We start from the raw sequence: 55,635 nt of genomic DNA on the forward strand, positions 1-55,635 counted from the left end.
CCCCCGCGGTCCCGACGGTCGCCGCTGCGCCCACCGCGCCGGCCGCGCCGGCGATCCCGGGCATCCCCGCGCCGCCCGCCGCCTCCGCAGTGGCGCCCGTGGTGCAGGCCGTGACCGGCAAGGCCGCGGTCGAGGCCGCGTACGCCGCCGCGGGCGGCGAGAAGGGCACGCTCGGCCGCGTCGTCGCGAACCCGATCGCCTTCCCCGACGGCTCGATGCTGCAGTCGTACCAGAACGGCACCATCTACTACTCGAAGGCGAACGGCGCCCAGGTGGTCCCGTCGGGCGTCTCCGCGCCCGCGACCCTCCTCAACTGGGCCACGGCCTTCGCCGCGGGCGGCGCGCCGAGCCTGCCGCCGCTCCCGCTGCTCAACCTGATCCCGGGCTGGGGCGACGTGGTCGGCATCAACCCGACCCCGGGCGACACCCCGACGGGCGTCCCCGCGGTCCCCGTCACCCCGGGCGACACGGCCGCCGCCGCGACCCCGGGCGCGACCACGCCGTCGGCGCCCGCCGCCCCGGCGGCACCGGCCGTCCCGTCCGCTCCCGCGGCCGCCGCGACCACCGCACCCGCCGCTCCGGCGGCACCCGCGGCGCCGGCGGGATCGACCCCGCTGGCCGTCCCGACGGTGCCGGGCGCGGTGGCTTAGTCACAGGCCCGGGCCGGGTGGCGTCATCCACGCCGCCCGGCCGGTACCCTGAACGTCCGTGGCAACCTCTTCCCCCCAGTCCTATGACCTGATCGTGGTCGGCTCCGGCTTCTTCGGCCTGACCGTCGCCGAGCGCACGGCCGCTGAGCTGGGAAAGCGGGTGCTGATCATCGAGCGCCGCCCGCACCTGGGCGGCAACGCCTACTCGGAGGCCGAGCCGGAGACCGGCATCGAGATCCACAAGTACGGTGCGCACCTCTTCCACACCTCCAACGAGCGGGTGTGGGAGTACGTCAACAAGTTCACCGACTTCACCGGCTACCAGCACCGCGTCTTCGCGATGCACAAGGGCCAGGCCTACCAGTTCCCGATGGGCCTCGGCCTCGTCAGCCAGTTCTTCGGCCGCTACTTCACGCCCGACGAGGCGAAGGCGCTGATCCAGGAGCAGGCCGCCGAGTTCGACTCCAAGGACGCCGCGAACTTCGAGGAGAAGGCGATCTCCCTGGTCGGCCGCCCCCTCTACGAGGCGTTCATCAAGCACTACACGGCCAAGCAGTGGGAGACCGACCCGAAGAACCTGCCCGCCGGCAACATCACCCGCCTGCCGGTGCGCTACAACTTCGACAACCGGTACTTCAGCGACACCCACGAGGGCCTGCCCGTCGACGGGTACACCGCCTGGCTCGAGAACATGGCCGCCTCGGACCTCATCGACGTGCGGCTCGACACCGACTGGTTCGACGTGCGCGACGCCGTCGTCGCCGCCTCCCCGGACGCGCCGATCGTCTACACCGGCCCGCTGGACCGCTACTTCGACTACTCCGCCGGCCGCCTCGGCTGGCGCACCCTGGACTTCGAGACCGAGGTCCTCCCGGTCGGCGACTTCCAGGGCACCCCGGTGATGAACTACAACGACGCCGACGTGCAGTACACGCGCATCCACGAGTTCCGCCACTTCCACCCCGAGCGCACGACGTACCCGTCCGACAAGACGGTCATCATGCGCGAGTTCGGCCGCTTCGCCAACGACGACGACGAGCCCTACTACCCGATCAACACCCCGTCGGACCGCGAGATGCTCGCGGCCTACCGGGCGCTCGCCAAGACCGAGGCCGCGGAGCGGAAGGTCCTGTTCGGCGGCCGGCTCGGCACCTACCAGTACCTCGACATGCACATGGCGATCGCCAGCGCGTTGTCGATGTTCGACAACACCCTGCGCCCGCATCTCGAAACCGGTGCCGCGCTCACCGAGGAGGCCTGAGTGACCAGCGCCAAGACCCTTCTGCAGCGCGTCATCCTGCCGCGCCCGGGTGAGCCGCTCGACGTGCGCTCGCTGTACCTCGAGGAGGCCGAGACCAACTCGCGCCGCTCGCACGCCCCCACCCGCACGTCGCTCAACGTCGCGGGCGAGTCCGAGGTCAGCTTCGCCACCTACTTCAACGCCTTCCCGGCGTCGTACTGGCGCCGCTGGACCGTCCTGAAGGACGTGGTGCTGCGGATCGAGCTCAAGGGCACGGCCCGCGTCGACCTCTACCGCTCCAAGGTCGACGGTGCGCGCATCGCCCTGGGCGGCGACCTGGTCCAGACCGACGCCACCGGCTACGGCGTCGCCGAGTTCGCCACCGACCTCGGCCCGTTCGAGGACGGCGGCTGGATCTGGTTCGACGTGACCGCGGACAGCGACACCGAGATCATCTCCGCCGGCTGGTACGCGACGATCGGCGAGGAGGGCCTGCCGGACAAGCGCGTCACCGTCGGCATCCCCACCTTCAACCGGCCCGACGACGCCGTCGCCGCGATCGCCGCGCTGACCAGCGATCCGCTGGTCGACGGCGTGATCGACGCCGTGCTCATGCCCGACCAGGGCAACAAGAAGGTCATCGACCACCCGGACTACGCGGCCGCGATCGCCCCGCTGGGCGAGCGCTACCGCCGCTTCGAGCAGGGCAACCTCGGCGGCTCCGGCGGCTACGGCCGGATCATGTACGAGGCGCTGCGCCTCACCGACAGCCCGTACGTGCTGTACATGGACGACGACATCGCGATCGAGCCCGACTCGATCCTGCGCGCGCTGCAGTTCGCCCGGTTCGCGAAGACCCCGATGCTGGTCGGCGGGCAGATGCTCAACCTGCAGGACCGCAGCCACCTGCACTGCATGGGCGAGGTCATCGACCGCAACGCCTTCATGTGGACCGCGGCGCCGTTCGTCGAGTACGACCACGACTTCGCCGAGTACCCGCTCTCCGACAAGGAGAACAGCAAGAACCTGCACCGGCGCATCGACGTCGACGGCAACGGCTGGTGGATGTGCCTCATCCCTCGCGTCGCCGCCGAGGAGATCGGGCTGCCGCTGCCGCTGTTCATCAAGTGGGACGACTGGGACTACGGCCTGCGCGCCGCCCGCGCCGGCTACCCGACGGCGACGGTGCCCGGCATCGCGATCTGGCACATGGCCTGGTCCGACAAGGACGACGCCATCGACTGGCAGGCCTACTTCCACCTGCGCAACCGGCTCGTCGTCGCGTCGATCCACCACGAGGGCGATCACCGCGGCATCATCAAGAGCTCGATCAAGGCGCTCATGAAGCACCTGCTGTGCCTCGAGTACTCGACGGTCGCGATCCAGATCGAGGCCATGCGCGACTTCCTCCGCGGCCCCGAGGCGCTCTACGAGCTGCTGCCCACCGCGCTGCCGAAGATCGCCGCGATGCGCAAGGAGTACCCGGACGCCGTCGTGCTGCCCAGCGCCACCGAGCTGCCGCGCACCAGCGGGCAGGCCACGGCGTTCGGCACGCGGATCCCGCTGAACCCCGTCACCAAGGTGTCGACGCTGGTCAAGGCCGTGCGCAACAACCTGCGCCCCGCCGATCCGCACAACCACGAGGTGCCGCAGGCCAACTACCCGCCGCTCGAGGCGCGCTGGTTCAGCCTGGGCCGGGTCGACGGGGTCACCGTCACCACGGCCGACGGCCGCGGCGTGGTCTACCGCCAGCGCGACCGGGACAAGATGTTCGCGCTCATGCGCGAGAGCCTGGCCGTGCACCGCGAGGTGGACCGCCGGTTCGCCGAGATGCAGCAGCGCTACCGCGCCGCGTACGCCGACCTGACCAGCCGCGAGGCGTGGTCCGAGATCTTCGAGCCCGCGGCGCGGGAAGCGGAGCGGAACGAGATCGAGGAGAGCAAGTGAGCAACGCCCCGGAGCAGGCCCTGAGCCCCGAGGAGATGATCCTCGTCGGCGTGCAGGCGCAGCTGGCCGGCCGCCCCGGCGTGCTGCCCGCGGCCCGCGGCCTCAGCCACTTCGGCGAGCACTCCCTCGGCTGGCTCGGCCTCGCCGCGCTCGGCGCGGTGCTGCAGCCGAAGCGCCGCAAGGAGTACGTCACCGCGGGCGTCGGCGCGTTCGTCGCGCACGCCGCGTCCGTCGTGATCAAGCGGATCGTGCGCCGCAAGCGCCCCGACCACCCGTACATCACGGTCGGCGTCGGCACCCCGAGCAAGCTCAGCTTCCCGTCGTCGCACGCCACCAGCTCGACGGCCGGCGCGATCCTGCTGGGCCGCGCGTCCGGCATCCCGGGCGGCGCCGTGCTGGCGCCCGCCGCGGTGGTGCCGCCGATGCTCACCTCCCGCATGGTGCTGGGCGTGCACTACCCGACGGACGTCGCCGCCGGCGCCGCGATCGGAGCGGCGACCGCGTTGGCCGCGATCGAGGGTGAGAGACTGTGGACGCGCCGCGCGGCGTGCCGGAACAACGGGAAGCAGGGTTGATGAGCGAGGAGCCGATCGAGCACGGCGAGCCGAAGGCACCGTCGAACCTCGCCGCCGGACTGATCAAGGCGATCCGGCCCCGGCAGTGGGTCAAGAACGTCCTCGTCGTGGTGGCCCCGCTGGCCGCCGGGCGCGACCAGCTGGAGTTCGTCAACTTCGGGAACGTCGGCATCGCGTTCGTCGCGTTCTGCCTGGCCGCGTCGTCGATCTACCTGATCAACGACGCCCTCGACGTCGAGGCCGACCGCCAGCACCCCACCAAGCGCTACCGCCCGATCGCCGCCGGCGTGGTGCCGGTGAACCTGGCCTACGTGCTGTCGTTCCTGTTCGGGGCCGCGGCTATCGCGGTCTCGCTGCTCGCGAACAAGGAACTGGCGATCGTGATCGCCGCCTACATCGTGATCCAGCTGGGCTACTGCTTCGGCCTCAAGCACCAGGCCGTGATCGACATCTGCATCGTGAGCTCGGGTTTCCTGCTGCGCGCCGTCGCCGGTGGCGTGGCCGCGGAGCTGCCCAAGGGCCTGTCGCAGTGGTTCCTGCTGGTGATGGCCTTCGGCTCGCTGTTCATGGCCGCGGGCAAGCGGTACGCGGAGCTGCAGCTCGCCGAGCGCACCGGCGCGAAGATCCGCAAGTCGCTGGAGTACTACACCACCTCGTACCTGCGGTTCGTCTGGACGCTGGCGGCCACGGCCGTCGTGCTCTGCTACGGCATGTGGGCCTTCGACACGACGAAGCACCCGGACAACATCTGGTACGCCCTGTCGATGGTGCCCTTCACCGTCGCGATCCTGCGCTACGCCGTCGACGTCGACGGCGGCGAGGCGGGCGAGCCGGAGGAGATCGCCCTGGGTGATCGCGTGCTGCAGGTGCTCGCGATCGCGTGGATCGGAACAGTCGTTGCCGCGGTCTACTTCGCCTGACGCCGAGGCCGGCGAGTCCGCCGGCACGGCCCCGTCGACCTTCTCCGCACCCCGAGTCAGCTTCTGGCTCGGGGTGGCGGCGTGCGCGGTCCTGTTCGGCTACGGCGCCTGGCAGCGCCGGTGGATCGCCGACGACGGCCTCATCGTGCTGCGCACCGTCCGGAACCTGCTGGCCGGCAACGGCCCCGTCTTCAATGCGGGCGAGCGCGTCGAGGTCAACACCTCCGCCGCCTGGACGTACCTCATCTGGTTCTTCTCCTGGATCAGCGGCGTGCAGACCGAGTACGTGGTGCTCACCGTCGCGCTGGTGCTGTCCGTCGCCGCGATCCCCCTGGCCATGCTCGGCACGGCCCGCCTGTACCGCGGCGGCCCGGGCTGGGCGCGGCTGCGCGGCTCCGGCCTGCTGCTCCTGCCCGCCGGCGGCCTCGTCTACATGGCGCTGCCCCCGGCCCGCGACTTCGCGACGTCGGGCCTCGAGGTCTCGCTGACCATCTTCTGGGTGGCGCTGCTGTGGTACCTCGCGATCTGCTGGTCGCAGGCCGACCGCGCGCCGGTCGAGCGGCGCGAGCAGGTCCGCTACTGGATCCTCACGTGCGCGACGGCCTTCGTCGCCGGCCTGTCCTGGCTGGTGCGGCCCGAGATGGCGGTCGTCGGCGGCCTCGTCCTCATCGTCATGTTCCTCGCCCCCGTCGGGCTGAAGCTGCGGCTCGCGCTGACCGCCGCCGCCGGCCTACTGCCCGTCGGGTACCAGATCTTCCGGATGGGCTACTACGGCCTGCCCGTGCCCAACACGGCCGTCGCGAAGGACGCCAGCGGCTCGAAGTGGGGCCAGGGCTTCGCCTACCTGATGAACCTGGTCGAGCCGTACTCGCTGTGGCTGCCGGTGCTGGCGCTGGCGATCGCGATGCCGATCATCCTGCTGCCCGCGCGCGGCGCCCGCACCCCGCTGACCGGCCGCTTCCGGCTGCCGCGCGGCGGCGTCCGCGGCCTGCGCGATCACCTGCAGCGACCCGCGGTGATCGTCGCCGTGATGTTCCTCGGCGGCCTCATCGAGACGCTGTACTGGCTGCGCCAGGGCGGCGACTTCATGTCGGGCCGCGTGCTGCTCGCGCCGCTGTTCCTGCTGCTCCTGCCGGTCATGGTGATCCCGCTGCGGATACCGTCCCGCCGCCCCGAGGATTCGACGGTCCGCGGCATCGCCCGCCTCGCCACCGGCACCGCCGGCGCCGCGGTCGCGGCAGTGCTGTGGGTGCTGGTCCTCGGCTGGGCCCTGCACGCCACCACCTTCCGCGGCCAGCCCGACGGCACCGCGATCGGCACCAGCGGCATCGTCGACGAGCGGGCCTTCTACTCGCTGCAGACGGGCCACGCGCACCCGCTCACCGCGGACGACTACCTCGACTACCCGCGCATGACGTCGCTGCAGGAGATCCTGCGCGCGACCCCGCGCGGCGGCGTCTACCTGCCGTCGTTCGACTACGACTGGTGGTTCATCGATCCGCTGCCCTACCCGCGACCCGACGACGTGCCGCTGCGGCAGACCGTCTTCTTCACCAACCTGGGCATGACCGGCATGAACCTGCCGCTCGACGTGCGCGTCTGGGACCAGATCGGCCTCGCCTGGCCGATGGCCTCGCACACCGCGCGGCTCGAGGACGGCCGCATCGGGCACGACAAGGAGATGTTCCCGGACTGGGCCGTCGCCGAGGCGAAGGCCTACCCGAAGAAGCCGGCGCTGCCGCCGTTCATCGACCCGGACTGGGTGAACCAGTCGCGCGTCGCGCTGACCTGCCCGCAGATCCAGCAGCTGCAGGACTCGTACTCCGCGCCGCTCACCTTCGATCTGTTCAAGCGCAATTTCAAGCTCTCGCTCGCGAACATGAAGCTGCGCATCGACCGGGTGCCCGAGTACACGCTGCGGATGTGCCGCATGGACGTCCCGCCGCCGCTCACCGACGATCAGAAGTCGATGCCGAAGCCCTGATGGCGATCAGCGGGGCGTTGCGGGCGATCGCGGACTGCTCCGTGCTCACCGGCGCGGACGCCGTCGCCGGGTACGTCGCCGACTGGACCGGCCGGTGGCGCGGCGGGCCCGCGATCGTCGCGCGCCCGCGCACCGTCGAGGCCGTCTCCGCCGTCGTGCGGGAGTGCGCCGCCGCGGGCGTGCCGGTGGTCCCGCAGGGTGGCAACACCGGCCTCGTCGCCGGGGCGGTGCCGCCCGCCGGCGCCGTCGTGCTGTCGCTGCGCGGGCTCGACGCGATCGGCGAGGTGTCCGACGGTGCCGTCGTCGCCGGCGCGGGCGTCACCCTCGCGGCGTTGGAGTCCTTCGCCGCCGCGCGCGGCCTGACCTGCGGCCTTTCGCTCGCGTCGGGAGAGTCGGCGACCGTCGGCGGCGCGGCCGCCACCAACGCCGGGGGAGCGGAGGTGCTCGGCTACGGCACGGCGCGGGCCCGCATCGCCGGGCTGCGGGCCGTCCTGTCCGACGGTGCCGTCCTCGACCGCCGCCGCCCGCTGCCGAAGGACAACACCGGCTACGACCTCGTCGGCCAACTCGTCGGCTCCGAGGGCACCCTCGCCGTCATCACCGACGTCACCTGGCGCCTCGACCCCGCGCCGCGCGCGCGGACCGTGCTCGCGCTCGCCTTCCCGTCGCCGGGCGAGGCCGTCGCGGCGGTGCCCGTGCTGCGGGGCCTGCCCGGGCTCCTCGCGCTGGAGTGGTCCGATGGTGCCGCCGTCGCCCGCGTCGCCGCCCACCTCGACGCGCCCGCGCCGCTCCCGACGGACGGCTGCTGGGTGTTCGCGGAGTTCGACGGTGCGCCCGAGGCGGCGGGAGTCGTCGCCGGGCTCCTCCCGGACGACCGGATCGCCGTCGCCGGGCCGGAGGATCGAACCAGGCTGTGGCGCTACCGTTCCCGCACCACCGAGGCGGTGGGCGCCGCCGGGGTGCCGGTGAAGCTCGACGTGGGCGTGCCGCTCGCCGCCTTCGCCGCCGCGCGGGAGGCCGTGGTCCGCGCCGTCCGCGAGGTCGCCGACAGCGCCGGCGTCGCGGTGGAGCCGGTGCTGTTCGGGCACCTCGCCGAGGGCAACCTGCACGTCAACCTGCTGCCCGGCACGTCGGCGCCGGAGCGCGGATTCTCGGAGGAGTTCGCCGAGCGGCTGGAGGCGGCGGTGCTGGAGCAGGTGCTGGCCTTCGGCGGCACCGTGAGCGCGGAACACGGTGTCGGCCGGGCGAAACGGGCCTGGCTCGAGCGGCAGCGCGGCCCGGAACAGGTGGCCCTGATGCGGCGCGTCAAAGACGCGTGGGACCCCGCCGGGCTGCTGAACCCGGGCGCCGTCCTCGAGCCGGAGGTCCGCCGACGGACGTCGGGCGACCCCGGCGCGGACGCCCGGTGACTGAATCTTCGCCTGGCTCAATGCGGCTCTTCCGCGTGCCGGACCGCGTATCCTGTTTCGAATAGCAAGACGAACCGAGTTTCAGTAGGAGATGCAACCGTGACCGTCCTGTTGCACCCCCGGGAACACGACCGCGTCGCGGCGGTGAAGTCGCTGCGCATCATGGACTCGCCGCCGATCCCCGACCTGGAGCGGATCGCCGAACTGTCCGCGGTGCTGTGCGGTGTGCCGTTCGGGTCCGTGAACATCCTCGACTTCGACCGGCACTACACGGTCGCGTCGTACGGCACCCCGCCGGTGCACGCCTCGCGCGAGGACAGCCTCTGCGCGCTCGCCATCGAGGACGACAAGGTCCTGTACGCGCCGGATGCGCAGGTCGACGAGCGCTTCCAGGCGAAGCGCTTCCTGCATCTGGCCAAGCCCACGATCCACCTGTTCGCGGCGGCCCCTATCTGCACCGCGGACCGGCTGCCGGTGGGGACGGTCCGCATCTACGGCCCCGAGCCGGGGGAACTCGACGATCGCCAGATCCAGGGACTCGCCGACCTGGCGGATCTCGCGATGAGCGTCCTCGAGCTGCGGTCGGCGGCCCGGACCCTGCACAGCACCGCGACCACCGACGCGATCACCCGGCTGCCGAACCGGCACGCCCTCGAGCTGATGCTCGCGGACGAGGACCAGGCCGCGACCGTCACCGTGGTGGCGTACGCCGACCTGGATCGGTTCAAACGGTTCAACGACGGGCTCGGGCACGGCGCGGGCGATGAACTGCTGCGCGGCGTCGCCCGCCGCATCGATTCGGCGATGGGGCCGGACGACGCGGTCTACCGGGTCGGCGGCGACGAGTTCGTGATCGTCTCCCGCGCGGCGGACGCCGATCCGGACGAGTTCGTCGAGCGCTTGCGGGAGTCCGTCGGGCGGGCGCCGATCACGGTCGCCGGCACCGAGGTCGAGGTGAGCACGACGGTCGGCGCCGTCCGCGTGTCCGAGCACTCGGACACCGGCGCCGCCATCGCCGCGGCAGATGCCGCGATGCTCCGGTCGAAGCCCGCCTCGCGCGCCTGACGGGCCGAAGGCCCCCGGAGACGGTACGGCGCGGTCTCAGAGGTCGTGGCGGTCGAGGAAGTCCTCGATCGCGGCGGCGAAGACCTGATTGTCGTCGCCCGCCACCATGTGCCCGGCGCCGCTGACGTCGGCGACCTCGGCGTGCGGGACCCGCTCCAGCATCTTCGCCACGCCCTCGTCGCTCACCACGTCGGACTTGCCGCCGCGCACGATGAGCGTGGGGACGGTGACGTGCACGGCCGCGGCGCCGAGCCGCCCCTTGTCCTGGATGCGGGCCTCGTTGCGGTCCTCGCCGCGGATGAAGGCGGGGTCCCAGTGCCAGTACCACCGGCCGTCCGGGCGCTGCCGCACGTTCTTCTTCAGGCCCTCGAGGTTGCGGCCGCGCTTGCGGGCCGGGTTGTACGCGGCCACGGCGTCGGCGACCTCGTCGAGCGTGGCGAATCCGTCGGTGTGCGCCCCGAGGAAGTCGGTGACCCGGTCGATCCCCTTCTTCTCCGCGTCCACCACGACGTCCACCAGGACCAGCGCGGAGGCGATCCCCGGGTTCTCGCCCACCGCGCACAGGCTGGTGATGCCGCCGAGCGAGGCCCCGATCAGCACGGGCGGCGGACCGTCGAGCGTGCGCAGCACGCCCAGGAGGTCCCCGACGAAGTCGCCCAGCGCGTACGCGCCGTCCGCGGCCCACGCGGTGTCGCCGTGGCCGCGGGCGTCGAGCGTGATGACGGTGTGCCCGCGCTGCGCGAGCGCCGCGGCCGTGCGATCCCACGAGTGCCGGGTCTGGCCGCCGCCGTGCAGCAGCACGAGGGTCGTCCCCGCGTCCCCGGACGCGGCCCAGCGGTCGCCCGCGATCGTCAGCCCGTTCACGTCCAGCGTGAACGGCGTTCCCACGGCGTCCGCCATGCCATCACCTCATCCGTTTCGTCCGTCTTCCGATCATGAAGTCGTATCACGTCGGCTCGTCAAGGTTGCGCGCAGTGATGACTCGAACCGCCGCCACCGGTTGCCGGAGGGTACGGGCTCCTATGTAGTTAGCGCAGGAATGGGAATTCGCCGGATCGGCGACGACGTGGGGAGTGATAGCCCGTGGTACGAGCTTTGTGGCCGTTCATCATCGGCAGCGTTGCGCTGGGACTCGACGCCTACGTGATCGCGGGCCTGCTGCCCACGATCGCGGACGACCTGCACACCACGCAGTCTCTGGTCGGCCTCGGCGTCACCGCCTTCACCGGGGCGTACGCCGTCTCGGGCCCGCTGCTCGCGGGGCACGCCGGGCGCGACTCGGGCCGCAACCTCACCATCGCGCTGGCGGTGTTCGCCGCCGGCAACCTGCTGACCGTCCTCGCGCCCACGATCGCGGTGTTCATCGTCGCGCGGGTCATCGCCGGCGCCGCCGCCGGCGTGTACTCGCCGCTGTCCTCCGCGGTCGCGGCGCACCTCGTCGCGCCCGAGCGGCGGGGCCGGGCCCTGAGCCTGGTGCTGGCCGGGATGGCGACGGGCAGCGTCTTCGGCGTACCGCTGGGCCTGCTCGTGGGGCAGCGCATCGACTGGCGCGCGACGATCGGGATCATCACCGCGCTCGGCGTTCTCGCGCTCCTGGGCGTGCGGTTCCGCGGCGGTGAGCCCCTGCCGCGCATCGAGGCGCCGGGCCTGACCGCGCGCCTGCGCTCCCTGACCGCGACGCCCACGCTGCTCACGGTGCTGGTCACCCTGTTCACGGGGATCGGCTCGCTCGGCCTGTACACCTACATCAGCCCGCTGCTCTCCACCTCGTCGCTGTCGGAGCACCTCACGCTCTCCATCTGGATCTGGGGGATCGGCGGCGCGGTGGGCGTCTTCGCCATCGGGCGGATCGTCGACGCGCTGAAGAACACCCTCGCGATCACGGCCGCGATCACCGCCACGCTCGCGCTCGTCCTCCTCGTGATCGGCCTCGAGCCCGCCGCGGTCGTCCTCGCCGCCGGGCTCTTCCTCTGGGGCGCGCTGGGATGGTCCTCGCTGGCGCCGCAGCAGCACACGCTGCTCGCGGCCGCCCGCGAGAACGGGCCGACGGCCGTCGCCGCGAACGCGTCCGCGAACTACCTCGGATCGGCCATCGGGTCCGCCGCGGGCGCCGCCCTCGTGGCCGGCGGCACCGTCGGCGGCTCCCTCGCGCTCCTCGCGGCCTGTCCGCTCCTCCTCGCCTTCCTCCTCCAACTCGTCCGGCTCCGCATCGCCCGCGGCGCCGGCGTCGATCAGACCGCCACCGTCGCCTGACGGTCGCGATCCGCAGCACCCTCTCGGCCACCCTCCTCGCTCCACCACTTCGACGAAAGTGAGTACCGGCGTGTCTTCTTCCCTCCTCGCGACCCAGAACCACTACGAATCCGTCGCGCGCGGCAGGCTCGACCGGCTGCGCGCCGTCGGCGAGTACCGCACGTTCGCCAACATCAACCGCCGGGCAGGTGCCTTCCCCGCCGCCGCGGTCGGCGCCGACGGGTCGGGCGATCCCGACGTGGTGGTCTGGTGCAGCAACGACTACCTCGCGATGGCGCAGCATCCGGAGGTCATCGCGGCGGCGCAGGCCGCGCTCGCCGAGTACGGCGTGGGCGCCGGCGGATCCCGCAACATCGGCGGCACGAACCGCGAGACCATCGCGCTGGAGGCCGTGTTGGCGGAGTGGTTCGGCACGGAGCGAGCGCTGGTGTTCCCCACCGGCTACGGCTCGAACGACGCCACCATCGAGGCGCTCAGCCTGGTCTACCCGGAGCTGCAGATCTTCAGCGACGAGCTCAACCACGCGTCGATCATCGCGGGCGTCCGGCGGAACCGGAACGCGCGGCACGTCTTCCGCCACAACGACGTCGACCACCTGCGCGAGCAGCTGCGCGCCGCCGACCCGGGGGTGCCGAAGCTGGTCGTCTTCGAGTCCGTGTACTCGATGGACGGCGACGTCGCGCCGATCGCCGAGCTCGTCGCCGCCGCCAAGGAGCACGGCGCCCTGGTGTTCCTGGACGAGGTGCACGCGATCGGGATGTACGGACCGCAGGGCAGGGGCATCGCGGCCTCGCTGGGGCTGCTGGACGAGATCGACATCGTGCAGGGCACTCTCGCCAAGTCGATCGGCGTCATCGGCGGATTCATCGCGGGCCGGGACTGGCTGATCGACGCGATCCGCTCCTTCGCACCGGGCTTCATCTTCACCACGGCGCTCCCGCCGGCGACCTGCGTGGCCGCGCGGCGCAGCGTCGAGATCGTCCGCGGGGCGGAGGACCTGAGGGCAGATCTGCAGGCGAAGACCGAGCTGCTGCGGCAGCGGTTCCGGGCGCACGGCATCACGGTGATGTCCGCCTCCTCCACGCACATCCTCCCCGTGCGGATCGGCGATGCGCTCCTGTGCACCCGCGCCGCGCGGAAGCTGTTCGACGAGTATCGGATCTACGTCCAGCCGATCAACCCGCCCACCGTGCCCGCGGGCACCAGCCGCTTCCGGATCAACGTCACCCCGGCGCACACGTACGACCACATCGAGCACCTCGCGACCGCGCTGGGAACGGTCTTCCGCGACCTGGGGATCGAGTGACCGCCGCGACCCTCCTCGCCGTCCGCGCCCTCGCCGCGGGCGACGTGGACGCCGCGGTCCGGTTGCGGGAGCAGCTGTTCGCCTCGGACCCGGGCGCGCCCTGGGCGACGGGCGCCGACGACTGGCGCCCGCACTACCGGGCGCAGCTCGACGAGGAGCTCCGGGGTGCGAACCCGGACGCCCGCACCCTGGTGGCCGTCGTCGACGGCGCCGTGGTGGGGACGCTGACGGCGATCGTCGACCGGCACCTCGCGGGCCCCGCGGCCCCGACCGGTCGAACGGGCTGGATCCAGGGCGTGTTCGTCGCGCCGCCGGCGCGGGGCCGGGGTCTCGCCGCGCGGCTGACCGCGGCGGGGGAGGAATGGCTGCGGGGACGGGGCGCGCGCACCGTCGTGCTGGCGTCGACCCCGGCCGCGGAGGCGCTGTACCGGGGAAGGGGTTACGCCGAGGACGGCGAGACCCACTTCCGGAAGGACCTGCGATGACCCGGGCGGACCTGTTCGGCACCGGCTACGAGGGCACCCGGTTGCGTGAGGCGCTGCACGCGGCCACGCGGCTCGCCGGCGCGCCCGAGATCGAGATCCGCGAGCACGGCCGCGGCGACACCGCCCGGCTCGCCGCGCTCGCCCCCACCGACCTGGCCGACGCGCTGCGCGACGCGGACTTCCTCATCAACGCCGTCAACGACGACCAGCACGACGCGATCCTCGATCTGCTCAGCGCCGCGCCGGGATTCGTCGTCAGCGAGAAGCCGCTCGTCGCCCCGCACCAGGACGTCGGGGCCGGCTGGGCGGCCGCGTGGGCGGAGCGGGACCGGTTCGCACTCAACACGATCGAGCGCTACTCCGCGGCGGTCGATCATGTGCGGAACCGCGTCGCCGCGGCGGGTTTGCGGATCGCCCGGATCGACTTCGCCTGGGCCAAGAACAGATTCGACGACCCGCGTCCCACCGTCGGCGTCGTCTCCGAGGTGATCCACCCGCTCGACCTCGCGATCCACCTCCTCGGCGGCAGCGCCCGCGACGTCCGCCTCCGGTCCGTGGCCGTCGTGGAGTCCGACTACGCCGCGGCGGCCACCGTGCTGCCCGAGACGGTGCAGCTGGCCTTCGAGCTGGGCGGCGCCGTGGTCACCGGGTACGCCGGGTTCGGCCACCCGAGCCGCTCCCGGGTCTTCGACATCACGGCGGTCGGGCGCGGCGGGGAGCGGGAGTACTTCGAGATCCGGTTCGACGACCCGGCGTGGGACTTCGACCGCGTCCGGCACTGGTCCACCGCCGGCACCGTCCCCCCGGTCGCCCTGGACTTCACGCCGCCGGCCGACGGGAGCCCCGCGGGCACGGCGAAGCTCGTCCGGTTCTGGCTCGACCTGCTCGATGGCAGGTTCGGCCGCCGGTACACCCGCTACCCCGAGGCCGTCGCGCTGCAGGGGCTCCTCGTCGAGATCTCGGCCGCGCCGCGGTCCGCGGCCGAGTACGGCGGCGGCCCGGCGCGATCCGTGCTCGACCGGCTCGATCCCGAGAGGCTGGGGTAGGTGGACTTCGCCGGCCGCTGCATCGGCGTCCGCGACTTCGGCGGCGCCGAGGTCCTCACCGCGTTCGACGACGTCAAGACCCTCGACGGCCCCGACCGCGTCGTCCTGCGCAACCGGTACTGCGGCGTCAACCCCGTCGACGTCAGCTTCCGGACCGGGCGCATGCGCGCGTACGCGGGCGATCTGGGGCCGGGGCTGGTCCTCGGCATGGAGTGCGCGGGCGAGGTGGTCGCCTCGCGGAGCCCGCGGCTGCCCGTCGGGGCCGTGGTCAACGCCCTCACCCTCCCCGGCGCCGGCGCGCACGCGGGCAGCTACGCCGAGTACGTCGCGGTCGACGCGGACCACGCGGCGCCGCTGCCCTTCGGCCTCGCCGCCGACGCCGCCGCGGTGATCCCCCTCAACGGGGTCACCGCCTCGTCCATCGTGGACGAGCTCAGCCCCGGAACCGCCGTTGCCATCACCGGCGCCGCGGGCGCGCTCGGCCGGTTCCTCGTCTCCGCCGCGAGCGCGGCCGGGCTCACCACGATCGCGATCGCCCGCCCCGCCGACGAGCCCCTGCTGCGGCGGATCGGGGCCGACCTGGTGCTCGACGGCGCGGCCCTCGAGTCCGACGGTGCGCCTCCGGTGGACGCGATCGTCGACGCCGCGGGCCTCGGCCCGGCGCTGACCGCGTGGTTCTCCCCGGTCGACACGATCGTCGCGGTGCGCGCCGACACCGTCCACACGCTCGCGCACCGTCGGCGCGTCGACGCCAACGTCCGGCGGGCGACCCGCGTCGCGGACCGCCTCGCGTGGTGGAACCGGCGGGTGCTGCGGCGGCCCGAGATCGTGGGCCCCATCGAACGGTTCGTCCCGAACGAGGTGGCGGCGGCGCAGGAGCGGCTCGCGACCCGGCACCGGCGCGGCAGGGTCGTGCTGCGCTGGTGGGAGTGCGGACCGGTCGGAGCGCCGGTTCCCGCGCCGTCGCGCTCGTCACAGCTCGCCCTGGCGCGGCACCGGGACGGCGAATGACACGCGTGTAACACTGGTCCCATGTCATCGCTGGGCCGAATCGGAACGCTGCTCGTCGCCGGGGCCGTGGCGGCGGGCACCGTCGTGGCGGCACCGTCGGCCCTGAACCCCGCGCCCGCGCACGCGGACCCGGCCCCCGCGAAGTCCCGGATCACGGACGCGCAGTGGCAGGGCGATCACCAGGTGGACCTCACCGTCTACTCCGCGGCGATGAACGATTCGATCAAGATCCAGCTGCTGCTCGCCCGCGACTGGCACGCCGACCCCAAGGCGAAGTTCCCCACGCTGTACCTGCTCGACGGGATGCGGGCGCGCGAGGACCGCAACGGGTGGCTGCTGGAGACGAACGTCGCGGACTTCTACCGCGACAAGAACGTCACCGTCGTGCTGCCGGTCGGCGGCCAGTCCAGCTGGTACACCGACTGGAAGCGCCCCGACAACGGCAAGAACTACCAGTGGGAGACCTTCCTCGCCAAGGAGCTGCCGCCGCTGCTGCAGCAGGGCTGGCGCGCCACCGACGCGCGCGCCGCCGCCGGCGTCTCCATGGGCGGCACCGCCGCCTTCACCCTGGCCGCCCGCAACAAGGGCCTGTACCGGTTCGCCGGCTCCTACTCCGGCATCCTCTCCACGAGCACCCCCGGCACCCCCGAGTCGATCGCGATCGCCATGCGCGACGCGGGCGGCTTCAACGCCGACGCCATGTACGGCCCGCCCACGGATCCCGCCTGGGCGCAGCACGATCCGCTCAAGCTGGCGGAGAAGCTGCGCGGCATCAGCCTGTACTTCAGCTCCGGCAACGGCTCCGGCGGGACCGGCGCGCCCACCGACCTGCAGGCGATGGCGCTCGAGGTGCTCGCCCGCTCGTCCAACCAGGCCTTCGCGATCGAGCTCAACCGGCTCGGGATCCCCGCGAACGCGCTATACCGCCCGTCGGGCAACCACAGCTGGCCGTACTGGCAGTTCGAGAACGGCCAGGCCTGGCCGCAGGTGCAGGCGGCGCTCGGCGTCGCCAACCCGAAGCCCTGCGGCATCGCCGGAGCCATCGGCGAGGCCGCGCCCAAGACCCCGACCCTGGGGTCGTGCGTCACCGTCGAGTACGCCGTGCCCGGGGGCCGCGCACAGGACTTCCGCGGCGGCCAGGTCTTCTGGTCGGCCGACACCGGCGCGCAGGTCGTGGGCGGCGCGATCGGCGGCGCCTACCTGGGGACGGGCGGCCCCGGCGGCCCGCTCGGGTACCCGACCGGCGGCGAGCGTGCCCTGGCTGACAAGAAGGGCCGCTACCAGCAGTTCCAGCACGGCACCGTCTACTGGAGCCCGCAGACCGGCGCCCGCGCAGTGCGCGGCGCGATCCGCGACAAGTACGCCGCCCTGAACTACGAGCGCTCGGCGCTCGGTCTGCCGCTGGGCGACGAGACGAAGCTCCCCGCCGGCGCCTTCCAGCGCTTCCAGGGCGGGCAGGTCTACTGGTCGCCGAAGACGCCCGCGACCGTGGTGAACAACGGGCCGATCTTCGCCGAATGGGGCCGCCAGGGGTACGAGGGCGGACGCCTCGGCTACCCCGTCGCCGACTCCACGCCCATCCCGGGCGGCTTCGAGCAGCGCTTCGAGCGCGGCGTGATCGCCCTGGTCAACGGGGTTGCGACCGCACGCTGACGCCCGGCCGAGGGTTGCGCTTCGGCGCTGCCGGTAGCCTGGCAGCGTTGCGTTCCGGACGTACTTCAAGGAGAGAAGACATGGCTGGACTTCGGGGAGCCCTCGCGGCCGCAGTGATGACGGGCGGCCTGCTGCTCGGTGCCGTCGCGTGCGGCGGCAGTTCGACGGTCGAGGCGCCGACCACGCCGGTGGAGGGCGAGCCCACGTCGCTGCCCGCGACCGCCCCCGGATCGGCCACGGCACCGTCGGGCTACCCGGGCGCGAGCTCGGCCTCGAACCCGGCGCTGACGCAGAAGGACAAGGACTTCATCAAGAAGGTCCGCGAGGACGGCGTGAAGGCCCCCGACGACGTCGTGATCAACGCCGCGCAGTTCGCGTGCGAGTACGACAAGTCGGGCCGCGACGCCAAGAACCTCGAGCCCTTCGTGGTCGGCATCCTCGGCCCGTACGACGGCGACGCCGCCTCCGGGAACGCGAAGAAGTTCATCACCGAGGCGCGGGCCTCGTACTGCAAGAAGTGATCCCGTGACGCACCAGGAGCCCGGAAAGCCGAGCGGCGGACGCAGGTTCTCGCCGGTGACGATCATCGTCGGCGTGGTCGTCATCATCGCGCTCGTCCTGCTGGCGATCCTCGTGGGCACCTGGCTGCGGCCCGGCCCGGAGCTGCCGCCGGTCTCGCCGGACGGCTCCTCGTCGAGCCCGTCCGCGACCGCGGCGCGGCCCACCTCGCAGCCCGCGGACTGCCCGGACGTGCAGGTGATCTCGGTGCCCGGCACGCTGGAGTCGTCGTCGAAGGACGATCCCTACCGGCCGACGTTCAACCCGAACTCGCTGATGCTCAAGGTGACGGCGCCGCTCGCGGCGGCGCTGCCGGACAGCCGCGCCGACGTGTGGACCACCCCGTACGTCGCGCAGCTGTCGAACCCCGTCGCCATCCCGCCGGACGGGCAGGCCTCGTACGAGAAGTCCCGCACCGAGGGCTACGACAAGTCGGTCGCGCAGATGAAGAAGGTCTACGACAAGTGCAAGCTCACAGGCTTCGTGCTGATGGGCTTCTCGCAGGGCGCCGTGATCGCGGGGGACATCGCCGCCGAGGTCGGTGCGGGCAAGGGTGTCGTCCCGGCGGAGAACATCCTCGGCGTGGGCCTCATCTCGGACGGTCGGCGCGAGCCCGGCGACGCCCGCACCGCGGGCCCGAACCCGCCCGGCGTGGGCGTCGAGGTCGCCTACGGCGGCTTCAGCTTCGGCAGCCTGTCGCTGCGCGGTAAGCGCGAGGGCGGCTTCGGCGCGGTCAAGGACCGCACCGTCTCGCTGTGCGGCAACAAGGACCCGATCTGCAACCAGCCCAAGGACATCTTCCAGGCCGGCAACATCGCGACCACGCTGCCCGAGCTGCAGAAGGTGCTCGCCGGCAACTCGCACGCGCTGTACGCCACGACCACGGACTGGTCGTCGAACGGGCAGACCGCCACACAGTGGCTGCAGGCCTGGGCGCGCGGCGTGATCGACAAGGCGCCTAAGCCTCCCCACAGCTAGCCCTGGTATCCACATAGGAATGGCAGGCACGAAGAGTCAGGGAGCGCGGAAGGCCGGGCGCGTGTTCGGCATCGCCGTCATCATCGCGGCGATCATCGCGATCATCGTCGTGATCACGCTCATCATCACGATGATCCGCAAGCCGGAGCCCACCCCACCCGGCGAGCCCACGGGGCCGCAGGCCGCGGGCTGCCCGGACGTGCAGGTGATCTCCTTCCCCGGCACCTGGGAGTCCTCGGCGACGGACTCGCCGGAGGCACCGACGTTCAACCCGCGCTCGCTCATGCTGCAGGTGACGAACCCGCTGGACAAGCAGTACGCCGACGCCCGCGCCGACATCTGGACCGTCAACTACGCCGCCCAGTTCCACAACCCGATCGCGGTGCCGCCGGACGGCCAGATGACCTACCAGGCGTCGCGGCAGCAGGGCACCGACCGGGCGATCGCCAAGATCACCGCGGTCAAGGACACGTGCCCCCGCACGGGCTTCGTGCTGATCGGCTTCTCGCAGGGCGCGACGATCGCGGGCAACATCGCCGCGCGGATCGGAGCCGGGAACGGCCCGATCACCGCGGACCGGCTGCTGGGCGTGGGGCTGATCTCCGACAGCCGCCGGGTCCAGGGGCAGGGCAGGGCCATCGGCCTCGACCCCGCGGGCGAGGGCGTCGAGGTCACCTTCGCCGGCTTCAGCTTCTCGGGCGTCGACCTGCAGGGCAAGCGCGACGGCGGCTTCGGCTCGGTGAACGACAAGGTCGTCACGATCTGCGGCTCCAACGACCCCATCTGCAACCAGCCGAAGGGCGGGCTGCTGGGCCTGGCCACCGGCCTGCCGCAGGTGATCTCCACCATCACGCAGAACTCGCACGCGGCCTACGGCACCACCGCGAACTGGTCGCTCGACGGCAAGACCGCCACGCAGTGGCTCACCGGCTGGGCCGTCGGCGTCATCGACAAGGCGCCGAAGACGAAGTAGCCGTGCACCGCTGACCACCTGTGCGGTGGTCAGCGGTACACGTCAGGGGCGAGCCGGCTGCTGCTGGGTGGCGCAGTGGATACCGCCGCCGCCCGCGGCGACCGGATCGATGTCGAGTTGCACCACCTCGCGGCCGGGGAACAGCCGCTGCAGCGTCGCGCGCGCCTCGCCGTCGGTCTCGGCGTCGCCGAACTGCGGGCAGATCACCGCGCCGTTGCACAGGTAGAAGTTGATGTACCCGGCGGCGAAGTCATCGTCCTGTGCGTACCGCTCGCGGACCGTCGAGGGCGCGCGCAGCGCCTCCACCTGCAGCTTCCGTCCCTTCGCGTCGGTCGCTCCGCGGAGGATCTCCAGGTGGCGCTTCGTCACCTCGTGGTCGAAGGAGTCGGGATCGTCGTCCTGCGCGGCCACCACCACCCCGGGCGAGGCGAACCGCGCGTAGAAGTCCGTGTGCCCGTCGGTGATGTCCTTGCCCTTGATGCCGGGCAGCCAGATCACCTTCTCGATCCCCAGCAGCTCGCTCAGTTCCGTCTCGACCTGCTGCTTCGTCCAACCGGGGTTCCGATTGTCGTTGAGCACGCAGCTCTCGGTGATGATCGCGGTGCCCTCGCCGTCGACCTCCAGCGCCCCGCCCTCGATCACCAGGTCGGTCCGCACCGCCTCGGCCTTCGCCTGCGTCGTGACGAAGCCGGCGACCTTCGCGTCGGCGTCGTGGGTCTGCTTGTTGCCCCACCCGTTGAAGTTGAAGTCGACGCCCGCGAGGCCCGTGTCGCCGGTGACGAACGTCGGGCCGGTGTCGCGGATCCACAGGTCGTCGAGCTCGGCCGGCACCAGCGTCACGCCCGGCGCCGTGCCGAGCAGACCGCGGGCGGCGTCCAGCTGATCGGGGCGGACGAGCATCGAGACGGGCTCGAACCGGCCGATCGTCGTCGCGATGAGCATGAGCGTCCGCTGCACGTCGGGCAGCAGTTTCTCGCCCCACACGTCGTCGCGCACGGCCAGCGCCATCCATGTGCGCTCGTGCCGATCGCCCTCGTCGGGCATGCGCCACCGTCGCCCGCCCCGGTCCACGGGCGATCTCTCCGCCGGCGTGTTCGACGGTGCGCCGCACGCCGCCAGCACGGCCGCTGCCGCCGCGAGCAGGAAGTTCCGTCGTCGCATCGCGTCACCTCTTCCGACGGTGCCGGCCTCTCCAGCCCCGCCCGCCCATTGTCGCCGGTCGCGGCGTTCCGCGGGGGATTCGGCGCCGCGCGGGGGACGGCCGGTCCCCCACCGGAGGAACGCCGTCTCATGGGGGACCGGACGCCGCGCGGGGGACGTCGACGCCGCGTTGGGGACATCTGGTCCCCCCACGAGGCGACCGGCGCCCGATGGGGGAGGCGTCGTCCCCCACGCCCCGTCGACGCCGCGTGGGGGACGACGGTGCCAAGGCCCGAACGGGGGAACCGAGCGACGGACGGGCAGAGCGACGCCGTCGAGCGGAGCGACCGAGCGCCGAGTGAGCGACGTCTGAGCGAGCGGCGAAGGGCCCACCCGGCCCGGTCATGTGCTGGTCACGGGCACCGGGAATCACAGGGCGGCCGAGGCACCGTCGGGCAACCGTTAGGCTGTCCGCAACGTTTCACGACCGCACCCCAGTCGACCAGGAGTACCCACACGTGACCACTGAGCCCCGCAAGTTCCGGTTCGCGGCCGGCGGCGCCGGCAACGCCGACGAGGGCGGCGCGCGCAAGTTCGTCAAGCTCGCGCAGGAGGCCGAGGAGCTCGGGTTCGACACCTTCGCGATCCCGGATCGGCTGGACGCGCAGGTGGGACCGCTGGCCGCGCTGGGCGCGCTGGCCGTGAGCACCGACAAGATCCGCCTGGCGACGTCGATGCTGGCGATGCCCTTCCGGCACCCGGCGGTGCTGGCCAAGGAGCTCACCACCATCGACGTGCTGTCCAGGGGGCGCCTCGAGGTGGGCTTGGGCCTCGGCGCCTTCAAGGAGGACTTCGACCAGTCGGGCATCGAGTTCGAGTCGCCCGACCGCCGGTTCCAGCGCCTGGACGAGGGCCTGACGGTGCTCGACGCGCTGCTCCGCGGCCAGGAGGCGGAGTTCGAGGGCGAGGTCTTCCGGGTCAAGGAGCTCAAGGGCTACCCGCGGCCGCGGCAGGGCCCGCGCCCGCCGATCGCCATCGGCGCCGGCGCCCGCCGCACGCTGGAGCTGGCGGCCCGGCGCGCCGACGTCGTCTCGATCAACCCGCGCAGCTCGGCCGAGGGCAAGCTCCGGATCTCGGACATGTCGATGGACGCCGTGAAGAACAAGGTCGAGATCGTGAAGGTCGCCGCGGGCGAGCGCTTCGCGGACATCGAGCTCTCCTGGTCCATCGCCACCATCGTGATCACCGACGACCGCGAGCAGGTCGCCGACTTCGCGCTCAAGGCCATCGAGCGCGGCCTCTCGGCCAGCATCGAGATCGACAAGGAGGTGACGATCGACGACGTTCTGGGCTCGCCCTACCTCGCGATCGGCACCTTCGACGAGATCGCCGACCAGGTGCGCGCCACCCGCGCCGCGACGGGCATGTCCTACGTCGGCGTGATCCCCACCCAGATGGAGGCCTTCGCGCCCGTCCTGGAGCAGCTCAAGGGCGAGTGATCGAGTCCACTCCCCAACCTCTCGGTTTTCGTCCCCGCCGTTACCGCGCGGTACGATAGTCGGGTTTGCGGATTTTCACAGCGTGGTTACGCCCCGAACGGGTGAAACATGTTGCGGATATCAAGCACTATGAGGTGGCGCACAGGCCCGCAACGGGCCGTCGCCGCCACGCGATGTACCACTGTATGACCGTCAGCCGCCCGGCGTCGGTGACGAGGAGCAATGCATGAACAACGAGTTTGACCAGTTTCTGGACGAAGACGGCAACATCTTCTTCCGCCCCGGAACCACGCTGGTCGACTTCGTCGAGCGCAACGCACGGGAACGTGCCGACACCCTCGCCTACCGTTTCATCGACTACAGCCGCGAGCGCGACGGCGTCGTCCACGAGCTGACCTGGTCGCAGTTCGGCGCCCGGCTGCGCGCCATCGGCGCCCGCCTGCAGCACATCACCAAGCGCGAAGACCGCGTCGCGATCCTGGCCCCGCAGGGCCTCGACTACGTGACCGCGTTCTTCGGCGCCCTGTACGCCGGCAACATCGCGGTGCCGCTGTTCAGCCCGGACGAGCCCGGCCACACGGACCGCCTGCGCATCGTCCTCGAGGACTGCAAGCCGACGGCGATCCTGACCTCCTCGGGCTCCGCCGAGGCGTGCCGCAACTTCTTCCGCCACCTGCCCGCCAAGGAGCGGCCGCGGATCATCGCCGTCGACGCCATCCCGGACTCGGTGGGCTCGACGCTCAAGCCCTTCCCGATCTACCGCGACACCATCGCGTACCTGCAGTACACCTCGGGCTCCACGCGGAACCCGGCCGGCGTGCAGATCACGTACGAGGCCGTCGGCACGAACGTGATCCAGATGATCCATGCGCTGGACCTCAACGAGAACTCCCGCGGCGTCACCTGGCTGCCGATGTTCCACGACATGGGCCTGCTCACGGTGATCCTGCCCGCGCTCGGCGGCAAGTTCATCACCATCATGAGCCCGTCGGCGTTCGTCCGCCGCCCCGGCCGCTGGATCAACGAGCTGGCCGCCGTCGAGGACGGCGCGGAGACCTTCGCCGCCGCCCCGAACTTCGCCTACGAGCACGCCGCCGCCCGCGGCCTGCCCAAGGAGGGCGAGACCCTCGACCTGTCGAACGTCAAGGGCCTGATCAACGGCTCCGAGCCCGTCACCGTCTCGTCGATGAAGAAGTTCAACGAGGCCTTCGCCCCCTACGGCCTCTCGCCGAAGGCGATCAAGCCCTGCTTCGGCATGGCCGAGGCGACGCTGTTCGTCAGCTCGACCCCCGTCGAGAACGAGGCGCGCGTGGTCTACGTCGACCGCGACCAGCTGGCCGCCGGCACCTTCGTCGTCTCCGAGGAGGGTGCCGAGGGCGCCGTCCCGCAGGTCTCCTGCGGCGACATCGCGCTGAGCCAGTGGGCCTGCATCGTCGACCCCGAGACCGGCAAGGAGGTGCCCGACGATTCCGTGGGCGAGATCTGGCTCCACGGCATGAACATCGGCTCGGGCTACTGGGAGCGCGACGAGGAGTCCCGCGAGACCTTCCAGAACTACCTGACCCCGCTCTCCGACGGCAGCCACTCCGAGGGCGTGAAGAACCTCGAGAAGGCCAAGTGGATGCGCACGGGCGACTTCGGCGTCTACCACGGCGGCGAGCTGTACATCACCGGTCGCGTCAAGGACCTCGTGATCGTCGACGGCCGCAACCACTACCCGCAGGACCTGGAGTTCACGGCCCAGGAGTCCGACACCAAGTACATCCGCACCGGCTACGTCGCGGCGTTCTCGGTGCCGGCCAACGAGCTGCCGGCGGCGGTCTTCGAGAGCAACACCTCGGGCCTCACCTTCGACCCGAACGATCAGAGCGAGCAGCTGGTCATCGTGGCCGAGCTCGGTGCCGGTGGCGCCAAGCAGGACCAGCAGGCCCTGGCGGACGGCATCCGTTCGGCCGTGGGCGCCGCGCACGGCGTGCTGGCGCGCGACATCCTGCTCGTCCCCGGTGGCTCGCTGCCCCGCACCAGCTCGGGCAAGATCGCCCGGCGCGCGGGCCGCGCCGCCTACATCGACGGCACGCTCCGCGGCGGCTACACCCAGACGGCGTTCCCCGACGCCGAGGCGAACGACGTCCAGTAGCGCCCACCGGCGCTCGCACAACCACAACTTCATCACACGCGACTGCGTAACCCACGGTCTCGACGCGAAGGGTAGATACACATGGCTGAGAACGAGTACACCCCCCATGAAGGCCCGACCGGCAAGGCCCGCGAGGATCTGAGCCTCGAGGAACTGCGCGCGTGGATGCGGCAGTGGATCGCCGACGCGACCAAGCAGCCGCTGGAGAACATCACCGACGACAAGTCGCTCGACGAGTTCGGCCTGGGCTCGCGCGACGCGGTCTCGATGGCGTCCGACATCGAGGACTTCACCGGCGTGCAGCTGACGGCCACCGTCGCCTTCCAGCACCCGACGATCGCGCTGCTCAGCCAGCGCATCATCGACGGTGACCCGGTGGTCTCCGACGACGACCTCGCGGCCGAGGCGGCGCGGTACGACCGCGGCGAGGAGTTCGAGGCGAACCGCGGCACGCACGACGTGGCCGTCGTCGGCCTCGCGACCCGCTTTCCCAAGGCCGGCGAGACGCCGGAGTCGACGTGGGAGTTCCTCATCGGGAACGGCGACGCCACCACGGACCTGCCCGAGGACCGCTGGCTCGAGTTCAAGCAGGACCCGCGCCTGAAGGCCGTGCTCGACGAGGCCAACACCTTCGGCGGCTACCTCGACGACGTGGCCTCCTTCGACGCCGAGTTCTTCCAGATGACCCCGCGCGAGGTCGAGATGGTCGACCCGCAGCAGCGGCTCGCGCTCGAGCTGACCTGGGAGGCGCTGGAGCAGGCCAACATCCCGCCCAGCTCCGTCAAGGGCACCCGCACGGGCGTGTGGATGGGCAGCTCGGCGAACGACTACCAGATGCTGGCCGTCGCGGATCCGACGAAGGCCAACCCGTACGCGCTGACCGGCACGTCGACGTCGATCGTCGCGAACCGCGTCTCCTACTTCTACGACTTCCACGGCCCGTCGGTGACCGTCGACACGGCGTGCTCCTCGTCGCTGGTCGCGATCCACCAGGCCGTCCGGAGCCTGCGCGACGGCGAGACCGACATGGCGGTCGCCGGCGGCGTGAACATGCTCATCGTGCCCGCCGCGACGCTGGGCTTCGACAGCCTCGGCGCGCAGGCGCCCGACGGCAAGATCAAGGCCTTCAGCTCCGACGCCAACGGCATGATCCGCGCCGAGGGCGGCGGCGTCGTTCTCCTCAAGCGCCTCGCCGACGCCGAGCGCGACGGCGACGACATCCTCGGCGTCATCGCGGGTTCCGCGGTCACCTCCGACGGCAAGTCGAACGGCATCTTCGCGCCGAACCCCGAGGCGCAGGTCATCAACCTGCGCGACGCCTACATCGACGCCGGCATCGACCCGCGCACCGTCGACTACCTCGAGGCGCACGGCACCGGCACCATCCTGGGCGACCCGCTCGAGGCGGACGCCATCGGCCGCGTCCTGGGCCGCGGCCGCGAGGCCGAGAAGCCGCTGCTCCTGGGCTCGGCGAAGACCAACTTCGGCCACCTGGAGGCGGCCGCGGGCATCGCGGGCGTCGCCAAGGTGCTGCTCGGCATGCGCAACGGGCAGATCCCCGCCTCGCTCAACTTCGCCGGCCCCAACCCGTACATCCAGTTCGAGGCCAACCGCCTCCTCATGGCGGCGCGGAACACGGAGTGGCCCAAGTACTCCGGCAACCGGCTCGCCGGCGTCACCGGCAACGGCTTCGGCGGCACCAACGCCCACGTCGTGATCAAGGAGTACGTCGCGCCCGAGGTCGTCGACGGCGCCGTCGAGTCCGACGAGGCCCCGGCGAACGCCGTGCCCGCGTTCTACGCCGCCACCTCCGACGGTGCCGCGGTCCCGCTCGTGCTCACGGCCTACGTCCCCTCGCGCCGACGGGCCGCCGCCGCCGAGCTACTCGAGTGGCTCGAGTCCGACGAGGCGAAGGAGTACACGCTCGCCGAGATCGGCCGCACGCTCGCGAGCCGCAACCACGGCCGCGTCCGCGCCGTCGTCATGGCGAAGGACCTCGACGAGGCGATCAAGGGCTTCCGCGCGATCGCCGAGGGCAAGAACGCGCCGAACGTCATCTCCGCCAACCAGCCCGACGCGGCCGGCCCGGCGTTCATCTTCTCCGGCTTCGGCAGCCACCACCGCAAGATGGCCAAGCAGCTCTACCTCGAGAACCCGATCTTCAAGCACTACTTCGACGAGGTCAACGAGCTCATCATCGACGAGTCGGGCAACGACTACGCCGACATGATCACGGACGACGAGCAGACCTTCCACATCGAGACCGGCCAGGTGGGCATCTTCGCCATCCAGGTCGCGCTCGTGGGGCTGTTCCGCCATCACGGCATCGAACCCGGTGTGGTGCTGCCGCATTCGATGGGTGAGGCCACCGCCGCCTGGGTCACCGGCGGTCTCTCGCTGGAGGACGCCGTGCGCGTCATCTGCAACCGCTCGCGCCTCATGGGCGAGGGCGAGGAGATGCTGCCGGAGGAGATGGAGCGCTTCATGGCGCTCGTCGAGTACAGCGCCGCCGACATCGAGACCGTGCTCGGCGAGTACGAGGGCCTGGAGATCTGCGTCTACGCGGCCCCCACCCACACCGTGCTCGGCGGCCCCGGCAAGGTCATCGACAAGATCGTCGCCGAGACCGAGGCCAAGGGCCTCATGGCGCGCAAGCTCGTGACCCGCGGCGCTTCCCACACCTCGCAGATGGATCCGCTGCTCGGCGAGCTGCAGGCCGAGCTCATGGGCATCGAGCCGCACGCGCTGCAGTACCCGATGTACTCGACCGTGAACAAGGACGAATTCTACAAAGCCGGCCACGCGCCGGTGCACGACGTGGACTACTGGATCAAGGGCCTGCGCCACAGCGTCTGGTTCACCCAGGCCGTGGAGAAGGCCGTCGAGGCCGGCTACCGCACCTTCATCGAGTTCTCGCCGAACCCGATCACGCTGATCTCGGTCGCCGCGGTGACCTTCGGCTCCGGCATCCAGGACGCCGCGCTGGTGCAGACCCTCAAGCGCAAGGAGGACGAGCAGGGCACCATCATGACCGCCCTCGCCACGGTCTTCGCGCGCGGCCACCACGTGGACGTCGCCTCGCTGTTCGGCCCCGGCCGCTACGCACCGGTGCCGCGAACGAAGTTCCAGCGCAAGCACATCTGGATCCAGACCAAGCTGCCCGACGGTGGCTCGGGCATGGTCCCCGGCGGCCACGTCGCCCTGCCCGACGGCCGGCACGTCTGGCAGCTCGACGCCGGCGCGCTCACCCTGGGCGACGGGACGAAGATCCCGCTGGTCGACCTGGCGAAGAACGCCGCCGTCCAGGTGCTCGACGGTGCCGCGGTCACCGCGGCCGTGGAGCACGGCGAGGTGCGCGACGGGCTGACCCTCACCACGACGCTGACCCCACACCCCGGCGGCGCGTCGATCCAGGTGCACGAGAACACCGGTAAGGGCTTCCGCCTGCTGCTCGACGCCGTCGTCGTGGGCGGCGAGGCCTCCGGCACCGCCGCGGCTCCGCTCATCACCCGGGCGGCGCCCGCGGTGGAGGAGATGGACGAGCTCGACGAGTCCGAGCCCGAGATCACCGTCTCCGACGAGACCGAGGCACCTGCGCCCGAGGGCAGCGGCGAGCGCTGGTCGCCCGACACGGGCGAGTCGGTGGAACACCGCCTGGGCCTGATCATCTCGGAGATCATGGGCTTCGAGATCGAGGACCTGCCCAAGGAGATCCCGCTCATCGACCTCGGCATGGACTCGCTCATCGCGATGCGCATCAAGAACCGCACCGAGTACGAGTTCGACATCCCGCCGATCCAGATCCAGGCGGTGCGCGACGCCTCCTTCAACGACGTGGTGCAGTTCGTCGAGTACGCGGTCGAGCACCGCGACCAGGTGGACGCGCTCGCCGAGCATCAGTCCGGCACCGGCGAGCTCGCCGACGCCGGCCAGCTGGCCGAGATGATGAAGGCCGCCAAGGCGGAGGCCGCCGCGAAGGCCGAGGCCCCCGCGCCCGCTTCCGAGGCGCCGGCCGCTGCCGCACCCGCCGAGCCCGCCCCGGCCGAGGCCGCGCCCGCGGCACCGTCGGACGAGAAGACCACTACCCCCGACCTGCTCGACGGCGCGGCCGTCGCGGCGGCCGTGGGCGACGGCGTGCCCCCGCGCGACGCGGCGGAGCGCCTCACCTTCGCGACCTACGCGATCGTGGTGGGCAAGTCGCCCGGTGGCGTCTTCACCGAGCTCGACGTGCTCTCCGAGGACGTGGCGGAGAAGCTGACCGCCCGCCTGTCGGAGCGCGCCGGCGGCGAGATCGACATCGAGGACGTCATCGACTCGAAGAACATCGAGGAGATGGCGACCTACGTGGGCGCCGTCATGAACGAGGCGACCCCGGTGGACGGCTTCGTCCGCACGCTGCGCAAGCCGGAGGGCTCGGACCGCAAGCCGCTGTTCCTCTTCCACCCCGCGGGCGGCAACACTACCGCCTACGAGGCCCTGCTGCGCAAGCTGCCGGAGGACCTGCCGATCTACGGCTTCGAGCGCGTCGAGGGCGAGATCGAGGAGCGGGTCGCCGAGTACCTGCCGAAGTTGAAGGAGATCCAGCCGGAGGGACCGTACCGGCTCGCGGGCTGGAGCCTCGGCGGCGCCTTCGCCTACGGGCTGGCGCGCGCGCTCGAGGACGAGGGCCAGGAGGTCGAGTACATCGGCCTGCTCGACGTGGTCGCGCCGAAGGTGCCGCTCACCGACGAGCCCGCCGAGAAGAAGGCCCGCCTGGAGCGTTGGGAGACGTTCGCGCGGAAGAACTACGACATCGGCAACGAGATCGAGCTGCCCATGGACCGCCTCAACGCGGCCGACGACGAGGGCCAGTTCCGGATCATCATGGAGCTGGTGCAGCTCTCCGACAAGAAGATCCCGACGTCGATGATCGAGCACCAGCGCACGTCCTTCGTGGACAACCGCATGCTGATCAAGGTGAACCCGGCCGACTACGGGAAGTTCGGCGGCACGGTCACGCTGTACCGCGCGGACCGCATGCACGACGGCGCCGTCGAGCTGGAGCCGAACTTCGCGGACATCGCGCCGGACGGCGGCTGGGCGCCGGTGGTCGAGGACCTGCGGATCGTCAAGATCGGCGGCGACCACCTGCAGCTCATCGACGAGCCGTACATCGGCAAGATCGCGGCGCACATGACGGACGAGCTCAACCGGGCCGACGGCGCCAGCTGAGCTCCGGGCAGGGGATAGGGTGACAGACGTGACGGACGTATCGGACCAGGTCGACCTCAACACGACCGCGGGCAAGCTCGAGGATCTGTACCGCCGCCTCGAAGAGGCGAAGGACCCGGGCAGCCCGCGGGCGCGGGAGCGGCGCGACGCGAAGGGCCTGCCCAGCGCGCGTGCGCGCATGCAGATGCTGTTCGACGAGGGCACGTTCGTCGAGCTGGACCAGCTCGCGAAGTCGCCCGGCGACGACCGCATCAAGGACGGCGTCGTCATCGGCTACGGCCTGGTCAACGGCCGCAAGGTCGCGGCCTTCAGCCACGACCAGACCGTGGGCGCGGGCACTGTCGGCGAGATGTTCGGCCGGAAGATGGTCAAGCTGTACGACTTCGCGGCCTCCGCGGGCCTGCCGGTGGTCGGCATCAACGACTCGGGCGGCGCCCGGATCCAGGACGCGGCCACGTCGATCGCCTGGTACGCCGAGCTCGGCCGGCATCAGGACGGCCTGTGCGGCCAGGTCCCGCAGATCTCGATGATCCTCGGCACCTGCGTCGGCGGCGCGGTCTACGCGCCCGCCAACACCGACGTGCTCGTCGGCGTGCAGGACAACACCTACATGTTCGTCACCGGCCCCGAGGTGATCCGCCCGACCACGGGCGAGACCACCTCAGCGGAGGACCTCGGCGGCGCGATAAAGCAGGCCCAGTGGGGCAACCTGCACCACATCGCGGTCGACGAGCAGGCGGCCTTCGACTGGGTCAAGCGCTACCTGTCCTTCATGCCGGACTCGGTGCACCAGCGCCCGCCGTTGATCAACCCGGGCCTGGAGCCCGAGCTCACCGACTCGGACCTCGAGCTCGAGTCGATCATGCCGGACGCCGACACCGCCGGCTACGACATCCACGACGTGATCCTGCGCGTCTTCGACGACGGCGACTTCCTCGAGTACGCCGAGCTGTGGGCACCGAACATCGTGACCGGCTTCGCCCGCGTCGACGGGCAGTCCGTCGGCGTCGTCGCGAACCAGCCGATGCACATGGCCGGCACCCTCGACACGCAGGCCTCGGAGAAGGCGGCGCGGTTCGTGCGCCTGTGCAACTCCTTCAACATCCCGCTCGTCTTCCTCGTGGACGTCCCCGGCATCCTGCCCGGCGTCGAGGAGGAGAAGATCGGCACCATCCGCCGGTCGGGCAAGTTCATCTTCAGCTACGTCGAGGCGGCCGTCCCGAAGGTCACCATCATCCTGCGCAAGTCCTACGGCGGCGCGTGGGCCGTGATGGGCTCCAAGCAGCTGGGTGCCGACTTCGTCTTCGCGTGGCCGACGGCGCGCCTGGCCGTGATGGGTGCCGAGGGCGCCGCCGCGATCATCAAGCGGCGCGAGATCGAGGAGGCCGGCGAGAACGGCCCCGCGATCCGGCAGGCCTTCATCGACTTCTACAACCAGTTCATGGCGACGCCGTGGCTGGCGGCCGAGCGCGGCTACATCGACGGCGTGATCGAGCCGAAGGAGACCCGCCTGCTGATCCGCAAGTCGATCGCGCAGCTGCGCGACAAGGAGCTGCAGCGCGTGCCGCGCCGCACCTACCTCATGCCGATGTAAATGGCGTCGCTGGAGGGCTTTCCGCAGCTCACCGGGTCGGTGCTCACCGACCCGGACGTGACGGCCGCCTACGCCGTCGATCACTGCTCGCCGGTGCACGGCGCCGTCCCGCTCGCGGTGGTGCTGGCCGAGACCACCGAGGACGTCGCCGCGGCCGCGGCCTGGTGCTACGCCAACGACGTCGTGATCGTGCCGCGCGGCGCGGGCAGCGGCCTCGCCGGCGGCGCCAGCGCCATCGAGGGCTGCGTGATCATCTCGCTCGCGAAGATGAACGCGGTCAAGGAGATCAGCGTCGCGGATCAGTACGCGATCGCCGAGGCGGGCGTGATCAACGCCGACCTCGACCGCGCGGTCCGCGCGCACGGGTTGATGTACCCGCCGGACCCCTCGTCGTTCGAGATCTGCTCCATCGGTGGCAACGTCGCGACGAACGCCGGTGGCCTGCGCTGCGTCATGTACGGCGTGACGCGCGAGTACGTGCTCGGGCTGACCGTCGTGCTGCCCGACGGGCGGATCATCACGACCGGCAGGCGCACCGTCAAGGGCGTCACCGGCTACGACCTGACCCAGCTGCTGGTCGGCAGCGAGGGCACGCTCGGCATCGTCACCGAGGTCACCGTCAAACTCCGTCCCGCGCCGGTGATCCCGCCGACGACCGTCGCCGCGTCCTTCCCGGACGTGGTGAGCGCGGCTGCCGCGGTCGCCGCGGTGGTCGGCACCGGCGTGGTGCCCGCGCTCATGGAGCTCATGGACCGCCGCACCCTCGAGTGCGTGGAGGCGTTGCGGCCCTTCGGGCTCGAGGAGGAGACCCGGGCGATGCTCATCGGCCAGGGCTCGACGCCCGCCGACGCCGAGGTCCTGGCCCGCGAGTTCGAGGCCGCCGGGGCGCACTACACCGTCGTCTCCGACGATCCCGTCGAGGCGGCGGAACTGCTGGCCGTGCGCCGCGCCGCCTTCCACGCCTACGAGCACGCCGGCAACATCTTCTCCGAGGACGTGGGCGTGCCCCGCTCGCAGCTGCCGGAGATGTTCGCCCGCATCGAGGCCATCTCCGCGAAGTACGACGTCGACATCCCCACGTGCGCGCACGCCGGCGACGGCAACCTGCACCCCACGCTGATCTACCCGAAGGACCAACGGGAGGTGCCCCAGGCCATCTGGGACGCCGCCGACGAGGTCTTCCAGGCCGCCCTCGCGCTCGGCGGCACTCTCACGGGTGAGCACGGCGTGGGTGTGTTGAAGGCACGCTGGGTGGGGGAGGAGCTGTCCGAGGACGTCCTCGAGCTGCACCGCGGCATCAAGGCGGTCTGGGACCCCAAGAACCTCCTCAACCCCGGCCGCGGCTTCTAGTCCCGCTCGCTGCGCTCGTGGCCGTCCCTAGCGGGGCGGCCTCCTCCCCAGGTCCATGGACGTGGGGAGTGCACGGCGCGCGGAGGCAGTGCACGCCCCGCTAGGGAGAGCCCGACGGGGCGCCGCGGTCGGGCGAGCGGGCTACGTCAACGAGTCGACGAAGACCGCGGCGACGGCTTCGAGGCCGCGCTGGTCGTCGTCGGTGAACCGCGCCGTCCGCTCGCTGTCGAGGTCGAAGACGCCGATCAGCTCGCCGTCGCGGATCAGCGGCACCACGAGCTCGGAGTTCGTCGCGCCGTCGCAGGCGATGTGGTCCGCGATGGCGTGCACGTCGTCGACCCGCTGCGTCGCGCGCGTGCGGGCGGCGGCGCCGCAGACGCCCCGGTCCAGCGGGATGCGGATGCACGCCGGCAGGCCCTGGAAGGGCCCGACGACGAGCTCGGCACCGTCGTAGAAGTAGAAGCCCACCCAGTTGAGGTCGGGCACCGTCGCCTTGACGAGGGCCGAGAGGTTCGCGGCGTTGGCGATCCGGTCGGGCTCGCCGGCGACGAGCGCGCGGGCGTAGTCCGCGAGCTCGGCGTAGCGCTCGGCGGGGGACTCGGAGAGGTCGGGAAGGGAGAACGACACGCCCTGACGGTACGGGGTCCGACGGTGCGCCGGCACCCTCGTATCCGGCCTGAGTCTGGGCGGAAGCTGAGAGTGCGAGGGGTTGGAACCCGGCGTGATCGAGATCGAAAAACACCGTATGTACTGCGCTGACCTGCCCGAGCGCATCGATCTTCACCGGTAGTTGTAACAGGGTGACGCGACGCTCCGACTAAGAGTTTGTCAGGAACTGAGATCTCGCATACAGTGCCTGACGAGCACTGAACCGCTCGCGTTGCTCTGTCACGGGGCCTCCCTGTGGTACTGACGGGGCCGGCTCGCCGGCACCGCGCAGGCGGTTCGCACGCGCCCACCGGGCGGAAACACTGAGGAAGAGAGTCTCGTATGCGTATGCGTAACGGCTGGGCCAAGAAGGCCGCCGCCGCCGCGGTCACCGTGGCTGCCATTCCGGCCCTGACGATCGCCGGCACGGGCGCCGCGAACGCTTGGGGCCCCGGCAGCGCCAAGAACCCGCCGAAGGGCTTCAAACAGGCCTTCGTCAACGGCGCCGGCATGCCGAACGTCAAGGTCCGCAGCTGGGCCTCGACCACCACCGACCCCAAGAAGGCTCCGACCGTCGTTCTGCTCGACGGCCTGCGCGCCACCTGGGACGTCTCCGGCTGGGAGCGCGACTCCAACGTCGCCTTCCTGTCGCAGAAGGGCATCAATGTCGTGACGCCCGTCGGCGGCACCTCGAGCTGGTACACCGACTGGCAGGGTCCGTCGTCGACGAACCGCCAGGCGTACCGCTACACCTGGGCGTCGTTCCTCAAGAACAGCCTGCCCCAGTACATCCGCAGCCTCGGCTTCAGCGACAACGTCTCGCTGGTCGGCCTGTCGATGTCCGGTAGCGCCGCGATCATCAACACCGTCGAGTCGAACGGCTACTACAAGCGCGCCGCGTCGCTCTCGGGCCTGAACAACATCTCGGCGCCGGGCGTCCCGATCGCCGTCGGCATCGCGTCGCTCGATTCGGGCGGCTACAACGCCGGCCTCGACATGTGGGGCGGCCCGTTCGACTCGCGCTGGGCCAAGAACGACCCGACCGTGCAGGTGAACCGCCTGAAGAACATCCCGCTGTGGATCTCGGCCGGCAACGGCGTCTTCGGCAAGTACACCCCGAACCCGGGCCCGGCCGACGTCATCCAGGGCGTGCCGCTCGAGTGGCTCGCGCTCTCGCAGTCGCGCTCCTTCCAGGGTGCGGCGCAGCGCGCCGGCCTGAACAAGGTGCACTACGACTTCCCGCCGGCCGGCACCCACACGTGGGGCTACTGGCAGGACCAGGTGTGGCAGATGCAGCGCACCGGCTGGTTCTCGAAGTAATCCTTCGCGATTCCACGAACAGATCACACGACAGGCGGCCTCGTTCGGACGAACGGGGTCGTTTGTCGTATTGTGAGCTGGACGACTTTCCTGAGGAAACCGGGAGTGTCTGTAACGACTTACCCTGTGATTTCGATGAGATCCAGGGAGAGTGTCGCCCATGTGACGCGTGTGAAACATGTGACATGTGTGACGAACGATGTTAGAGTGACGACTGTGACAAGGCTGGTCTCTTCGACCATCCGTCCGGTCCACCAGCTACTGCGCGGAGACTCCGCGTGAAAAAGGAGAGGTCAGCAATGCGAGCAGCCTGGGGTAAGCGAGCGGGTGCAGCGGTTCTCACCGCGGCCATGGTGCCCGCCCTCGCCGGTCTGGGTGCCGGCGTCGCCGGCGCCTGGGGTCCGGGGTCGGCGAAGAACCCGCCCAAGGGCTTCAAGTCCGAGAAGGTCGACGGAGCCGGCATGCCGGCCGTCACGGTGCGTTCGTGGGCCTCCACCACGACCGATCCGGCGAAGGCCCCGACCGTCGTTCTGCTCGACGGTCTGCGCGCCACGCAGGACGTCTCCGGCTGGGAGCGTGACTCCAACGTCGCCTTCCTGTCGCAGAAGGGCGTCAACGTCGTCATGCCCGTCGGCGGTACGGCCAGCTTCTACACGAACTGGGCGAACACCTCGAAGCACGGCAACGGCACCTACAAGGCCACCTGGGGCAACTTCCTGGCCTCGAGCCTGCCGGCCTACATCAAGTCGCGCGGCTTCTCGAGCAACCTGTCGCTCGTCGGCATCTCGATGGGTGGCGGCGCCGCCCTCATCAACGCCGCGAACAACCCGGGCGTCTACAAGCGCGCCGCTGCGCTGTCGGGCTTCCTGAACACCTCGGCCCCCGGCATGCCGGTCGCCGTGGGCGTCGCGATGCTGGACGCGGGCGGCTACAACGTCCTCGACATGTGGGGCGGCCCGTTCGACGCCAACTGGGCGAAGAACGATCCGACCGTCCAGGTCGGTCGCCTGAAGGGCACCAAGCTGTGGATCACCGCCTCGACCGGTGAGCCCGGCAAGTACACCCCGAACCCGTCGCCCGCCGACATCGTTCAGGGCGTGCCGCTCGAGATCCTCGCCAAGTCGCAGTCGGAGGCCTTCAAGGCCGCCGCTGACAAGGCCGGCGTGAGCGCTCACTACGACTTCTCGTCGGTGGGCACCCACACGTGGGGCTACTGGAGCGACCAGGTGTGGCAGATGCAGCGCACCGGTTGGTTCAACTGATCACGCGCTGATCGAACGATCGTGAGGAAGGCCCCGGGCACCTGCCCGGGGCCTTCCCGCGTATCGGTACCCTCGTCAGCGAACCCACAGCAGAAACCCGAGGTTGCAGACGATGGCCCCGCTCACCCCCACGACCGAGACCGACGAGCCCGTCGGCTTCCGCATCGATCCCGTGCTCGCTCGCAGCTGGCTGCTCGTCAACGCCGCACAGCCGGAGCGCTTCGACGCGGCGGCCCGCTCCCGCGCGGACATCGTGGTGCTGGACATCGAGGACGCCGTCGCGCCCAAGGACAAGACGGTCGCGCGGAACAACGTGGTCGACTGGCTCAGTCGCGAGGTCGACGGGACGCCGAACAACGGGTGGGTCCGCGTCAACGGCTTCGGCACGCAGTGGTGGGCCGACGACCTGGAGGCTCTGCGGGAGGCGAAGCACCTCGGCGGCGTCATGCTCGCGATGGTCGAGTCGATGGACCACGTCACCGAGACCGCTAAGCGGCTGCCGGACACGCTCATCGTCGCGCTGGTGGAGACCGCGCGCGGCCTGGAGCGGATCAGCGAGATCGCGTCCGCGAAGGGCACCTTCCGCCTGGCCTTCGGTATCGGCGACTTCCGCCGCGACACCGGCTTCGGCGGCGATCCGACGACGCTGGCCTACGCCCGCTCGCGGTTCACCATCGCCGCCAAGGCCGCGCACCTGCCGGGCGCGATCGACGGGCCGACCGTCGGCTCCAAGGGCCTGCTGCTGACGGAGGCGACCGCGGTCTCCGCCGAGTTCGGCATGACCGGCAAGATCTGCCTCACGCCAGACCAGTGCCACCCGGTGAACGAGGGCCTGAGCCCCTCGCCGGAGGACATCCGCTGGTCGCGAGAGTTCTTCGCGGAGTTCGACCGCGACGGCGGCGAGATCCGCAACGGCTCGGACCTGCCCCGCATCGCGCGGGCCACGAAGATCCTCGACCTGGCCCGGGCCTACGGCATCGTCGTGGCCGACGGCCTGGACGGCGAGCACGCCCCGGCACCGTCGGACACCTTCCACTACTGAGCCCGACGACGAAGCCCCCGCACCGCGCTCCGGCGGTCGGGGGCTTCGTCGCGCTGTGGATCAGGCCTGGCGCAGGGCCTCGATGTCGAGGGTCAGGGTGATCTTGTCGCCGATGACCTTGCCGCCGGTCTCGAGCGGCATGTCGATGGTGATGCCGAAGTCCTGGCGGGTGATGACGGTCTTGGCCTCGAACGCCGCGACCTCGCCCTGGCCCATGCCGGGGTTGGTGCCGAGGAACTCGAGCTCGAACTCGACGGGCTTGGTGACGCCGCGCAGGGTCAGCTCGCCGGTGAGCACGTAGTCCGAGCCCTTCGCCGCGACGCCGGTCGACAGGAACGTGGCCTTCGGGTGGTTCTCGGCGTCGAAGAAGTCGGCGGTGCGGATGTGCGCATCGCGCTGCGCGTTGCGGGTGTTCACGGAGGTCACGTCGACCTCGGCGGACAGCGACGCGGTGCCGTCCTCGGCGACCGTGATCGTGCCGCTGAACTCGTCGAACCGGCCCTTGACCTTGCTCACCATCAGGTGGCGCACGGAGAACTCGACGGACGAGTGGACGGGATCGACGACGTAGGTGCCGGCGGGGAGGACGTTGCTCATGGGGATGCTCCTTCGATGGTTGAACTCTCAAGACTCATCGAGCATAACCGGACTGCGGTCCGATGTATTCCGGGTCTGGTGAATCCGTCCTGAACATCCCCGGAATTCCGGTTCTACGCGGCCCCGTGGAAAACGGCCTCCACGTTGTTGCCGTCCGCGTCGCGGACGAAGGCGCCGTAGTAGCCGGGGTGGTACTCGGGCCACAGGCGCGGCGCGTGCAGCGACTCCGCGCCCAACTCGAGGGCGACCCGGTGGAACTCGTCCACGGTGGCGGTGTCGGGCGCGGCGAAGGCGATGTGCGCCTCCCGGTTCGAGGCGCCCTCGGCGGCGCCGGAGATCCAGAAGACGGGCTGCTCGACGCCGTAGCCGACGGCCACCTCGAAGTCCATGAGGCGGCGCGAACCGAGCACCGCCAGCACCCCGTCGTAGAACCGCTTCGCGGCGTCCAGGTCGGCACAGTTGATCCCGAAGTGGTCGATCATGACGGCTCCTCGCCCGATGCCGGGCGCCCGCTGCACCCGTGACGCCCTCAGGTCTAGCACCGGGGGCCGACAGGTTTCAGGCCAATGCGGCGCGCGCCGCCTCCCTGGCCGCCTGGGGGTCCGTCGCGGCGACCGCCGCCTCGGCCGCCCAGCGGCACTGCTGCAGCGTCACCGAGCCGACCCGGGCGCCCACGGCCGCGGCGGCGCCGGCCGCGCACGACAGGGAGGTCACGCCGAGGCCCACGAGCACGCAGGCCAGCAGCGGGTCGGCCGCGGCCTCGCCGCAGACGCCCACCGGCTTGTCCGCGTCGGCGCCGGCGCGGGCGGTGAGCTGGATCAGCCTCAGCACCGCCGGTTGCCAGGGGTCGGTGAGCGCCGCGAGCTCGGTGCTCATCCGGTCGGCCGCCATGGCGTACTGGGTGAGGTCGTTGGTGCCGAGCGAGACGAAATCCACCTCCGCCAGCACGGCGTCGGCGCACAGCGCGACGGCCGGGACCTCCACCATGACGCCCGCCGTCAGCCCGCGCTCCCGGCACTTGGCGGCGAACTCGCGGGCCTCCGCGGCGGTGGCGATCATCGGCGCCATCACCCACGGCTGCGCGGCGGCGCCCTCGGCGGCGGCGGCGATCGCGTCCAGCTGCCGGTCCAGCAGGCCGGGATCGTTCTCCGCGATGCGGATGCCGCGCACGCCCAGCGCGGGGTTTTCCTCCTCGCCGTGGTCGACGAACTTCAGTGGCTTGTCGGATCCGGCGTCCAGCGTGCGGATCACGACCTTCTGCCCGGGGAAGGCGTCGATCACCTCGCGGTACAGCGCGGCCTGCTCGTCGACCGAAGGCTCGTCGGCCCGGTCGAGGAAGGCCAGCTCGGTCCGGAACAGGCCGACGCCCTCCACCTGTCGCTCGGCGGCGCCCCGCGCCGTGACCCCGTCCTGCACGTTGGCGAGAATCGCGACCGCGGCACCGTCGGACGTGTGCCCGGGGCCGCGCCACCGGGCGATCTCGGCCGCCTCCCGGGCCGCCTCCGCGACCCGCGTCCGGGCCTCGCCCTCGTCCGGGTCGACGGTGACGGTGCCCGCCCCGCCGTCGAGCAGTACCGGCGTGCCCGCGTCGACGGTGCCGGCCCCCGTCAGCCCGACGATGCAGGGGATGCCGAGTTGCCGGGCGATGATCGCGGTGTGGCTGGTCGCGCCGCCGAGCCGGGTGCCGATGCCCACGATGAGCGCGGGATCGAGGCCCGCGGTGTCGGCCGGCGCGAGGTCGTCGGCCAGCAGGATCGACGGTGCGTTCGGCACCGGCACGCCGGGCTCGGGGCCGCCGAGCAGCTCGGCGACGACGCGGTCGCGCACGTCGCGCAGGTCGGTCACGCGCTCGGCCATGAGGCCGCCGAGCTTGGTGAACACGTCCGCGAACTGGTCGGTGGCGGCGGCTACGGCGTTCGCGGCGGGCGTGCCGGCCCGGATCAGCTTCTCCGTGGTGCCGATCCACGCCTTGTCGGAGGCGAGGCCCGCGTTCGCCCCGAGGACCTCCGCCGCCGCGCCCTGGGCCTGTGCGGCGCGGGCCCGCAGCCGGTCGGCGACGGCCTGCGCCGCGGTGGAGAACCGGGCGGCCTCGGCGTCCCGGTCGTCCTCGGGCAGGTCGACGGGCGGCGGCACCTCGGGGCGCGCGCCGGGCCACATGACGGGCGCGTAGGCGACTCCGGGCACGACGGGGGTGCCGGTGAGGGTGGCGAGGCCGGACGCGGTCGACTGCTGCGAAGTCATGTGACACAGATTACGAAATCCTCTTGACTTGTCAACACAAACAGGCGTAAAAACAGAAAAATCAAAATCATAACCACAGAAACCCACGAACTCGGAGGGGTCATGTACGCGGAGGAACGACAGCGCGCGATCAGTGAACTGGTCGGTGGCCGCGGCCGCGCGTCGGTCATGGAACTGGCCGAGCGGTTCGACGTGACCCCGGAGACGGTGCGCCGCGACCTGGACGCGCTCGAGCGGCTCGGCGGCGTGCGCCGGGTGCACGGCGGCGTCGTCGCCGCGGGCGTCCTGGCCGGCGCCGAGTCGGGCCTGGGGGAGCGCGAGGGCACCAACGCCGAGGCGAAGCGCCTGATCGGTGCCGCGGCCCGGCGCTTCCTGCCCCCGGCGGGCGGATCCGTCCTCTTCGACGCCGGCACCACGACCATCGCCGCGGCCCGCGAGGTCCCGGCCACCCTGCACATCACCGCGATCACCAACTCCGTGCCCGTCGCGGCCGCGCTGTCGACCCGCGAGGCCGTCGAGCTGCGGCTGCTCGGCGGCCGCGTCCGGGGCCTCACCCAGGCCGCGGTCGGCGCCGGCACCGTCGCCGAGATCGCGGGGCTGCGGGCCGACGTCGCGATCCTCGGCGCCAACGGCCTCGGCGCCGAGCGCGGCCTCTCCACGCCCGACGCCGACGAGGCCGCGGTCAAGACCGCGATGGTCCGCGCCGCCGACTTCGTGGTCCTCGTCGCCGACGCCTCCAAGTTCGGGCGCGAGAGCCTGGTCGCCTTCGCCGGCCTGGGCGCGGTCGACGTGCTGGTCACCGATGCGGCGCCCACCGGCGCACTCGCGACGGCGCTCGCCGACCACGGCGTGGACGTCGAGGTCGCCGCCCGATGATCGTGACCGTCACCGCCAACCCCAGCCTGGACCGGCTCGTCGTCCTCGGCGGGCCGCTGCGGCGCGGCGCCGTGCACCGCGCCGAGGGCGCCGCCGCCGACCCCGGGGGCAAGGGCGTCAACGTCTCCCGCGTCGTGCACGCGGCGGGGGAGGGCACCGTCGCCGTGCTCCCCGCCGACCAGGGCGACCCGCTGCTCGTCGGGCTCTCCCGCCTCGGCGTGCCCGCGATCCCGGTGCCCGTCGGCCACGAGGTCCGCAGCAACATCACCGTCACCGAGCCCGACGGCACCACCACCAAGCTCAACGCGCCCGGGGCGCCGCTGGCGCCGGAGACGGTGCGGGCCTTCGAGGACGCGATCGTCTCCGCCGCCGACGGTGCCGCCTGGCTCGCGCTCTGCGGCTCGCTGCCACCCGGCCTTCCGGACGACTGGTACGCCCGTCTCGCCGCGCGCCTCGGCGCCGGCCCCGCCGGCCCGCGCATCGCCGTCGACACCTCCGGCGCGGCGCTCGCGGCCTCGGCGGTACGCGGCGTCGCGCTGCTCAAGCCCAACGCCGAGGAGCTCGCCGAGCTGGTGGGCCGCGGCCCCGAGGCCGGCGCGGAGTTCGAGAGCCGCGCGGCCTCCGGCGATCTCGGACCCGTCCGCTCGGCCGCCGAGGAGTTGCATCGCGACACGGGCGCCGCCGTTCTCGCCACGCTCGGCGCCGCCGGCGCGCTCCTGGTCACCCACGAGGGTGCCTGGGCCGCGACCCCGCCGCCGATCTCGGTGCGCAGCACCGTCGGCGCCGGCGACAGTTCCCTCGCCGGCTACCTCATCGCTCATGCGCGCGGCGCCGATGCGCCGCAGCGTCTTTCCCTCGCGGTCGCCTACGGCGCCGCGGCCGCCGCACTGCCGGGCACCCAGGCGCCCCGACCGGAGGAGCTCGCCGTCGCCGACGTGCGGGTCACCGCCGTGTAGCCCCCTCGATCCGCCCGATCCACCAGCAGAACCGGAGAACACCCCCATGACCGAATCGATCATCGCGCCCGAGCTGGTCGCGCTCGACGTCTCGGCCGGCACCGACAAGAACGAGGTGATCGCCTACCTCGCCGCCCGGATCACCGACGCCGGCCGGTCCACCTCCGTCGACGGCCTCGTCGAGGCGGCGCTCGCGCGTGAGGCCCAGTCCGCCACCGGCCTGCCCGGCGGCATCGCCATCCCGCACTGCCGCGCCGGGGCCGTCACCGCCGCGAGCCTGGGCTTCGCCCGCCTCGACCCGAAGGTCGACTTCGGCGCCCCCGACGGCGGCGCCGACCTCGTCTTCCTCATCGCCGCACCGGAATCCGGCGGCTCGCAGCACATGAAGCTGCTCAGTGCGCTCGCCCGCGCCCTGGTCCGGCCCGAGTTCACCGCGTCGCTCCGCGCCGCCGCGACGCCGGAGGAGGTGGTCGCCCTCGTCGAGGACGTCATCACCCCGAAGCCCGCGGAGCCGAAGCCCGCCGCTCCCGTCCCGGCGGCCCCGGCTGCACCCGCGGAGGAGACGGCACCGTCGGGCAAGCCCTCGCTCGTGGCGATCACGGCCTGCCCCACGGGGATCGCGCACACCTACATGGCGGCGGACGCCCTCAAGCTGGCCGCCGAGCGCGCCGGCGTCGAGCTGACCGTCGAGACCCAGGGCTCCTCCGGCTCCACGCCGCTCTCGCCGCAGACCATCGCCGACGCGGGCGCCGTCGTCTTCGCCACCGACGTGGGCGTGAAGGGCCGCGAGCGCTTCGCGGGCAAGCCCGTCATCACTTCCGGCGTCAAGCGCGGCATCAACGAGCCGGACGCGATGATCGCCGAGGCGGTCGCCGCCGCCTCTGATCCGAATGCCACCAGGGTCGACGGTGCCGCCGCCGCGAGCGGCGAAACCGCCTCCGCGCCGGCGGGTCTCGGCGGGCAGCTCAAGCGCGCCCTGCTCACCGGCGTCAGCTACATGATCCCGTTCGTCGCCGCGGGCGGCCTGCTCATCGCGCTGGGGTTCCTGCTGGGCGGGTACCAGCTCGGCAACTCGACGCTGTCCGAAGGGATGTCCGACGGCGCGTACATCGCCCTCCACAACTCCCTGTGGAACCTCCCCGACGGCGGGCTGCTGCAGTACCTCGGGTCGGTCAGCTTCGCGACGGGCCAGGCGGCGATGAGCCTCATGGTCGCGGTGCTCGCGGGCTACATCGCCTACGCGATCGCCGATCGTCCGGGGCTCGCACCGGGATTCGTCGCGGGCGTGCTCGCGGTGACCGTCAACGCCGGCTTCATCGGCGGCGTCGTCGGCGGCCTGCTCGCCGGCGTGGTCGCGCTGTGGATCGGCAAGCTCCAGCTGCCCCAGTGGGCCCGCGGCCTGATGCCGGTGGTGATCATCCCGCTGTTCGCCACGCTCATCACGGGCGGCCTGATGTACATGGTGCTCGCCGGCCCGCTTCGCTGGGTGAACGAGGCCATGACGGACGCCCTCAACGGGATGAGCGGCAGCAGCAAGATCGCGCTCGGCGTGGTCCTCGGCCTCATGATGTGCTTCGACCTCGGCGGCCCGGTCAACAAGGCGGCCTACGCCTTCGGCGTCGCCGGGATCGGGCTCGCCACCGCGGGCGTGCCGCAGTGGGAGATGATGGCCGCCGTCATGGCCGCGGGCATGGTGCCGCCGTTGGCGCTGGCGCTGGCCTCCACCGTCCTGCGCCCGAGCCTGTTCACCGAGCCCGAGCGGGAGAACGGCAAGGCCGCGTGGTTCCTCGGCGCGTCGTTCATCTCCGAGGGCGCCATCCCCTTCGCCGCGGCCGACCCGCTGCGGGTGATCCCGTCGATGATGCTCGGCGGTGCCGTGACCGGCGGCCTGTCCATGGCGCTCGGCGCGCAACTGCGCGCCCCGCACGGCGGCGTCTTCGTCCTGTTCGCCATGAACGGCACGTGGTGGAAGTTCCTCATCGCCCTCGCCGCCGGCGTCGTGGTGAGCGCCGTGGCGGTCGTCGCGGCCAAGTCCGTCGGCCGCGCGGGCGATGCAGCGACCGAATCCGCCCAGCCCGCGGCCGTCGCCGCGTAATACTGGTCCTGACCACTCGCGCGGCCGACCGGCGGCGCGGAGACGAACACACCCCACGAGGAGAGACATGCCCAGCACCACCGTCGCCGTCGGATCGGCCGTCGGCCTGCACGCCCGCCCCGCCGCCGTGATCGCCAACGCCGTCAACGAGTCGGGCCACGAGGTCACCCTGTCCGTCGCCGGCGGCGAGCCGGTCGACGCCGGTTCGGCGCTGATGATCATGACCCTCGGCGCCGAGCAGGGCGTGGAGGTCACCGTCGAATCCGCCGATCAGGGCACCGTCGACGCGATCGCCGCCCTCGTCGCCCAGGATCTCGACGCCTGAGGCGCCACGCGCACGAAGGAGGGGCGGCCGGAATGCCCGGCCGCCCCTCCTTCGTGTTCCGGTCTAGGTGACCGGCGCGATGCAGTAGCTCACGCGCTGCGGCGCGGCGTAGTTCAGCGCGGACGAGCCGCGGCAGGTCAGCGGGGCGCCCGCCGCCCGCTCGATCACCCGGATCACGTTCGACGGTGCGCTGCCCGTCGCGGACGGGCAGGCGACGGAACGGATGTCGGTGGTGGCGGCCGTATCGGGCTTGACCTGGTAGCAGTTGCCCAGTGTGAGCTTGGGGACGACGCACAACACGGCGCCCGCGGACTCGACGCGCGCGTAGCTCGGCTGGCTGCACGCGGTCTTCGCGGCGGCCTTCTCGGCGACGGCGAAGCTGAGGCCGTCGCCGTCGCACCCGGTGCGGGTGGCGTTGCCGCCGGAGACGGTGACGCAGTCGCCGACCTCGACCGAACTCACCGGCGCGACCTCCGGGCTCGACGGCTTGACCCCCAGGAGCAGGACCGCCGCCCCCATCACGAGCGCGGCGATGACGCCGGAGTAGACCACCGAGCTGACCACCTTCCAGGTGGTGGTCGGCCGCGCCTCGTCGATCCGCCGGCCCACCGGCGTCGCCTCGAGGCGACGCCGGAGCGCGGCGAGACGCGGCTGCGCGGGGTGGAGGAATGACATCGACATAGTCTCAATCTTAACTTGAGACTCACTAGGTAACACAAGTCTCAGTTTTCACAGATCGAATCGGCGCGGCTGGGCACGGCACCGACGCGGGCTCATTAGGCTTTGCGACATGTCATTCGACGACGCGCCCGTCATCGCCGTGGGTCCGAAGCCCGATCCCGATTTCGACGCCGCGATCACCGCGGGCGGCGGCGAACCCGGCCCGCTGGCCCGCGCCGACGGCCTCATCTGGACCGATTCCCGCGCGCCCCTGCCGAAGCTCCCGCCGAGCGTGCGCTGGGTCCAGCTGCCCTTCGCGGGTGTCGAGGGCTTCCTCGACAGCGGCGTCATCGCGGGCAACCCGAAGGTCGTCTTCACCTCGGCCGCGGGCGCCTACTCCGGCACCGTCGCCGAGCAGGCGATCGCGCTGCTGCTCGCCGGCGTGCGCGGGCTCTGGCGTCGAGAGACGTCCTGGGACGCGGCCGGCGCCGGCGCCCGCACGGGCCGGCTCGGCGGCACGACGGTGGCGATCATCGGCGCGGGCGGCATCGGTCGCGACATCATCCCCGCGCTCCGCGGGCTCGGCGTCAAGGTCGTCGCGGTGAACCGCTCGGGCACCGACGTCTCCGACGCGGTCGTGGTGACCGCCGACCACCTCGACGAGGTCTGGCCCGCCGTCGATCACGTGATCCTGGCGGCACCGTCGACCGCGGAGACCCGCGCGCTGGTCAACGCGAAGGTCCTCGCGCAGCTCCAGCCGCACTCCTGGATCATCAACGTCGCGCGCGGCTCGCTGATCGACACGGACGCGCTGGTCGCGGCCCTGAAGAAGGGCACGATCGGCGGCGTCGGCCTGGACGTCACCGACCCCGAGCCGCTGCCCGACGGCCACCCCCTGTGGTCGATCCCCAACGCGATCATCACCCCGCACGTCGCGAACCCGCCGCAGCACCTGCGCCCCGCGCTGCTCGCCCGCGTCGAGGTCAACGTGCGCCGCTTCGCCAACGACATGGAGCCGCTCGCCGTCATCGACGCCGACCGGGGCTACTGATGTCCGGTGGCCCCCCGGGGCCCCCTCCGCCGGACCCCGATGAGGTCGACCTCATCGTCCGGGGCATCGTCGGCCTGGCGAAGCGGATCCGCAGCGACGCGCGGTTCGTGGGCGCGGAGGTCTCCTACGTCGACTTCACGCTGCTGTTCGTGTTGCACGAGTCGCCGGGGATCCGCGCCGTCGACCTGGCCGAGGCCGTGTCGATCGACAAGTCGACCGCGAGCCGTCAGCTCGCGGGACTCGAACGACGGGGCCTGATCACCCGCGACGTCGACCCCGGCAACCCCCGATCCCGGCAGCTGCGCCTGACCGAGCGGGCGGAGCGCGTGCTGGCCGAGACCGACCGCGAATGGCGTCGCCGGATCGAGGCCCGGACGGCCGATTGGTCCCGCGAGGAATTGCGTACATTCGCGACACTGATCGACCGCTACATGAGCGTCGATCTGCCCGGCGAGGAGCCGCCGTCAGGCCTCTGATCACGGGCGGAATCCCGTGGAGTGATGCGGCTCACGAGGCTACCGAGCAGTAAGTTATGCCGTGCTATGGTCAGCCCACTGTTCTGTGCATCAGGCGACCAGCGTGCCCTCGCGATGCCCGGCGACCCCGGGCCTTCCGCGTCAATTCGCCTCCGTTCACACCGCGGCGGGGTCGTACACGCATGGAGTCGACCCGTTGCCGGAGCTCCGGGCGCGCATCCGCGGCCCGGTAGGGACGACAGGAACGAATCAATGAACGTCGGTGGACCGACCATGACTCCGTCCGCGGGTCGGCAGCGGGAGTGCTGCGCATGATCATCGGAGCTTTGAAAGAGGCACAGCCGGGCGAGACCCGCGTCGCCGCAACCCCCGCCACGGTGGCCCAGCTGATCAAGCTCGGCTACGAGGTGGTCGTGGACTCGGGCGCCGGTGTCGCGTCCTCGTTCGCGGACGAGGCCTACGTCGAGGCCGGCGCGTCGATCGGTGACGCTCGCGCCGCCGATGTGGTGCTCGGCGTCAACGCCCCGTCGGCCGCCCAGCTCGACGGCATGCGCCCGGGCGCGACCGTCGCCGGACTCCTGGCGCCCGCGCAGAACCCCGAGCTGCTCGAGGATCTCCGCGGCCGCGAGCTGACCGCGTTCGCCATGGAGTCGGTGCCGCGCATCTCGCGCGCGCAGTCGATGGACGTGCTGTCCTCGATGGCGAACATCGCCGGCTACCGCGCCGTCGTCGAGGCCGCGCACGTCTTCGGCCGGTTCTTCACCGGCCAGGTCACCGCCGCGGGCAAGGTCCCGCCGGCCAAGGTGCTCGTGGTGGGCGCCGGCGTCGCCGGCCTCGCCGCGATCGGTGCCGCCGGCTCGCTCGGCGCCATCGTGCGCGCGACCGACCCCCGCCCCGAGGTGGCCGACCAGGTCGCGTCGCTGGGCGGCGAGTACCTCTCCGTGCAGAACGAGGAGGCCGAGGTCTCGGCCACCGGCTACGCCAAGGAGATGGGCGACGACTACAAGGCACGCGAGGCGCAGCTGTACGCCGAGCAGTGCAAGGACGTCGACATCATCATCACCACGGCTCTGATCCCCGGGCGCCCCGCGCCGCGGATCATCACCGAGGAGATGGTCGCCTCGATGAAGCCCGGCAGCGTCATCGTCGACATGGCGGCGCAGAACGGCGGCAACGTCGGCGGCACCGTCAAGGACCAGGCGATCGTCACGCCCAACGGCGTCACCATCATCGGCTACACCGACCTCGCGGGCCGTCTGCCCGCGCAGGCCTCGCAGCTGTACGGCACCAACCTCGTCAACCTGCTCAAGCTGGTGACGCCCGAGAAGGACGGGCAGCTCGTGCTCGACTTCGAGGATCCGGTTCAGCGCTCGATCACCGTGACCCGCTCGGGCGAGCTGCTCTTCCCGCCGCCGCCGGTGCAGGTCTCGGCCGCGCCGAAGGCCGCGGCCGTCGAGCCGGTGGAGCCGAAGCCCGTCAAGGAGCCGATGTCGGCGTCCAAGAAGGTCTCGCTCACCCTCGTGGGCGTGCTCCTGTTCGGGCTGCTGATCAGCTTCTCGCCGAACCCGCTGCCGCAGCACTTCACCGTGCTCATGCTGGCCATCGTCATCGGTTACTACGTCATCGGCAACGTCGCGCACGCGCTGCACACGCCGCTGATGTCGGTCACCAACGCCATCTCCGGCGTGGTCGTGGTCGGCGCCCTGCTGCAGGTCGCCACCAACACCACGACGGTCCTGGTGCTGTCGACGATCGCGATCCTGGTCGCGTCGATCAACATCTTCGGTGGCTTCGCGGTCACCCGCCGCATGCTCGCCATGTTCAGCAAGGGGGCATGAGTAACTCATGAGTATCACTGCAATCTCCGTTGCGGCGTACATCGTCGCCTCGCTGCTGTTCATCCTGTCGCTGGCCGGGCTGTCCAAGCACGAGACCTCCAAGAGCGGCCTGACCTACGGCATCGTCGGCATGGGCATCGCCCTGGTGGCGACCATCGCGCTGGTCATCGACAAGGTGCTCAAGCCCGAGCTCGACCTGACCTGGCTGCCGGTGGCGCTCCTGGCCGGTGCCCTGATCGTCGGCGCCGTCATCGGCTTCTGGCGCGCGCGCATCGTCGAGATGACGGGCATGCCCGAGCTGATCGCCCTGCTCCACTCCTTCGTGGGCCTGGCGGCCGTGCTCATCGGCTGGAACGGCGCGCTCGAGGGCTTCCACGCCGACGGCGTGAACCCGGCCGACGTCCGCGCGCTCACCAACATCCACGAGGCCGAGATCGCGATCGGCATCTTCATCGGTGCGGTCACCCTGACCGGCTCGATCGTCGCCAACCGCAAGCTCTCCGGCAAGATGAAGTCGGCGCCGCTCATGCTGCCCGGCAAGAACTACATCAACGTCGGCTCGATCGTCGTGTTCATCGTGCTCACCGCGGTCTACGTCTCGCGGGACACCCACGGCGACAACACCTCGATGATCCTGCTCGGCGTGATCACCGCGCTCGCCCTCTTCCTGGGCTGGCACCTGGTCGCGTCGATCGGCGGCGGCGACATGCCCGTCGTCATCTCGATGCTCAACAGCTACTCCGGTTGGGCCGCGGCCGCGTCCGGCTTCCTGCTGAGCAACGACCTGCTCATCGTCACGGGTGCGCTCGTCGGCTCCTCGGGTGCGTACCTGAGCTACATCATGTGCAAGGCGATGAACCGCTCGTTCATCTCCGTCATCGCGGGCGGCTTCGGCATCGAGGCCGGCCCGGCGGAGGACAAGGACTACGGCGAGCACCGCGAGGTCAACGCCGAGGCCGTGGCCGAGCTGCTCACCGGCGCGAAGTCCGTGGTCATCACCCCGGGCTACGGCATGGCCGTGGCGCAGGCGCAGTACGGCGTCGCCGAGCTGACCAGCGAGCTCCGGAAGAAGGGCGTCGAGGTCCGCTTCGGCATCCACCCCGTCGCCGGCCGCCTGCCCGGGCACATGAACGTGCTCCTCGCCGAGGCGAAGGTGCCGTACGACATCGTGCTCGAGATGGACGAGATCAACGACGACTTCCCCGAGACCGACGTGGTCCTGGTGATCGGTGCCAACGACACCGTCAACCCGGCGGCGTCCGAGGATCCGAGCAGCCCCATCGCGGGCATGCCGGTGCTCACCGTGTGGGAGGCCGAGAACGTGATCGTCTTCAAGCGGTCGATGGCCGCCGGCTACGCCGGTGTCCAGAACCCGCTGTTCTTCCGCGACAACTCGGCGATGCTCTTCGGCGACGCCAAGGACCGCGTGCAGGACATCCTCGCCGCGATGCACTGACGCAGACAGCACACGGGCCCGGCATCGTCCTTCGACGGTGCCGGGCCCGCGTCGTCTGCGGGGGCTTAGGTCCAGGCCTCCTCGATGCGCACGTCGCCGTCGGTGAAGGGCAGGTCCTTCCCGACGGTGTCGGGCCGGTCCAGCACGGAAGCGGCCACCAGCGCGACGTTCGCGCGCGACGTTCCGGGGTTGTCCGCGGCCCGCACCGCCGCGGGATCCACCCGCCCGGTGGGCTCGTCGAGGGTGAGCCGGCCCGGCATGAGCACGGTCCAGTCCAGGTCGGAGGCGCGCACGGCGACGTCGGCGGCGGCCTTCGCCTCCGCGTAGGCGAAGAAGGAGTCGGTCTCCGGGACGCCGTGATCGGGGGCGGCGCCGAGGTACGAGACCATCACGTAGCGCTTCACCCCCGCCGCCTCCGCGGCCTGGACGGAGCGGATCGCGGCGTCGCGGTCCACCGCGTACGTGCGGTCGGGGTCGCCGCCGCCCGCGCCCGCGGAGAAGACCACGGCGTCGGAGCCGGCGAGTGCCGCCGCGATCTCCTCGCGCGACGCGTGCTCGACGTCGAGGACCAGGGGTTTCGCCCCGGTCGCGGCGACGTCCCCCGCGTGTTCCGGGTTGCGGATCCACGAGGTGACCGCGTCGCCCCGGGAACTCAGGACGCGCGCCAGGATGAGCGCGATCTTGCCGTGTCCACCGATGATCGTGACAGCTGCCATGCATCCCAACGTACGCGCTCCGGCGGCGTGCCCGATTCCGCCCGCCGCCACCCACAGGATCGCTGCAATGAGGGCATGCATGCGACGCATGCCCTCGTCACGAGGACACGCCGCTGACCAGTGAAGGCAACAGCCATCCGTGCCACGCATGACTGTTCTGCGAGGACAGACCTCCGTTTCGGCCCCGCGCGGCTCGCGACCACGCCCACCCAGTGCAGACTCGAGCGCTGTCAGCCGCCGAGGGGCATCGTCGCGAGCCGCAGGGCCAGGAGCAGCAGCAGGAGGCCGATCGCGGCGTTGATGGCCCGCCACACCCCGGGCCGGCCGAGCACGCCCGACATTCGGCGGGCGCCGAAGCCGAGCAGGCAGAACCACGCGACGCTGGCGACGACGGCGCCGAGCGCGAACCACCAGCGGTCGGCGCCGTAGCGGGTGGACGCGGAGCCGAGCAGCAGCACGGTGTCCAGGTAGACGTGCGGGTTCAGCCAGGTCAGCACGAGTACCCCGGTCACGACGGCCGCGACCGAGGCGGCGCCGTCGCCACCCGCGACCAGTCCTTCCGACCGTCGCGCCGACCACAGCGACCGCAGGCCGTAGCCGACCAGCACCACGGCGCCCGCCCACTTCACCACCTCCATGAGCAGCGGCCGGCCGGAGACCGCGGCGCCGAGGCCCGCCACCCCGGCGAGGATCAGCGCCACGTCCGAGGCGATGCACACCGCCACCACCGCGCCGAGGCCGCGCCCGCGCACGCCCACCTGCAGCACGTAGGCGTTCTGGGCGCCGATCGCCACGATCAGGGAGAGCCCGAGGCCGAGGCCGGCGAGGAGTGCAGAGGTCATGGCGTCGACGCTAGGGCCGTGGCGACCATTAGCGCCAATACGAAAAGGCGATCACCCATTAGAATCACTTCATGCTGAGCGGGCACCACCTGGAGACCCTCGTCGCGGTGGTCGAGGAGGAGAGCTTCGGCGCGGCCGCCTCCCGCCTGCGGATCACGCAGTCGGCGGTCAGCCAGCGGATCCGCGCCCTGGAGCAGCACGTGGGGCACGTGGTCGTCACGCGCGAGGGCCCGTGCCGCCCCACCGCGCAGGGGGAGGTGCTGCTGGGCCTGGCCCGCGGCGTCGCCTCGCTCGAGGCCGACGCGCTGGGCCGGCTCGCGGGCGGAGCACCGTCGGCCGTGCTCGACGTGGGCGTCAACGCCGACTCGCTCGCCACGTGGTTCCGCGACGTGATCGCCGCGGTCGCCGCCCTGCCTGACGGTCCGTTGCTGCGCCTCGTCGTCGACGACGAGCACCACACGGCCGCTCTGCTCCGCGCGGGCACCGTGCTCGGCGCCGTCACCACCGACCCGGAACCGGTGCAGGGCTGCGCCGTCGAGTACCTCGGCACTATGCGCTACCTCCCGGTGTGCACCCCCGGCTACGCGGAGCGCTGGCGGTCCGGCGGGCGCTGGCGCTGGCGCGAGATGCCCGTCGTGCAGTTCGACCTGCGCAAGGACGAGCTGCAGAACAAGGTGCTGCAGCGCCGCGGCGTGAAGGAGTCGCCGCCGATGCACCGCATCCCGTCGTCGGAGGGCTTCACCTACGCGGTGCGTGCCGGTCTCGGCTGGGGCAGCCTGCCCGAGGCCGACATCGGCGACGCCATCGACCGTGGCGCGCTGATCCGGCTCACGGACGACACGGTCGACGTGAAGCTGTACTGGCAGTCCTGGCGGCTGCACACCCGCGCGACCGAGCACCTCGCCGACGCGATCCACGCCGCGGCCGCCGTCCACCTGCGCTGATCCCTCGCGGACTCCCCGGGGCGGGAGTACCTTGGCGCTCATGCCGGATCATCCAGCGCCGCACCCGCTCCGCACGCTCCACGAGGGGCTCAGCGACCTCGACCGCCGGCTGTTCGACGCGGTCGCCGTCTCGCCGAGTCCTTTGCTGGACCTGACGATGCGCCCGCTGTCGGCGGCGGCCGACCACTCGAAGCTGTGGATGGTGATCGCCGCGGGCCTCGGCGGCCTGGGCGGGCTGTCGTCGCGCCGCGGCGCCGTCCGCGGCGTCGCCACGCTGGCCGTCACCAGCCTCATCGTGAACCAGGGGCTCAAGCGGATCTATCCGCGCCGCCGCCCCGTGCACGACGGGGTGCCGGCCAAGCGGGCCCGCCGCCAGCCCACGTCGACCTCCTTCCCGTCCGGGCACTCCGCCGCCGCGGCCGCTTTCGCGATCGGGGTCGGCCTGGAGAACCGCACCGCGGGCTACGCGCTCGCCTGCCTGGCCGGGGCAGTGGGCTTCTCCCGGGTCGCCACCGGCGCCCACTACCCCGGCGACGTGCTGGCCGGGTTCGCCGTCGGCGCGGGCGTCGCGGTCGCGGGCGCCCGCCTGGTGCCGCCCGTCGACGACAGCCGCACCATGACGCCCGAGCCCACCGTCGAGCGGATCGCGACGGACCCGGACGGCGCCGGCCTCGTCGTCGTGCTCAACCCCGCGTCCGGCGACGGCACCGGCACCCGCGTCGCGGAGGAGATCCGCAGCACGCTACCGAAGGCCGAGATCGTCGAGCTCGATGAGGATTCCGACATCGAGGCCGTCGCCACCGAGGTGGCGGAGCGGGCGGAGTTCCTCGGCGTCGCGGGCGGCGACGGCACCGTCGCGACCCTCGCCGCGCACGCCGTCGCGGCGGACAAGCCCCTGGCCGTCTTCCCCGCGGGCACCTTCAACCACTTCGCGAAGGACATCGGCGCCGAGACCGTCGCCGCCGTCGTGGAATCGATCCGGGCCGGGCGCCTCGCCCACGTCGACGTGGTGTGGCTCAACGACGAGAAGCTGCTGCTCAACACCGCGAGCATCGGCGCCTACCCGGAGTTCGTGCGCGCCCGCACGCGGTACCAGCGGCGGCGCATCGGCCGGGTCACCGCGACGGTGCGGGCGCTGCGCCGGGTGCTCCGCCACACCGCCCCGGTGGACGTGCGGATCGAGGGCCGCCCGGTCACCGTCTCCTTCTTCTTCCTGGGCAATTCCATGTACGGCGCACCGGGTTTCGTGCCGGGCCGGCGGACCCGGATCGACGACGGGGTGCTCGACGTGCGGTACCTCGAGGACGGGCACGGTAATGCGACGGCGCGCCTGTTCGGCTCCTGGATCAGCGGGCGCATCCGTAACTCCAGGGTCTACCGCGAGGTGCAGGCCCCGGTCGTCACGATCGAGGCCGACGAGCCCTTCCGCGTGGCCCACGACGGCGAGGCGGGCGAACTGCACACCCGCGCCCGGTTCCGGGTGGATTACCGGGCGCTGCGCGTCTTCGGCACCAGCCTCACGCGCTGACCCGCACTCACGAGACGCCCAGCAGCGTCATCTCGTTGGCGTTGATGTCCGCGGCGATGAGGGTGCCCGTGCCGCCGCCGGTCCCGGTCCCGTCGGGCCGGGTGTGCACCGTGTTGACCACGCCGACGGCGGTGAACGTCCCGTCGGGCCACCGGGCGTAGACGGGCCCGCCCGAATCCCCCTCGACGGCGGGGATTCCGGCCCAGGTGACCCGGGTGCCGGTCACGTCGTCGAGCACGCCGCAGTGCTTGCCGGTGCGCGCGCCGACGACGCAGATCTCGGGCCGTCCCGCGCGCAGGTCCTCGGTGCGGCTGACGCCCCGGACGGGGCCGATCGCTCGCGCGACGGGCGCCACGTCGCTCCCCGCGAGCTGGATGATCGCGATGTCCTGCCCGCGGGTGCTGCGGGTGGCCTTGATGTACTCGCCGAACGGGGTGCTGCCGCCGTCCGGGGTCAGGTAGCGGGCGACGGGATTGCGGCCCGGCCGGGCTTTCCCGGCCAGCTCGGCGCAGTGCCCGGCGGTGAAGGCCACGACCTGGCCGCCGGGGTAGCGGGCGAGGAAGCCCAGGGTGCAGACGCTCGCGTACACGCCGAACGGGTCGGCGTACGTGGTGATCCCGGACCCGGTGGTGGGCTGCGGCGCCGTCGCGGGCTTGAGGCCGGGCGCCACCACATCGTAGGGCTGCACGACGGGCGTCGTGATCACGACCGCCGGGCTCGACGGTGCCTCCGGCGCGGCGACCTCGTCGCGCTGGACCACCGCGCAGCCGCCGAGGAGGAGGAGCGACACCGCGCACGCCACGGCCCGCAGCGGGCGGCGGGCGACGGTCATCGACTCAGCGTAGGTCGTCAGGCGCGCGAGCGGATGGCCTCGGCGACGGCGGAGATCGCCAGCGCCCGCACCACGTCGACCTTCGCGTCCACCTCGCCGGTCGCGGCGGAGATGAAGGCGTCGCCGTCGTAGCGGGTGTGCGGCGGGTCGATCGCGCGGGCCAGCCCGTCGTGCGCGCCCTGCGCCAGGATGAGGCACTCGATCTTGGTGAGCTTCGCGTTGGTGATCACCACGCCGATGGTGGTGTTCTGCCGGTTGCCGCCGAAGGGCTCGTAGCCGCCGAAGTCGGGGGCCCCGGCCTCGCCGGTGAGGATGTCGCCGAAGGCGTTCACGGCGCACAGCGCGCCCACGACCACGTCGCCCGCGCGGACCTCGGCGTACGCGAGGCCGGCGTCGTGCAGGTTCTCCAGGCCGCGGGCCTTGCCGGTGGTGGCGCCGGTGCCCGCGCCGATCAGGCCGTGGAGCTCGGTGTCGGTGCTCGCGGAAGCTGCTGCCGCGTAGCCGTTCTCGGCGGTCGGGCGGACCGTCGGATCGCCGACCATGAGGTCGAACAGGCCCAGGGTGGGCACGATCGGCACGCGGCCGGCCACGGTCTCGACGCCGCGGCCCTCCTCCTCGAGGCGGCGCATCACCCCGTCGGCGGAGGCCAGGCCGAAGGCGGAGCCCCCGGTGAGCACGGCGGCGTGGATCTCCTCGACGGAGCGCTCGGGGGAGAGCAGGTCGAACTCGCGGGAGGCGGGGGCGCCGCCGCGCACCTCGCCGGAGCCGACGGTGCCGTCGGGGAAGGTCACGACGGTGCAGCCGGTGCGGGCCGCCGCGTCGGTGAAGTGGCCGACGCGGACGCCGGGGACGGTGACGCTCGGGACGACGGGCATGCTCCCAGGCTACGACGGTGCCGTCGCGCGCGGGTGGCGGCGGGTCGGGCGCGGGGTGTCAGGCGCGGGCG

Annotated in this window: 45 protein-coding genes and 1 pseudogene; 35 read left to right on the top strand and 11 right to left on the bottom strand. The window is 71.7% G+C overall.

Going from position 1 to position 55,635, the window contains the following annotated elements:
- The 8 genes and pseudogenes from LB823_RS14835 to LB823_RS14870 all read left to right on the top strand — a co-directional run.
- Positions 1-650 (top strand): annotated as a pseudogene (locus LB823_RS14835) (hypothetical protein); the annotation flags it as partial.
- A 58-nt stretch (positions 651-708) separates the two neighbouring features.
- On the top strand, positions 709-1,911 hold the full coding sequence (gene glf, locus LB823_RS14840; RefSeq protein ID WP_224648005.1) for a UDP-galactopyranose mutase: 1,203 nt from the start codon (positions 709-711) through the stop codon (positions 1,909-1,911).
- Positions 1,912-3,837, top strand: a complete 1,926-nt coding sequence (locus LB823_RS14845) for a glycosyltransferase (protein ID WP_224648006.1) — start codon at positions 1,912-1,914, stop codon at positions 3,835-3,837.
- A gap of 35 nt (positions 3,838-3,872) precedes the next feature.
- Positions 3,873-4,412, top strand: a complete 540-nt coding sequence (locus LB823_RS14850) for a phosphatase PAP2 family protein (protein WP_224648048.1) — start codon at positions 3,873-3,875, stop codon at positions 4,410-4,412.
- Entirely contained in the window at positions 4,412-5,332 is a 921-nt protein-coding gene (locus tag LB823_RS14855) for a decaprenyl-phosphate phosphoribosyltransferase (RefSeq protein ID WP_224648007.1), read from the top strand. The genes LB823_RS14850 and LB823_RS14855 overlap by 1 nt, the downstream gene beginning before the upstream one ends.
- Positions 5,310-7,316, top strand: a complete 2,007-nt coding sequence (gene zomB, locus LB823_RS14860; RefSeq protein ID WP_224648008.1) for a flagellar motor control protein ZomB — start codon at positions 5,310-5,312, stop codon at positions 7,314-7,316. The genes LB823_RS14855 and zomB overlap by 23 nt, the downstream gene beginning before the upstream one ends.
- A complete protein-coding gene (locus tag LB823_RS14865; RefSeq protein ID WP_224648009.1) occupies positions 7,316-8,725 on the top strand; it encodes an FAD-binding oxidoreductase in 1,410 nt (469 codons plus the stop codon). Before zomB ends, LB823_RS14865 begins: the two co-directional genes overlap by 1 nt.
- A 99-nt stretch (positions 8,726-8,824) precedes the next feature.
- The gene (locus LB823_RS14870; RefSeq protein WP_224648010.1) at positions 8,825-9,790 is read left to right on the top strand and encodes a sensor domain-containing diguanylate cyclase; all 966 of its coding nucleotides are present in this window, start codon (positions 8,825-8,827) and stop codon (positions 9,788-9,790) included.
- A gap of 36 nt (positions 9,791-9,826) precedes the next feature.
- Here the strand turns inward: LB823_RS14870 and LB823_RS14875 are convergent, their stop codons facing one another.
- The gene (locus LB823_RS14875) at positions 9,827-10,690 is read right to left on the bottom strand and encodes an alpha/beta fold hydrolase (RefSeq protein ID WP_224648011.1); all 864 of its coding nucleotides are present in this window, start codon (positions 10,688-10,690) and stop codon (positions 9,827-9,829) included.
- A gap of 183 nt (positions 10,691-10,873) precedes the next feature.
- Between LB823_RS14875 and LB823_RS14880 the strand changes: the two genes are divergently transcribed.
- The 9 genes from LB823_RS14880 (at position 10,874) to LB823_RS14920 (ending at position 20,053) form a co-directional block, all read left to right on the top strand.
- Positions 10,874-12,043: an MFS transporter gene (locus tag LB823_RS14880; protein ID WP_224648012.1), complete on the top strand. Its 1,170-nt coding sequence runs from the start codon at positions 10,874-10,876 to the stop codon at positions 12,041-12,043.
- Positions 12,044-12,113: 70 nt separating this feature from the next.
- Positions 12,114-13,349: a 5-aminolevulinate synthase gene (gene hemA, locus LB823_RS14885; RefSeq protein ID WP_224648013.1), complete on the top strand. Its 1,236-nt coding sequence runs from the start codon at positions 12,114-12,116 to the stop codon at positions 13,347-13,349.
- Positions 13,346-13,834, top strand: coding sequence for a GNAT family N-acetyltransferase (locus tag LB823_RS14890; RefSeq protein WP_224648014.1), 489 nt, complete (start codon positions 13,346-13,348; stop codon positions 13,832-13,834). Before hemA ends, LB823_RS14890 begins: the two co-directional genes overlap by 4 nt.
- Positions 13,831-14,880: a hypothetical protein gene (locus LB823_RS14895; protein ID WP_224648015.1), complete on the top strand. Its 1,050-nt coding sequence runs from the start codon at positions 13,831-13,833 to the stop codon at positions 14,878-14,880. Before LB823_RS14890 ends, LB823_RS14895 begins: the two co-directional genes overlap by 4 nt.
- On the top strand, positions 14,881-15,891 hold the full coding sequence (locus LB823_RS14900; protein WP_224648016.1) for an alcohol dehydrogenase catalytic domain-containing protein: 1,011 nt from the start codon (positions 14,881-14,883) through the stop codon (positions 15,889-15,891).
- 21 nt (positions 15,892-15,912) lie between these two features.
- The gene (locus LB823_RS14905; RefSeq protein WP_224648017.1) at positions 15,913-17,544 is read left to right on the top strand and encodes an alpha/beta hydrolase-fold protein; all 1,632 of its coding nucleotides are present in this window, start codon (positions 15,913-15,915) and stop codon (positions 17,542-17,544) included.
- Between the two features lie 80 nt (positions 17,545-17,624).
- On the top strand, positions 17,625-18,065 hold the full coding sequence (locus LB823_RS14910) for a DUF732 domain-containing protein (RefSeq protein WP_224648018.1): 441 nt from the start codon (positions 17,625-17,627) through the stop codon (positions 18,063-18,065).
- A gap of 4 nt (positions 18,066-18,069) precedes the next feature.
- On the top strand, positions 18,070-19,080 hold the full coding sequence (locus LB823_RS14915; RefSeq protein WP_224648019.1) for a cutinase family protein: 1,011 nt from the start codon (positions 18,070-18,072) through the stop codon (positions 19,078-19,080).
- 19 nt (positions 19,081-19,099) lie between these two features.
- Entirely contained in the window at positions 19,100-20,053 is a 954-nt protein-coding gene (locus LB823_RS14920) for a cutinase family protein (protein ID WP_224648020.1), read from the top strand.
- 42 nt (positions 20,054-20,095) lie between these two features.
- Here LB823_RS14920 and LB823_RS14925 read toward each other — a convergent pair whose 3' ends face one another.
- Positions 20,096-21,214 (bottom strand): agmatine/peptidylarginine deiminase, encoded by a 1,119-nt coding sequence (locus LB823_RS14925; protein WP_224648021.1) that lies wholly within the window; start codon positions 21,212-21,214, stop codon positions 20,096-20,098.
- Between the two features lie 497 nt (positions 21,215-21,711).
- Between LB823_RS14925 and LB823_RS14930 the strand changes: the two genes are divergently transcribed.
- The 5 genes from LB823_RS14930 (at position 21,712) to LB823_RS14950 (ending at position 32,984) form a co-directional block, all read left to right on the top strand.
- Positions 21,712-22,692, top strand: a complete 981-nt coding sequence (locus LB823_RS14930; protein WP_224648022.1) for a TIGR03621 family F420-dependent LLM class oxidoreductase — start codon at positions 21,712-21,714, stop codon at positions 22,690-22,692.
- 226 nt (positions 22,693-22,918) lie between these two features.
- Complete coding sequence (gene fadD32 / locus LB823_RS14935; RefSeq protein WP_224648023.1) at positions 22,919-24,829, top strand: long-chain-fatty-acid--AMP ligase FadD32; 1,911 nt, start codon at positions 22,919-22,921, stop codon at positions 24,827-24,829.
- An 81-nt stretch (positions 24,830-24,910) separates the two neighbouring features.
- Positions 24,911-30,040, top strand: coding sequence for a polyketide synthase Pks13 (gene pks13, locus LB823_RS14940; RefSeq protein WP_224648024.1), 5,130 nt, complete (start codon positions 24,911-24,913; stop codon positions 30,038-30,040).
- A 19-nt stretch (positions 30,041-30,059) separates the two neighbouring features.
- Positions 30,060-31,634, top strand: coding sequence for an acyl-CoA carboxylase subunit beta (locus LB823_RS14945; protein WP_224648025.1), 1,575 nt, complete (start codon positions 30,060-30,062; stop codon positions 31,632-31,634).
- Positions 31,635-32,984 (top strand): FAD-binding oxidoreductase, encoded by a 1,350-nt coding sequence (locus tag LB823_RS14950; protein ID WP_224648026.1) that lies wholly within the window; start codon positions 31,635-31,637, stop codon positions 32,982-32,984.
- 141 nt (positions 32,985-33,125) lie between these two features.
- Here the strand turns inward: LB823_RS14950 and LB823_RS14955 are convergent, their stop codons facing one another.
- The gene (locus LB823_RS14955) at positions 33,126-33,611 is read right to left on the bottom strand and encodes a GAF domain-containing protein (protein WP_224648027.1); all 486 of its coding nucleotides are present in this window, start codon (positions 33,609-33,611) and stop codon (positions 33,126-33,128) included.
- A gap of 363 nt (positions 33,612-33,974) precedes the next feature.
- On the opposite strand from LB823_RS14955, the gene LB823_RS14960 reads away from it, so the two are divergent.
- The 3 genes from LB823_RS14960 (at position 33,975) to LB823_RS14970 (ending at position 37,256) form a co-directional block, all read left to right on the top strand.
- Complete coding sequence (locus tag LB823_RS14960; RefSeq protein ID WP_224648028.1) at positions 33,975-34,952, top strand: alpha/beta hydrolase family protein; 978 nt, start codon at positions 33,975-33,977, stop codon at positions 34,950-34,952.
- 299 nt (positions 34,953-35,251) lie between these two features.
- Positions 35,252-36,214, top strand: coding sequence for an alpha/beta hydrolase family protein (locus tag LB823_RS14965; RefSeq protein ID WP_224648029.1), 963 nt, complete (start codon positions 35,252-35,254; stop codon positions 36,212-36,214).
- Positions 36,215-36,326: 112 nt separating this feature from the next.
- Positions 36,327-37,256, top strand: a complete 930-nt coding sequence (locus LB823_RS14970) for a CoA ester lyase (RefSeq protein WP_224648030.1) — start codon at positions 36,327-36,329, stop codon at positions 37,254-37,256.
- A 60-nt stretch (positions 37,257-37,316) separates the two neighbouring features.
- Here the strand turns inward: LB823_RS14970 and LB823_RS14975 are convergent, their stop codons facing one another.
- The 3 genes from LB823_RS14975 to LB823_RS14985 form a co-directional block, all read right to left on the bottom strand.
- Positions 37,317-37,853, bottom strand: a complete 537-nt coding sequence (locus LB823_RS14975) for a YceI family protein (protein WP_224648031.1) — start codon at positions 37,851-37,853, stop codon at positions 37,317-37,319.
- 113 nt (positions 37,854-37,966) lie between these two features.
- Complete coding sequence (locus LB823_RS14980; RefSeq protein ID WP_224648032.1) at positions 37,967-38,335, bottom strand: VOC family protein; 369 nt, start codon at positions 38,333-38,335, stop codon at positions 37,967-37,969.
- Positions 38,336-38,411: 76 nt separating this feature from the next.
- On the bottom strand, positions 38,412-40,094 hold the full coding sequence (locus LB823_RS14985) for a phosphoenolpyruvate--protein phosphotransferase (protein ID WP_224648033.1): 1,683 nt from the start codon (positions 40,092-40,094) through the stop codon (positions 38,412-38,414).
- A gap of 102 nt (positions 40,095-40,196) precedes the next feature.
- Here LB823_RS14985 and LB823_RS14990 point away from each other — a divergent pair, with 102 nt between their 5' ends.
- The 4 genes from LB823_RS14990 to LB823_RS15005 all read left to right on the top strand — a co-directional run bounded on the left by LB823_RS14990 (position 40,197) and on the right by LB823_RS15005 (position 44,346).
- Positions 40,197-40,970, top strand: a complete 774-nt coding sequence (locus LB823_RS14990) for a DeoR/GlpR family DNA-binding transcription regulator (RefSeq protein WP_224648034.1) — start codon at positions 40,197-40,199, stop codon at positions 40,968-40,970.
- The gene (locus LB823_RS14995; RefSeq protein ID WP_224648035.1) at positions 40,967-41,926 is read left to right on the top strand and encodes a 1-phosphofructokinase family hexose kinase; all 960 of its coding nucleotides are present in this window, start codon (positions 40,967-40,969) and stop codon (positions 41,924-41,926) included. Before LB823_RS14990 ends, LB823_RS14995 begins: the two co-directional genes overlap by 4 nt.
- 46 nt (positions 41,927-41,972) lie before the next feature.
- Entirely contained in the window at positions 41,973-44,021 is a 2,049-nt protein-coding gene (locus tag LB823_RS15000) for a fructose-specific PTS transporter subunit EIIC (protein ID WP_224648036.1), read from the top strand.
- 67 nt (positions 44,022-44,088) lie between these two features.
- Complete coding sequence (locus LB823_RS15005; RefSeq protein WP_068523395.1) at positions 44,089-44,346, top strand: HPr family phosphocarrier protein; 258 nt, start codon at positions 44,089-44,091, stop codon at positions 44,344-44,346.
- Between the two features lie 63 nt (positions 44,347-44,409).
- On the opposite strand, the gene LB823_RS15010 is transcribed toward LB823_RS15005, so the two are convergent.
- Positions 44,410-45,021, bottom strand: a complete 612-nt coding sequence (locus LB823_RS15010) for a hypothetical protein (RefSeq protein ID WP_224648037.1) — start codon at positions 45,019-45,021, stop codon at positions 44,410-44,412.
- A 115-nt stretch (positions 45,022-45,136) separates the two neighbouring features.
- Here LB823_RS15010 and LB823_RS15015 point away from each other — a divergent pair, with 115 nt between their 5' ends.
- The 4 genes from LB823_RS15015 (at position 45,137) to pntB (ending at position 49,827) form a co-directional block, all read left to right on the top strand.
- On the top strand, positions 45,137-46,057 hold the full coding sequence (locus LB823_RS15015) for a D-isomer specific 2-hydroxyacid dehydrogenase family protein (RefSeq protein WP_224648038.1): 921 nt from the start codon (positions 45,137-45,139) through the stop codon (positions 46,055-46,057).
- On the top strand, positions 46,057-46,533 hold the full coding sequence (locus tag LB823_RS15020; RefSeq protein ID WP_224648039.1) for a MarR family winged helix-turn-helix transcriptional regulator: 477 nt from the start codon (positions 46,057-46,059) through the stop codon (positions 46,531-46,533). Before LB823_RS15015 ends, LB823_RS15020 begins: the two co-directional genes overlap by 1 nt.
- A 311-nt stretch (positions 46,534-46,844) precedes the next feature.
- Positions 46,845-48,371 carry a Re/Si-specific NAD(P)(+) transhydrogenase subunit alpha gene (locus LB823_RS15025; RefSeq protein WP_224648040.1) on the top strand — a complete coding sequence of 509 codons (1,527 nt, stop codon included), beginning with the start codon at positions 46,845-46,847 and terminating at the stop codon, positions 48,369-48,371.
- Between the two features lie 7 nt (positions 48,372-48,378).
- Positions 48,379-49,827, top strand: a complete 1,449-nt coding sequence (pntB, locus tag LB823_RS15030) for a Re/Si-specific NAD(P)(+) transhydrogenase subunit beta (protein WP_224648041.1) — start codon at positions 48,379-48,381, stop codon at positions 49,825-49,827.
- A 65-nt stretch (positions 49,828-49,892) separates the two neighbouring features.
- On the opposite strand, the gene LB823_RS15035 is transcribed toward pntB, so the two are convergent.
- Together LB823_RS15035 and LB823_RS15040 are read right to left on the bottom strand one after the other, a co-directional pair.
- The gene (locus LB823_RS15035; RefSeq protein WP_224648042.1) at positions 49,893-50,543 is read right to left on the bottom strand and encodes an NAD(P)H-binding protein; all 651 of its coding nucleotides are present in this window, start codon (positions 50,541-50,543) and stop codon (positions 49,893-49,895) included.
- Between the two features lie 230 nt (positions 50,544-50,773).
- The gene (locus tag LB823_RS15040) at positions 50,774-51,385 is read right to left on the bottom strand and encodes a LysE/ArgO family amino acid transporter (protein WP_224648043.1); all 612 of its coding nucleotides are present in this window, start codon (positions 51,383-51,385) and stop codon (positions 50,774-50,776) included.
- A gap of 71 nt (positions 51,386-51,456) precedes the next feature.
- Here LB823_RS15040 and LB823_RS15045 point away from each other — a divergent pair, with 71 nt between their 5' ends.
- Both LB823_RS15045 and LB823_RS15050 read left to right on the top strand, forming a co-directional pair.
- A complete protein-coding gene (locus LB823_RS15045; protein WP_224648044.1) occupies positions 51,457-52,329 on the top strand; it encodes a LysR family transcriptional regulator ArgP in 873 nt (290 codons plus the stop codon).
- Positions 52,330-52,369: 40 nt separating this feature from the next.
- Positions 52,370-53,857, top strand: a complete 1,488-nt coding sequence (locus tag LB823_RS15050; protein WP_224648045.1) for a bifunctional phosphatase PAP2/diacylglycerol kinase family protein — start codon at positions 52,370-52,372, stop codon at positions 53,855-53,857.
- A 7-nt stretch (positions 53,858-53,864) separates the two neighbouring features.
- Here LB823_RS15050 and LB823_RS15055 read toward each other — a convergent pair whose 3' ends face one another.
- Positions 53,865-54,689, bottom strand: coding sequence for a S1 family peptidase (locus LB823_RS15055; RefSeq protein WP_224648046.1), 825 nt, complete (start codon positions 54,687-54,689; stop codon positions 53,865-53,867).
- 17 nt (positions 54,690-54,706) lie between these two features.
- The gene (locus LB823_RS15060; RefSeq protein WP_224648047.1) at positions 54,707-55,564 is read right to left on the bottom strand and encodes a P1 family peptidase; all 858 of its coding nucleotides are present in this window, start codon (positions 55,562-55,564) and stop codon (positions 54,707-54,709) included.
- Positions 55,565-55,635: the final 71 nt, after the last annotated feature.

The sequence above is a fragment of the Tsukamurella sp. M9C genome (assembly GCF_020169415.1).
Taxonomy (GTDB): domain Bacteria; phylum Actinomycetota; class Actinomycetes; order Mycobacteriales; family Mycobacteriaceae; genus Tsukamurella.

Excerpts from the sequence above, each read along its gene's own strand:
- LB823_RS14850 (WP_224648048.1), top strand. The coding sequence starts at position 3,873 with ATGATCCTCGTCGGCGTGCAGGCGCAGCTGGCCGGCCGCCCCGGCGTG.
- LB823_RS14855 (WP_224648007.1), top strand. The coding sequence starts at position 4,412 with ATGAGCGAGGAGCCGATCGAGCACGGCGAGCCGAAGGCACCGTCGAAC.
- LB823_RS14865 (WP_224648009.1), top strand. The coding sequence starts at position 7,316 with ATGGCGATCAGCGGGGCGTTGCGGGCGATCGCGGACTGCTCCGTGCTC.
- LB823_RS14875 (WP_224648011.1), bottom strand. The coding sequence starts at position 10,690 with ATGGCGGACGCCGTGGGAACGCCGTTCACGCTGGACGTGAACGGGCTG.
- LB823_RS14895 (WP_224648015.1), top strand. The coding sequence starts at position 13,831 with ATGACCCGGGCGGACCTGTTCGGCACCGGCTACGAGGGCACCCGGTTG.
- LB823_RS14905 (WP_224648017.1), top strand. The coding sequence starts at position 15,913 with ATGTCATCGCTGGGCCGAATCGGAACGCTGCTCGTCGCCGGGGCCGTG.
- LB823_RS14910 (WP_224648018.1), top strand. The coding sequence starts at position 17,625 with ATGGCTGGACTTCGGGGAGCCCTCGCGGCCGCAGTGATGACGGGCGGC.
- LB823_RS14920 (WP_224648020.1), top strand. The coding sequence starts at position 19,100 with ATGGCAGGCACGAAGAGTCAGGGAGCGCGGAAGGCCGGGCGCGTGTTC.
- LB823_RS14925 (WP_224648021.1), bottom strand. The coding sequence starts at position 21,214 with ATGCGACGACGGAACTTCCTGCTCGCGGCGGCAGCGGCCGTGCTGGCG.
- fadD32 (WP_224648023.1), top strand. The coding sequence starts at position 22,919 with ATGAACAACGAGTTTGACCAGTTTCTGGACGAAGACGGCAACATCTTC.
- pks13 (WP_224648024.1), top strand. The coding sequence starts at position 24,911 with ATGGCTGAGAACGAGTACACCCCCCATGAAGGCCCGACCGGCAAGGCC.
- LB823_RS14950 (WP_224648026.1), top strand. The coding sequence starts at position 31,635 with ATGGCGTCGCTGGAGGGCTTTCCGCAGCTCACCGGGTCGGTGCTCACC.
- LB823_RS14960 (WP_224648028.1), top strand. The coding sequence starts at position 33,975 with ATGCGTATGCGTAACGGCTGGGCCAAGAAGGCCGCCGCCGCCGCGGTC.
- LB823_RS14965 (WP_224648029.1), top strand. The coding sequence starts at position 35,252 with ATGCGAGCAGCCTGGGGTAAGCGAGCGGGTGCAGCGGTTCTCACCGCG.
- LB823_RS14970 (WP_224648030.1), top strand. The coding sequence starts at position 36,327 with ATGGCCCCGCTCACCCCCACGACCGAGACCGACGAGCCCGTCGGCTTC.
- LB823_RS14975 (WP_224648031.1), bottom strand. The coding sequence starts at position 37,853 with ATGAGCAACGTCCTCCCCGCCGGCACCTACGTCGTCGATCCCGTCCAC.
- LB823_RS14980 (WP_224648032.1), bottom strand. The coding sequence starts at position 38,335 with ATGATCGACCACTTCGGGATCAACTGTGCCGACCTGGACGCCGCGAAG.
- LB823_RS14985 (WP_224648033.1), bottom strand. The coding sequence starts at position 40,094 with ATGACTTCGCAGCAGTCGACCGCGTCCGGCCTCGCCACCCTCACCGGC.
- LB823_RS14990 (WP_224648034.1), top strand. The coding sequence starts at position 40,197 with ATGTACGCGGAGGAACGACAGCGCGCGATCAGTGAACTGGTCGGTGGC.
- LB823_RS14995 (WP_224648035.1), top strand. The coding sequence starts at position 40,967 with ATGATCGTGACCGTCACCGCCAACCCCAGCCTGGACCGGCTCGTCGTC.
- LB823_RS15000 (WP_224648036.1), top strand. The coding sequence starts at position 41,973 with ATGACCGAATCGATCATCGCGCCCGAGCTGGTCGCGCTCGACGTCTCG.
- LB823_RS15005 (WP_068523395.1), top strand. The coding sequence starts at position 44,089 with ATGCCCAGCACCACCGTCGCCGTCGGATCGGCCGTCGGCCTGCACGCC.
- LB823_RS15010 (WP_224648037.1), bottom strand. The coding sequence starts at position 45,021 with ATGTCATTCCTCCACCCCGCGCAGCCGCGTCTCGCCGCGCTCCGGCGT.
- LB823_RS15015 (WP_224648038.1), top strand. The coding sequence starts at position 45,137 with ATGTCATTCGACGACGCGCCCGTCATCGCCGTGGGTCCGAAGCCCGAT.
- LB823_RS15020 (WP_224648039.1), top strand. The coding sequence starts at position 46,057 with ATGTCCGGTGGCCCCCCGGGGCCCCCTCCGCCGGACCCCGATGAGGTC.
- LB823_RS15025 (WP_224648040.1), top strand. The coding sequence starts at position 46,845 with ATGATCATCGGAGCTTTGAAAGAGGCACAGCCGGGCGAGACCCGCGTC.
- pntB (WP_224648041.1), top strand. The coding sequence starts at position 48,379 with ATGAGTATCACTGCAATCTCCGTTGCGGCGTACATCGTCGCCTCGCTG.
- LB823_RS15035 (WP_224648042.1), bottom strand. The coding sequence starts at position 50,543 with ATGGCAGCTGTCACGATCATCGGTGGACACGGCAAGATCGCGCTCATC.
- LB823_RS15040 (WP_224648043.1), bottom strand. The coding sequence starts at position 51,385 with ATGACCTCTGCACTCCTCGCCGGCCTCGGCCTCGGGCTCTCCCTGATC.
- LB823_RS15045 (WP_224648044.1), top strand. The coding sequence starts at position 51,457 with ATGCTGAGCGGGCACCACCTGGAGACCCTCGTCGCGGTGGTCGAGGAG.
- LB823_RS15050 (WP_224648045.1), top strand. The coding sequence starts at position 52,370 with ATGCCGGATCATCCAGCGCCGCACCCGCTCCGCACGCTCCACGAGGGG.
- LB823_RS15055 (WP_224648046.1), bottom strand. The coding sequence starts at position 54,689 with ATGACCGTCGCCCGCCGCCCGCTGCGGGCCGTGGCGTGCGCGGTGTCG.
- LB823_RS15060 (WP_224648047.1), bottom strand. The coding sequence starts at position 55,564 with ATGCCCGTCGTCCCGAGCGTCACCGTCCCCGGCGTCCGCGTCGGCCAC.